The sequence below is a fragment of the Kitasatospora sp. NPDC094016 genome, assembly GCF_040304045.1.
Lineage (GTDB): Bacteria > Actinomycetota > Actinomycetes > Streptomycetales > Streptomycetaceae > Kitasatospora.
Genome location: NZ_JBEOUK010000021.1, coordinates 1 through 57,671, shown reverse-complemented (window position 1 = coordinate 57,671; position 57,671 = coordinate 1). Strand labels below are relative to the sequence as shown.

Below are 57,671 nucleotides of genomic sequence, written 5' to 3'. Positions count from 1 at the left end.
CGGCCGGCCGGTCCGTGCGGCCCGCCCCGCGCTCCACCTCCTTCGGCCAGTGGTCCCGCCGACTGCGCGAGCACGCCCTGACCGGCGGCTTCGACGACGAGCTGGCGCACTGGCGGTCGCTGCCCGAGCCCGCCGGGGAGCCCCTGGACACCGGCCGGTTCGGCGACCGCCGCACCGCGCGGCACACCCTGACCGAGGACGACACGGAGGCGCTGCTGCGCCGGGTGCCCGGCGTGCTGCGCGCGCAGGTCCACGAGGTGCTGCTGACCGCCCTCGCCCAGGCGCTCGCCGCCCAGGGCCACGCCGGTGACGGCGGCACCGTGATCGACCTGGAGGGGCACGGCCGCGAGGAGATCCTGGACGGCGTCGACCTCTCCCGCACCGTCGGCTGGTTCACCACGATCTACCCGGTGCTGCTCGACGTGCCCGCGGACCTGGCGCCGACCGCCGCCGTGCGGGTGGCCAAGCGCCGGCTGCGGGCCGTCCCGCGCCGCGGCATCGGCCACGGCGTCCTGCGGCTGGCGGCGGCCGCCGAGGCCCGGGAGGACCTGCTGGTCCCGGCGCCCAGGGCCCGGATCGGCTTCAACTACCTCGGCCAGTGGGACAACCAGCTGCCCGAGGGGGACCGGCTGATCCTGCGCCACCTGGACCACGGCGGCGGCGACCACGAGCCGGCCGAGACCCGCACCTACGAGCTGGACGTCGCCGCCGCGGTCGAGGGCGGCCGGATGGAGCTGTCCTGCGTGTACGCGGGCGGCCGGTTCGACGAGGCGGCGGCCACCGCCCTGCTCCAGCGCATGCACGAGGCCCTGCGCGAGATCGTCCGGGCCTGCGGATGACCGGCCGGGCCGGTACGGACACGGCCCCGCGGGGCCGACGGAAGGAAGTGACCGTTTGAACGACGACCAACCCTGGCTGGTGATCCCCCGGCCGCGCCCGGAGGCGACCCGTCGGCTGGTCTGCCTGCCGCACGCCGGCGGCAGCGCGGGCTTCTACCGGCCCTGGGCCAACCACCTCTCGGCGGCCGTCGAACTCCAGCTCGTCCAGTACCCGGGGCGGGAGGAGCGGATCGAGGACCCCTTCGTCCAGGACGCCGCGACCCTGGTGGCCCAGCTGACGCGGGCGCTGCTGGAGACCGACCGCCCCGGTGTCGAGACGGTCGTCTTCGGCCACAGCATGGGCGCGCTGCTCGCGTACGAGACCGTGCAGTCGCTGCGCGCGCAGGGCCTGCCGGTGGCCCGGCTGGTGCTCTCCGGCTACCCGCCGCCGCAGGCGCCGGCCGGCTCCGGCGACGGACCGGCCGGGCGGGCGCCGGCCCTGCCCCGCGGCGACGACGAGCTCCTCGCGACGGTCGCGGGCCACGGCGGGACCCAGATGTCGATCTTCGACGACCCGGACATCCGGGAGATGGTGCTGCCGATCCTGCGCAACGACTACCTGCTGATCGACTCCTACCGGCCCACCGCGCTGCGCCCGGTGGACTGCGGGGTCGTGGTGCTCACCGGGGACTCCGACGTCACGGTGAGCGTCGAGCGGGCCCGCGGCTGGGAGGCGCTGGCCGGCAAGGAGTTCGCGTTCCACGTGCTGCCCGGCGGGCACTTCTACCTGACCGCGCAGCGGGCCCGGGTCATCTCCTTGCTGCACGACTACCTGCTGGACGGGGGCTGAGCCGGCCCGGCCGGACCGCGAACCCCCGCCGAACGCCCGTCGAACCCCCGCCGAATTCCGGCGAGTTCCGGCGAGTTCCGCCGAACAGATGGCACCCCCAACCATCGGGTGCCATCTGTTCGGCATGTCGGAAAACCCCCGGCGAACGCCGGGACGCGCTGGAGTGCGTGTTTCCGCTGAGGCTTAAAAGCCTGTTTTCCGGAGGCTCCGCTGCCGCAGGATTTCGAGCCATGGGACAGCCCGGGGCTCCGGGTTGAACGACCGGCTGAGAGGGTCAGGAATGCTGGGCAACGTCGTCATCGTCGGTGGTGGGACATCCGGTTGGATGACCGCCTCGTACCTGCGCGCCGCATTCGGCGATCGCATTTCCGTCACGCTGGTGGAATCCAAGCGAATCAAGTCCATCGGGGTCGGCGAGGCGACCTTCAGCACCGTCCGGCATTTCTTCAACTACCTGGGCCTGCCGGAGCACGTCTGGATGCCCAAGTGCAATGCCACCTACAAGCTCGGCATCCGATTCGAGAACTGGCGGCGCAAGGGCCACTACTTCTACCACCCCTTCGAGCGCCTCCGGGTCGTCGACGGCCTGCCGCTCACCGACTGGTGGCTGAACAGCCGCTCCGGCGACCGCTTCGACCAGGACGTGTTCCTGATGGCCGCGATCTGCGACGCCGAGAAGTCCCCGCGCTACCTCGACGGCACCCTCTTCGAGCAGGACTTCAAGGAGGGCGGCAACACGGCCGAGCGCGACACCCTCACGGAGCAGGACACCCAGTTCCCGTACGCCTACCAGTTCGACGCCTCGCTGCTGGCCGACTTCCTCTCCGGATACGCCACCGAGCGCGGCGCCAAGCACATCGAGGACGACGTCGTCGAGGTCGTCCAGGACGAGCGCGGCTGGATCAGCGGTGTGCGCACCAAGGAGCACGGTCTGATCGAGGGCGACCTCTTCATCGACTGCACCGGCTTCCGCGGCCTGCTGATCAACCAGACCCTGGAGGAGCCGTTCAACTCCTTCCAGGACACCCTGCCCAACAACCGCGCGGTGGCGCTGCGCGTCCCGGTCGACATGGAGAAGCGCGGCCTGCGCCCCTGCACCACCGCCACCGCCTCGGACGCCGGCTGGATCTGGACCATCCCGCTGTTCGGCCGGATCGGCACCGGCTACGTCTACTCCGACGAGTACGCGACGCCCGAGGAGGCCGAGGCCACGCTGCGGGCCAAGGTCGGCCCGGAGGCGGAGGGCCTGGAGGCCAACCACATCAGGATGCGGATCGGCCGCACCCGCAACGCCTGGGTCAACAACTGCGTCGCCATCGGCCTGTCCAGCGGCTTCGTCGAGCCCCTGGAGTCGACCGGCATCTTCTTCATCCAGCAGGGCATCGAGGAACTGGTCAAGCACTTCCCGGACGCCAACTGGGACCCGGGGCTGCGCCGCTCCTACAACCGCATCGTCGGCAACACCATCGACGGCGTACGGGAGTTCCTCGTCCTGCACTACAAGGCCGCGGCCCGCGAGGACAACGCCTACTGGCGGGACGCCAAGACCCGGGTGATGCCCGACGGCCTCGCCGAGCGGATCGAGCTGTGGAAGGCCAAGCCTCCGACGGAGGCCACCATCTTCCCGCACTTCCACGGGTTCGAGTCCTACTCCTACCTGGCCATGCTGCTCGGCCTCGGCGGCATCGAGCTCAAGGCCCCGCCCGCGCTCGCCCTGCAGGACGGCAGCCGCGCGGAGAAGGAGTTCCAGCTGCTGAGCGACCAGTCCGCCGAGCTCCTGAAGCGCCTGCCCAGCCAGTACGAGTACCTCGCCCAGATGCACTGACCCTTCGGCGCCCCGAGAAAGGAGGCACCATGGACAGTCTTCCGTACGTACCGGCCGCGGTGACGCTCGCTCTGCTCGTCCCCGTGGCACTGCTCGGACGCCGGCTGGCGAAGCTGCTGCGGCAGCCGGAGATCGTCGGCGAGATCATGGCCTGCCTCCTGCTCGGGGCGCTGCTGGCGAGCCAGTGGCACTGGAAGCCGGCCACCATGGACGGCGGGGCCGTCCTGGAGAAGGCGGGCCACCTCGGCCTCGCGCTCTTCCTGGTGGGCGCCGTCCACGAGATCCGGGCCGGCGGCAGCCGGCTGGGCGGGCGCAGCATCGCGATGACCGCCGTGGGCTCGCTGCTGCTGCCGCTCGGCTGCGGCGTCGCGTTCGCCGCGTGGGTGCTGGCCGACGGCTCCCCGGCGCTGCGCGGCGGCGCCCCGGCCGGGGTGCTGGTCCTGATGCTGGCGATCGCGCTGGCGGTCACCGCCGTCCCGGTGCTGGCCGGCATCCTGGACGACCGCGGCATGCTCAACACCGCGATCGGCCGGCTCTGCATGGCGGTCGCGGTCTCCATCGACGCCGTCACCTGGTCGCTGCTGGCGATCGCGGTCGGCCTGGCGCACGGCGGCGGGAAGATCACCCCGTACCTGGTGTTCGTCGTCGGCCTGCTGGGCGCCTGGCTGATCCGCCGGGCCGGAGCCCTGCCCGGGCCCCGGGCCTGGGCCGAGCGGATCCCGGTGGCGGTGCCGATCGGGCTGACGGCCGCCGCGGCCGTGGCCGCCGCGCTGACCACCTCGCGGCTGGGCCTCACCGACGTGCTCGGCGCCGTCCTGGTCGCCCTGGCGCTGCCGGGCGACGACGGCGCCGGCCCCTGGACCAGGGCCGCCCACACCGTCGGCGGCTGGGGCCGGATCGTGCTGCCGCTGCTGTTCACGGTGACGGGCATGGGCCTCGCCTCGGCGCCGCTCAGCGTGTTCTCCTGGCAGGCCGTCGTCCTGTCGGTGGTGCTCGCGATCTTCGGCAAGCTGGTCGGCAGCTACTACGGCGCCCGGGCGGCCGGCCGGCCCCCGGTGGAGTGCATGCGGATCGCGGTGTTCCTCAACGCCCGCGGCCTGACCGAGCTCGCCGTCCTCCAGACGGGTTACCAGGCCGGGATCCTCACCCCGGCGCTCTTCCTCGCCCTCGTCGTGATGGCCCTGTTCACGACGGTGCTCAGCGGTCCGCTGCTGTGGGCCATCGACCGGCGCACGGCGAGCGCGGACGCGCCCCGGACCGCGGAGCCGGTCCCCTACCCAGTCGAGCGGTGAATCACGTGGAACTCGTCACCTCAACCCCCTCCGACTTCCGGACCTTCATGTCCGGCTTCCCGAGCGGCGTCGCCGTCGTCACCTCGCTGGACGACGTGGCCCGGCCCTGGGGCATGACCTGCTCCGCCCTGTGCAGCGTCACCGTCGAACCGCCCACCCTGCTGGTCGGCATGCGGGCGGAGAGCCCGACGCTGAAGGCCGTGCTGCGCAGCGGCCAGTTCGCGGTGAACCTGCTGCACGCCGAGGGCCGCGGCACGGCCGAACTGTTCGCCTCCGGCGACCCGGACCGGTTCGACGCCACCACCTGGCGGCTGCCCCCCGGCGCCGGCGGACCCCACCTCGTCCAGGACGCCCACGCGGTGGCCGACTGCCGGGTCAGTCAGCTGGTCCCCGTCGGCGGCCAGCGGATGGTCTTCGGCGAGGTCATCCGGATCACCGAGCTCAGCGACGCGTCGCCGCTGCTCTACGGGAGGAGGCAGTTCAGCACCTGGCCCGCCTAGCAGAGCTAGCAGAGCGTCCCCACAGACGCCCAGACCACCGTTGTGGAGGAGAGATGACCGCTCAACCCACCGACGCGGACACGCCGCAGGGCACACCCGCCCGCGACCAGGGCATCCAGCGCCACAGCGCGATGCCGGTCCGGAAGTACCAGCCGTACCAGGCGGTCGGGCTGCCCGACCGCGGCTGGCCGGGCCGCCGCGCGGAACAGGCCCCGCTGTGGTGCAGCGTCGACCTGAGGGACGGCAACCAGGCCCTGACCGACCCCATGGACATCACCCGCAAGCGGCGGATGTTCGACCTGCTGGTCGCCATGGGGTTCAAGGAGATCGAGGTCGGCTTCCCCACCTCCTCGCAGGACGACCACGCGTTCCTCCGCCACCTCGTCGACTCCGGCGCGATCCCGGACGACGTCGTCGTCCAGGTCATGACGCCGATCCGCGGCGACTTCATCGAACGCACCGTCAAGGCCCTGGAGGGCGTGCCGCGCGCCGTCCTCCAGATCTTCAACCCGACCTCGGAGGTCCAGCGCCGCCTGGTCTTCCGCAAGGACCGCCGGCAGACCACCGCCATGGCGCTCGACGGGGCCGAACAGGCCCTCAAGCTCCAGGACTCGATCCCCGGCACGGAGATCTACCTCCAGTACGCGCCGGAGTCCTACACCCAGACCGAGCCGGACTACGCGCTCGAACTCTGCAACGCCGTCCTCGACTTCTGGGCCCCGCGGGCCGCGCACACGCTGCGGATCAACCTGCCCTCCACCGTCGAGGTTTTCCCGCCGCAGGAGTTCGCCGACCGGATCGAGTACACCCACCGCAACCTGCTCCACCGCGAGCGCACCATCCTCGGCGTGCACCCGCACAACGACCGCGGCAGCGGCGTCGCCGCCGCCGAACTCGCCGTCCTCGCCGGGGCCGACCGGGTCGAGGGCACCCTGTTCGGCAACGGCGAGCGCTCCGGCAACGTCTGCCTGGTCACCCTGGCCATGAACCTGTTCTCCCAGGGCGTCGACCCGATGCTGGACCTGGGCGACATCGACGGCATCCGCCGCATCGTCGAGAGCTGCAACCAGATGCCCGTCCCCGCCCGCCACCCGTGGGCCGGCGACTTCGTCTACACCTCCTTCGCCGGCTCCCACCAGGACGCCATCGCCAAGGGCCTGCGCGCCCGCGAGGAGTCCGGGCAGGAGGTCTGGGACGTGCCGTACCTGCCGATCGACCCGCGCGACATCGGCCGCGACTACCAGGCGCTGATCCGGATCAACACCCAGTCCGGCAAGGGCGGCATCGCCCACCTGCTGCGCACCGAGTACGGCATCGAGCTGCCGCGCCGCCTCCAGATCGACTTCGCCGCCGAGATGCAGGCGGTCTGCGAGGAGATCGGCGGCGAGATCACCGGCGACCAGCTGTGGGAGCACTTCGTCGAGCGGTACGTGGCGCTGGGCACCGAGACCGTGCCCGGCCTGCCGCAGCCGGAGCCGCTGACGGCGGAGCCCGGCGACACCCGCTGGAGCGTGGCGACCGCCGAGGCGGTGGCCGGCTACGGGCTCGACGCCGTCGTCCAGGGCCTCGTCGTGGAGCGGGCCGGCGCACCGCTGAACGCGGTCACCGCCGCCTTCGAGATCGTCGTGGACTCCCACTCCTACTGGGGGGTCGGCATCGCCGAGGAGGAGGGCGAGGCCGTCGGCCGGGCCGTCCGGGTCGCGTCCCTGCGGGCGCTGCTGGACACCGAGCGGTCCGGCCTGTCCGAGGCCCGCTAGGCCCTGTCCGGCCTAGGGCCGGCGGGCTTCACAGGGCCGACGGGCCGGGCCGGCGGGCCGAACAGGTCCGCAGGGCTTTGACAGGGCCGCCGTGGGCGGGGGAGGGAGGAGCCAAGCATGCCCTGGAACACCTTGATCGACGTGGCGCGGGAGGACGTGCTCCCGCTGACCGCCCAGATCCGGGACGGCATCAAGCGGGAGATCGCCGAGGGGGCGCTGCACCCCGGCACCCGGCTGCCGTCCAGCCGTCAGCTCGCCGAGGACCTCCGGGTGTCCCGCAGCGTCGTCGTCGAGGCCTACGGGCAACTCGTCGCCGGCGGCTACCTGGAGGCGACCCGGGGATCGGGCACCCGGGTCGCCACCCACCTGGACCGGGGCACCCGGATGCCGACCCTGCTCGGCGACGCCCGCCCCGCCCCGGTGATCCGCTGGGACCTGCGGGCCGGCGGCGCCGACGCCTCCGCCTTCCCCCAGCGCGAGTGGCTGGCCGCCTACCAGCGGGCCGCGCGCCGGCTCGGCCCGCGCGACCTCGGGTACCCGCCGGTGTCCGGCGTCCCGGCGCTGCGCGCCGAACTCGCCCGCTACCTCGGGCGGGCGCGCGGCGTGCACACCACCCCCGAGCACGTCATGGTGGTCTCCGGATTCGCCCAGACGCTCGGCCTGGTCTGCGCCACCCTGCCCCGCACCGGCCTCGGCGCGCTCGCCGTCGAGGACCCGTGCCACCCGCAGCAGCGCCAGTTCATCGTCGAGTCGGGCCTGGACTGCCCGTCCGTCCCGGTCGACGAGCACGGCATCGACGTGGCCGCGCTGGCCCGCACCGGCGCCCGCGCGGTGCTGGTCACCCCCGCCCACCAGTTCCCCACCGGCGCCGTGCTCAGCGCCGAGCGGCGGGCCGCCCTGGTCCGCTGGGCGGAGGACGTGGACGGCTGGATCATCGAGGACGACTACGACGGCGACCTCTGGCTGGACCACGGCCGCCGGCCCACCGCGCTGCAACGGCTGTCCCCCTCCCGGGTGCTCTACGCGGGCACCGCGAGCAAGTCGCTGGCCTCCGGGATGCGGCTGGGCTGGCTGGTCGCCCCGCCCAGGCTGCGCCGCCGCCTGGAGGAGGTCCGCTCCCAACGGGACCTCGGCTGCGACGTGTTCACCCAGCACGCGTTCGCCGAACTGCTGGACGGCGGCGAACTCGACCGCCACCTGCGGCGCCAGCGCGAACGGCTGCGGGCCCGCCGCGAGGTCTTCCACGAGGCCGTGCGGCGCCGGCTGCCCGGGGCCCGGATCGTGGGCGCCTTCGCCGGGCTGCACGCCTACGTCCAGCTGCCGCACCGGGTGGACGAGGCCGCGCTGGTCGCCCGGGCGCTGCGCCGCTCGGTGCTGGTGCGCGGCGGCCGCTCGTACCACCACCGGTCCTGGCAGTCCGGGCCGGCCCTGGTGGTGGGGTACGCCGGGGTGCCCCGCAGTGGCGTCGCCGAGGCGGTGCGGGAACTGGGCGAGGCCTACGCCGAGTCGGCGGCGGACGGTTGCCTGCGCAGTGCCTGAGCCGCGCCCCGGCACGCGGCCGTACGAGACCGGGAGACGCCCGGACAGACAGCGGAGAGTCGAGGACACGGCATGGTGACGACGAGGACGGGTGGCGCCGCCGCGCCGCTCGCGGTGCGCGAGGCGGCCTGGCACCTGCCGGAGCAGCGGGTGCCGGTCGGCGAACTGCCCGAACTGGCGGGCCTGGACGGCGAGCGCGCGACCACGCTGGCCGGCCTGGGGATCGACACCGTGGCCGTCGACCGCGAGCTCGGCCCGACCGGGCTGGCCGAGCGGGCGGCCCGCAGCGCGCTGGCCGGCGCCGGGCTCGCCGCCCAGGACCTGGACGCCCTGATCGTCGTCGACTCCCGGGCCCCCGAGACCCTGCTCAGCTCCGAGGCGACCAGGCTCCAGGCCCGGCTCGGTGCCGACCAGGCCGTCACCTTCGGCGTCGGCGGCCTCGGCTGCGTCTCGCTGGGCCCGGCCCTGCTCGCCGCCCGCGGACTGCTCGCCGCCGACCCGGACGTCCGGCACGTCCTGGTCGCCCACGCCTCCACCCCGGCCACTCCCGGCCGCTACCGGCACCCCGTCACCGTCAACGGGGACGCCGGGCAGGCCCTGCTGCTCGCCCGCACCGGCCCGGTGCGGGTGCTCGACCTGGTCCAGGAGACCAACGGCGCGTACTGGGACCTCTTCCGGGTGGACTACCGGGACCGCCCCTGGGAGAGCTGGCAGGAGGAGTGCCGGGACCTGCCCGGCTACTCCTTCCGGCTCGCGGTGGAGACCAGGAACCGGCTCACCGCGCTCCTGGAGCGGCTGCTCAAGCGGCACGGCCTCGACCGCGCCGACGTCGCCGGCTACGCCAGCCAGAACCTCTCGGCGGGCGGACTGCGCTTCCTGGCGGAGTCGCTGGGCGTCGACCTCCTGCCCGAGTGCCGGGAGAACCTGGCCCGGTACGGCCACCTGGGGCCGAACGACGTCTTCCTCAACCTCTGGACGGCGCTGGCGAACGGGCGGCTGGCCGAGGGCGACCGGGTCGTCCTGGTCAACGTCAGCCCGGTGGCGGCCTGGAACCTGCTGCTGGTGGAAATCGGACCCTGGGAGAGCACCGCGTGACCGACACGGCGATCGAGATACGGGAGTTCCTGACCGTCGCACTGCGCCGGCCGGTGGCGCCCGACGAGGACTACTTCGCACTGGGGCTCGCGGACTCGCTGTTCGCGCTGGAGCTGGTGGTCTTCGTCGAGGAGCGGTTCGACATCCGGATCGAGGTGGACGACCTCGACCTGGACTCCTTCCGCACCGCCGAGCGGATCGCCGCTCTGGTCGAGCGGAAGCGGGCCGGCCTGGCCCCGGGCGAGGAGACGGGGGCCGGCTGTGCCGCCCACGGCTAGCGAGACCAGGCCGTCCACCGGGGGGGCTTCGGTGGTCGACGCCGCGGCCGAACTGGCCGCCGCCGTCCGCGCCGAGGCCGCCCGCTGGGACGAGCAGGGCGCGCTGCCCGACGAGGCCGTCCGCGCGGTGGCCGCCGCCGGGCTGCTCGGCCTCGACCTGCCCGCGCGCCACGGCGGAGCCGGCGCCACCCCGGCCCAGCTGGGCGAGGCCGTCGCGCACCTGGGCGGCGTCTGCGGCGCCCTGCGCGCGCTGCTCACCGTCCAGGGCATGACGGCAGCGGCGCTGCTGCGCTGGGGCGGCGAGGAGCAGCGCGCGCGGTGGCTGCCCGCACTGGCCTCCGGCGAACGCCTCGCCGGCTTCGCCGCCACCGAACGGGAGGCCGGCAGCGCGCTCGCCGAGGTCGGCACACGGATCGAGGACGACGGCGAACGGCTGGTCGTCACCGGCGCCAAGCGCTGGGTGACCTTCGGACAGAGTGCCGACGTGTTCCTGGTGCTGGGGCGCACCGACGCCGGACCGACGGCCGTCCTGGTGGAGGCCGACCGGCCCGGGATCGTCCGCGAGCCCGTCAGCGGCCAACTCGGCCTGCGCGCCGCGCGGATCGCCCACCTGACCTTCGACCGGGTGCGGGTGCCCAGGGAGAACCTGGTGGCGCCGCCCGGGCTGGGCCTGACCCACACCGCCGCCGTGGCGCTGGACCACGGCCGGTTCACGGTGGCCTGGGGCTGCGTCGGCATGGCGGAGGCCTGCCTGGCCGACGCCGCCGAGCACGCCGCGCGCCGGGTCCAGGGCGGCGAGCCGCTGGCCGGGCACCAACTGGTGCGCTCGCTGCTCGCCCGCTCCGCCGTCGACACGGCGGCCGCCCGGGCGCTGGCCGCGCGGGCCGCGGAGGCCCGGGCGGGCTCGCCGCTGGGCGCCGTCACCGAGACCGTGGTCGCCAAGTACGCGGCGGCCGGGGCGGCGAAGACGGTCGCCGACCGGGCCGTCCAGATCCTCGGCTCGGCGGGCTGCGAGCCCGGCGTCCGGGCCGGCCGGTTCTACCGGGACGCCAAGGTGATGGAGATCATCGAGGGCAGCCCGCAGGTCGCCGAACTGCACATCGCCGACCGCCTGTTGCGTCAGGGGGTGCGCCGATGACCGGGCCGCGGCAGAGCGGGCCGCAGCAGAGCGGTGCGGAGCCGACCGGGGCGGGGCAGCGTAGCGCGGAGCCGACCGTCAAGGTCCTGGTCTGGGACCTCGACGACACCCTCTGGGACGGCACCGTCCTGGAGGGCGACGACCCGGTGCCGTTTCCCGCCGCGACCGCCGCCCTGCGGGCGCTGGACGAGCGCGGCGTCCTGCACGCCGTCGCCAGCCGGAGCGACCGGGCCGTCGCCACCGCGCACCTGGAACGGCTCGGACTGCACGAGCTGTTCACCGTGCTGGAGATCGACTGGGGGCCCAAGTCGGGCGCGGTGCGCCGGATCGCCGAGGCCATCGGCATCGGGCTGGACACCGTGGCCTTCGTCGACAACGACCCGGTCGAGCGCGCCGAGGTGGCCGCCGCCCACCCCGTGGTGCGCTGCTACCCGGCCGAGCAGGTCGCCGCACTGGCCGAACTGCCGGAGTTTCGGACCGAGTTCGTCACCGCCGACGCCCGCGAACGCCGGCTGCGCTACCGCGGCGAGGCGCTCCGCACCCGGGCCCGGGAGGATCACCAGGGCAGCCCCGAGGAGTTCCTCGCGTCACTGGGCCTGGAGTTGACGGTTCGTCAGGCGGGCCCGGACGACCTCGCCCGCGCCCACGAACTCACCGTCCGCACCCACCAGCTCAACACCACCGGCCGGACCTACGACCTGCCGGAGCTGCGCGCACTGTGCGACTCGCCCGACCACCGGGTGCTGGTCGCCGAACTGACCGACCGGTTCGGCGACTACGGCACCATCGGCCTCGCGCTGAGCGAGCGGACCGGGCACCGGAAGGGCGACGGGCCGGCCGAGGTGCTGCGGCTGCTCCTGCTGTCCTGCCGGGTGATGTCCCGGGGCATCGGGCCGGCGCTGATCGGGCACGTCGTGCGCGCGGCGCTCGCCGAAGGGCGCCGCCCGCTGGCCGAGTTCGTGCCCACCGACGTCAACCGGGTGATGCTGGTGAACCTCCGGTTCGCCGGGTTCACCGTGGTGGGCCAGGAGGGGGAGGGGCGGCTGCTGCTCGGCTACCCGCCCGCCGCTTCGCCGCCCCCGCCGCCGGGCCACCTGCGGCTGATCACCCCCGAGGCCCCCGCCGCTCCCGAGGCCGCTGCCACCCGTGAGGCCTCCGACGCCCGGAACCGGCCGTGACCGGGCCGGAATCCGTCGTGACCAGGAAGGACACCGTGCACCCGCAAGACACCCAGAACCGCGAGGCAGGCGAGGCCCGGGCGGCCCGCACCGACCGGATCCCGGTCGGGATCGTCGGCGCCGGCACGATGGGCACCGCCGTCGCCCAGGTCTTCGCCGCGGCCGGGCACCCCGTGGTGGTGGTCGACCGGCAGCGGGCCGCCCTCGACGCCGGCCCCGGCCGGCTGCGGGACGGCCTGCGCGCCGCGCGGCTGCTCGGCCGCCGCCCGGCCCCCGGTGGGGCTGGTGCCGGAACCCCCGGCGAGGCCCGCCCCTCGGCCGCGGAGACCGTCGAACTGGTCGACTGGACGGACGAGTTCGGGCGGCTCGCGGCAGCCGGCTTCGTGGTGGAGTGCGCCTCCGAGCGGCTGGCCGTCAAGGAGCAGGTGCTCCGGGAGCTCGACCGGGTCTGCGCCCCCGCCGCGGTGTTCGCCTCCTGCACCTCGGCGATCCCGGTCGAGCGGCTCGCCTCCTACACCGACCGGGCGGACCGGGTGCTCGCCACGCACTTCATGAACCCCGCGTACCTCAAGGAGACCGTCGAGGTGGTGCGCGGCCCGGCCACCACCGCCCGGACGCTGGAGACCACCCTCGCCCTGCTCGCCGGGGTCGGCCGCCGCGCCCACGTCGTCCGCGACTCGCCGGGTTTCGTCTCCAACCGGGTGCTGATGCCGATGGTCAACGACGCGGCCGCCCGGGTGCAGGAGGGCGTGGCCGACGCGGAGACCGTCGACCTGATCTTCCAGGAGTGCTTCGGCCACGCCATGGGCCCGCTGCGCACGGCGGACCTGATCGGTCTCGACACCATCGTCGACACCCTCGACGTCCTGCTGGAGACCACCGGCGACGAGCGGTTCCGGACCTGCGACCTGCTGCTCGACCTGGTGCGGCGCGGACACCTCGGCCGCAAGACCGGGCTGGGCTTCTACGCCTACGGGACCCGCCCGTGACCGCCGGCCGTCCGGCCCCCGACGTGCTCGACCTGATCCGGGAACGGTTCCGCACGCTGCCCGACCGGACCGCCGTGGCGGTCGGCGGGCAGAGTCTGACGTATCGTCAACTCGACGTCGAGACAAGCGTACTGGCCGACCGGCTGGCCGCCGCAGGGGTCGCCCCCGGCCGGCTCGTCCTGATCCACCGCCGCCAGGGCGTGCGCACCGTCGTCGGCATGCTGGCCGCGCTGCGGCTGGGTGCCGCCTGGTGCGTCCTGGAACCCGATCGCCCCGCCGCGATGGTGCGCGCCCTGCTGCGCGACAGCGGTTGCGCCGTCCTGGTGTACGACGACGGCGACCCGGCCACCCCGCCCGCCGCCGTGCGGGAGCTGACGGCCGGCTGCGGGCAGCCCGTCACGGCGGTGGCCGAGAGCGGACCGGCCCCCGCTCCCGCCGTGGCCGCCGGCCGGCCGGACGCCGTGGTGCCCCCGACCGCACCGGCCTACGCCGTCACCACCTCCGGGACCACCGGGGAGCCCAAGGCCGTCCTGGTCTCCCGGGGCGCGCTCGCCCACCTGGTCGCCTCCCGTGCCGAGGACCCCGCCGCGACCACCTTCACCGCCTCCCGGCTCTCCTGGGACGCACCGCTGCTGATGCTGTTCCACACGCTCTGCGGCGGCGGCACGGCGGTGCTGCCCGACGAACGGGCCCTGCCCGACCCGGAGGCCACCGCCGCGCTGATCCGCCGCCACCGGGTCGAGGTGGCGGTCGGCCCGCCCTCGTTCCACCTGCTGGTGCTGCCCCACCTGACCGGCGCCGACGCCCACCTGCGGCAGTGGATCCTCGGCGGGGAGGCGGTGTCGGCCGCGCAGGCCGAGCGGCACCGGGCCGTCCTGCCCGGCACCCGGCTGGTCAACGAGTACGGCGCCACCGAGACCACCGTCACCGTGCTCGCCCAGCCGATCGGGTCCGCGCCGCTCGACCCCGTCCCGATCGGGCGGTCCACCCCGGGCAACCGGGTCCACCTCCTGGACGAGCGGCTCGCCCCGGTCGGGCCCGGGCGGACCGGCGAGCTGTACGTGGCCGGGCCGCAGGTCGCGGAGGGCTACGCCGGGCGCCCCGCCGAGACCGCGCTGCGCTTCCTCCCCGACCCCTTCGCGACCATCCCCGGCGCCCGGATGTACCGCACCGGGGACCTCGCCTCCGCCGACCCCACCGGGGCACTGGTGTTCCGCGGCCGGGCCGACGGGCAGCTCAAGGTGCGCGGCGTCCGGGTCGAACGCGAGGCCGTCGAAGCGGCGCTGGAGCGCCACCCGGCCGTCCGGCAGGCCGCCGTTCTCGCCGTGACCGGCCCCGACGGCGCGACCGCGCTGGCCGCGTGCTGGCTCCCCGCCGACCCCGCCGCCCCCGCGCCGGACACCGCCGAACTGCTGGCGCACTGCACCGCCCTGCTCGGCGGCCAGGCCCGGCCGGAGCGTTTCGTCCGGCTGGCGGGCTTCCCGCTCGCGCCGTCCGGCAAGACCGACCTCCAGGCGCTGCACGCCCTGCTCGCCTCAGACCCCGAAGACCCCGAAGACCCCGAAGACCTCGAAGGTCTCGAAGACCTCGTCGAGACCGCCGAGGCGGACGGCGCCCCGCGACTCGTGACGCGCTACTGGACCGAGGTCCTCGGGCACGGCGACTTCGGACCGGACGACGACTTCTTCGCCGTCGGCGGCAACTCGCACCGGATCGTCGAACTCCACCTGCGCCTCGAAGGCCGCTGGCCCGGCGCCGTCCGCGTCGGCCGGCTCTTCGACCTGCGCACCGTCGCCGAGCAGGCCGCGGCCGTCGCCCCGGAGGCCGTCGCCCCGGAGGCCGCCACCCGGGAGCCCGTCGCCCGGGAGTCCGTCGCCCCGGCGGCCGGAGCGCCCACGGGTGGCGCCCGGCCCGACGCCGCGTACGAAGTCTGACGAACGGGAGAGAGCAGCAGTGACCAGGACCCCAGCGACGGCCCCCGCCGACACCGACATCGCCGTCGTCGGCATCGGCGCCCGCTTCCCCGACGCCGACGACCTGGCGGCCTTCCGGGCCAACCTCGCCGCCGGCCGGGACTCCGTCGGGGACATGCCCGCCGCCCGGGCCGCCGCCACCGGACTCGACCCGGACGCGCGCTACCTGCCGATGGGCCACCTCGCCGACGTCCACACCTTCGACCACGCCTTCTTCGGCCTCTCCCGGCGCGAGGCCGCCCTGATGGACCCCCAGCAGCGGATCGCGCTGGTCCTCGCCCACCAGGCCGTCGAGGACGCCGGTCACGCCGCGAGCGCCCTGCGCGGACGCCAGGTCGCCGTGGTGCTCAGCGCCGCCGCCTCCGGCTACCTCGGCGCCGCCACCGAGCCCGGCCCGCTCAGCGCCCTCGGCAACGTGCCCTTCGCGCTGCCCGCCCGGATCGCCCACGTGCTCGGCTTCGAAGGCCCCTGCTACGCCGTCGACACCGGCTGCAACGGCTCGCTCGTCGCCGTCCACCAGGCCTGCCGCGAACTGCGCGACGGCGAGGCCGAGTACGCGCTCGCCGGCGGCTTCAGCCTGCGCCCCGGCGGCCTGCCCGCCCGGCAGACCGAAGGCATGACCGAACTCGTCTCCCCGAGCGGCCGCTGCCGGGCCTTCGACGCCGACGCCGACGGCACCGCCAGCGGCGAGGGCGGCGCCGTCCTGCTGCTCACCACCCTCGGCCGGGCCCGCGCCGACGGCACGCCCGTCCACGCCGTGATCCGCGGCAGCGCCGTCCGGCACAACGGCCGCGCGGCCGCCACCATCAGCACCCCGAGCGCGCCCGCGCACGCGGCGGTGATCGGCGCGGCCTGGCGCGCCGCCGGGCTCGACCCCGCCCTGGCCGGCTACCTGGAGGCGCACGGCTCCGGCACCCGGCTCGGCGACGCCGTCGAACTGGAGGGCCTGGCCCAGGTGTTCGGGCCGCGCGGGTTCGGGGCGCGGGGCCGGCGGCTGCCGATCGGCTCGGTGAAGACCAACGTCGGCCACCTCGACCACGCGGCCGGGATCGCCGGCCTGGTCAAGGCCGTCCTCGCGGTCGGCCACGGCGAGCTGTACCCGTCCCTGCACTTCCGCCGGCCCGTCGACGAGGCCGCCCTCGAACCCGTCGAGGTGGTCACCGCGCTGCGCCCCTGGGAGGGCGAGGAGCGGATCGCCGGCGTCAGCTCGTACAGCCTCGGCGGCATCAACGCCCACTGCGTGGTCCAGCGGCCGCCCGTGCCCCCGCGCGCCGACCGCCCGGGCACCCCCCGGCTCGTCGGCGTCTCCGCGCGCAGCCACACCGCGCTCGCCCGGCTCTGCGCCGACCTCGGCACCGCGCTGACCGGCCCGGCCGCCCGCGACACCGACCTCGACGACGTCGCCCTCACCCTCAACTCCGGGCGCACCCACTACGGACACCGGGTGGCGGTGTGGGCCCGCGACACCGCCGGGCTCGGCCGGGCCCTGCTCGAACGGGCGGCCCGGCTCGACGCCTCGGCCCCGGCCGGCGGCGCCCCGCGCGGCGGCCGGACCAGGCCGCCCGCCGTCTGCCTGCTGCTCTCCCCGGACGCCGCGCCCGACGCCCCCGGCCCGGCGGAGCCGCCCGAGGCGCTGCCCGCCACCGGCCCGGCGGCCCGGCTGCTCGCCGGCCAACTCGCCCTGCACCGCGAACTGTCGCGCTGCGGCGTGCCCGTCGAGACCGTGCTGAGCAGCGGCGTCTCCCGGTACGCCGCCCGGTACCTGCTCGGCACCCTCACCGCCGAGGACACCCGCGAACTCGCCACCGCCACCGGCGCCGAGGCCGCGCCGCCCGACCGGGACCGGCTCGTCGCGGCGGCCGAACGGCTCGCCGCCGCCGGACCGGTGGTGTTCCTCGACCCCGGCCCCGGCGGCGTCCTCGGCCGGCTGCTCGCCGAGCGGTTCGGCCCGGAGGGGCAGGACGGCGCCCGGCTGGTCACGGCCGCCGGCGACGGCGACGGAGGCTTCGCCGCGCTGCTCGGCCGGCTGTACGAATGCGGCCTGGACCTGGACTGGCCGGCGCTCGGCCCCGAGCCCGGCACCGCCCGCCGGCTGCGCCTGCCCGGACACCCGCTGGCCGCCACCCCCTGCTGGATCCGGCCCGCACCGGCGGCCCCCGCCCTGCCCGTGGCGCCCGGCGCGCCCACCGCGCCCGTCGCGTCCGCGGCGCCCGCCGTCGAGCGCACCGGGACCGGCCCCGCCGAGGACCCCGAACGCTGGCTCGCCGAAGTCCTCGGAGAACTCCTGCACAGCGAGCAGCCGCCCGGCCCGGAGGCCGACTACTTCGAACTCGGCGGCAACTCGATCATCGCCCTCCAGCTCGCCGACCGGATCCAGACCCGCTTCGGCTTCCGCCCCCGGCTGCTCGACGTCTACGAACACCCCGCCGTCGGCGCGTTCGCCGACCTCATCCGCCGCCGGGCCGGTGCCCCCGCCGCCCCCGCCCTGCCGCCGATCACCCCGCGCGACACCCCCCCGGTCACCTCCTTCGGCCAGGACCGGATCTGGTTCCACCACCAGCTCGACCCCGACACCACGCTCTACAACCTCCCCATGGTCAGCCTGATCAGCGGCCCGCTCGACGTCGACGCCGTCCGCGGCATGTGGCACGACCTGATGCTGCGCCACGAGGTGCTGCGCTCCAACTTCGCCGAGGAGGACGACGAGCCGGTGCTGCGCGTCCGCCCGGAGCCCGGCGACTTCTTCACCTTCCATGACGTCTCCGCGGATCCGGACCCGCTCGCCGCCGCCCGCGAACTCGTCCGGCAGGCCGCCGAGCACCGCTTCGACCTCGCCCACGACCCCCTGGTGCGGGTGCTCGTGGCCCGGACGGCCCCCGAGCAGCACGTGCTCCAGGTGACCATGCACCACGCCGTCAACGACGGCGCCTCACCGCGGATCTTCGAAAGCGAGCTGCCCGAGCTGTACGCCGCCCGCCGCGAGGGCCGCCCGCACCGGCTCGCGCCGCTGCCGGTCCAGTTCGCCGACTACGCGGCCTGGCAGCGCGAACTGGTGGCCGGCTCGGCCCTGGACGGCGAACTCGCCTACTGGTGCGAGACCCTGCGGGACGCGCCGGTGCTGCGACTGCCCACCGACCACCCGCGCCCGGCCCGCAAGGACCACGCCGGCGACCTCGCGGTGTTCACCGTGGACGCCGCCCTGATGCGGGAGCTGCGGCGGCTCGCGGCCGACCGCTCCGTCACCCTCTTCGTGGTCCTGCTCGCCGGCCTCTACCTGCTGCTGGCCCGCCGCAGCGAGCAGGACGACCTGGTCGTCGGCATCCCGACCACCGGGCGCAACCGGCCCGAACTCGAAGGCCTGATCGGCTTCTTCAACAGCACCGTGGCGCTGCGCGCCGACCTGTCCGGCGCCCCGTCGGTGACCGCCTTCCTGCACCGGGTGCGCGCCGTGGTGCTGGAGGCCCTGGAGCACCAGGAGATCCCCTTCGACCGGGTCGTCCAGGCGCTGACGGACGAGCGCGATCCGGGCCGGAGCCCGCTGTTCGACGTGTTCTACGTGCACCAGGAGCTGCCGCCGATCCAGCAGATCGAGGGCACCTCGACCGGGTACTTCGACATCGGCCACAGCGCCGGCAACCTGTTCGGCGGCCTGCCGGCGGGCACCGCCAAGTTCGACCTCACCCTGATCACCTCCGACCGGGTCGGCGACGACGCCATGACCGCCTGCCTGGAGTTCAGCACCCGGTTGTTCACGAGTGAGACGGCGGCCGCTTTCGTCGCGGAGTACACCGAGCTGCTCCGTGAACTCGCTTCCACTGACGGCGAGTTGCCGATCTCCCGGCTGTGGGCCGGGGCGCCGGTTCCCGCCTTTGCCGACGCGGCCCCGGCGGCCGGCCCGCCCGGGGCCGTGCGGCTCGACATCCCCACGGACCGCCCCCGCCCGGGCCGCCCCGACTACACCGAGCGCAGCGTCACCGTCCCGGTCGACGAGTCGCTGCGCGGCGCCATCGCCCGGTCCGGCCCGCACCCCGACCGGGTGCTGCGGGCCGGCTGGCTGGTGCTGCTCTCGTGGATCTCCGGCCAGGACGAGGTGGCGGTCGGCCTCCCCGGCGGAGCTCTGCTGCGGGCCGACCTCGCCGACGAGCCCGCCTTCACCGACCTGCTCGGACGAACCACCCCCGACGGGACGGCCGGCCCCGGAGCCGAGCCCCCGGTCCGCTCCCGGGGCGACGGGGACGGCGACGGCGGTGACAGCGGCAGCGGCCACGGCGTCGGCCCGCGCGGGGCCGAACTCGACCTGGGCTGGCGGGCGGAGAGCGGCGCCGCCCCCACGGCGCTGACCGTGCACTACGCCCCCGAACTCTTCGACCCGCCGACCGCGACCGGCTTCGCCACCGGCCTGCGCGAGCTGCTGCGCGGCCTGCTCGCCGAGCCCGACCGCCCGGTCCACGACGTGGCGGCCGACTACGCCGACTACGCGGACCAGGCCGACTACGCGGACTGCGCGGACCACGGCGACGCGCCCGAGACCGTGACCCCGCGCTCCGACGACGACACCGTGAGGGCCCTGTGAGCAGCTTCACCGCCACCCCGCTCGACGCCGCCCGGCGTGCCGTCCTGCGGGACACCCCGTCCCTGCCCGCCGACTGCGTGGCGCGCCTGGTCCGCTTCGAGGGCCCGGTCGGGCCGGACCGGCTGCGCCGCGCCGTGGCCCGGGCCCTGGCCGAGCGCCCGCACCTGCACACCGGCTACCGCGCCGCCGCCGGGGGCGGCCCCGGCCTGCTCCGCCCGGCCGACCCGGCCCAGCCGCCCGCCGTCGCGGTGATCGACCTCGACCCGGAGGAACTGGACGGCTGGCTCGCCGCCGAGCTCGTCCGCCCGCTGGACCTGCTCGGCGGGCCGCTGCTGCGCCACGTGCTGATCCGCCGGTCCGACGGCGGGCTCAGCTGGTTCCTGCGCCACCACCGGCTGGTCGACGACGACGCCGGGCTGGCCGCACTCGTCCGCCGGGCCGGCGAGCTGTACGCCGAGGACGGCGGGACGGCCCCGGCCTCCCTCGCCACCCCGGCCTCCCTCGGCACCCCGGCCTCCCTCGGCACCCCCGCCCCGGACCTGGAGGCCGACCGGCCCGCCGACCGGGCGTACTGGCGGGAGGTCCTGGGGGCCGCCGGCCCCGAGCCCGCCGCCGCCCGCCCGGCCGGGGCCACCGCGCCGCCGGCCGAACTGCCCTGGCTGCCGGTGGCCGACCCGGCCGCACTGGCCCGGGTCGCCCGGGCCGGCGGCGCGGGCCCCGCCGCGGTGCTGCTCGCCGCCGCCGCCGTCCACGCGCACCGGCTGACCGGCGCCCGGGAGCTGCTGCTCGGACACTGGCGCCCGGCGCCCGGCCCGGGCGGCCGCGGCCTGGTCGTCCCGGTGCGCCTCGCCCCGGCCCCCGGGCTCAGCTTCACCGCCGTCCTGCGGCAGGCGGGCCGCGCCCTGCGCGCCGCCCGCCGCCACGACCACCGGCCGGACCTCGACCTGCCCTGGGGCCCGTCCTCGGGGTATGGCCTGGTCACCGGGATCGCCGACAGCGCCGAGCGGGTGGCGTACGGCCCCGGGACGGTCGCCGTCCTGGCCCGCGCCTGGGGCGAGCCGCTGCCCGGCCTGTTCCTGCGCGCCGACCCCACCCCCGGCCCGGCGGACCGGGACGGGGCGTGGCGGGTCGCCGCGGGCGGCCACGGCGCCGATCCGGCGGCCCACCGCCGGCTGGTCCGGCTGCTGGCTCGGCTGGCGGCCCGGCCCGACGAGCCGATCCACTCCTTCGACCTCGTCGGCGAGGACGAGTTGGCCCTGCTGCGGAAGGCCAACGCCACCGGACACGCGGTGCCCGAGACCACCGTGCCCGCCGCGTTCGCCGCCCAGCTGGCGCGGACCCCGTCCGCCGTCGCGGTGCGCGGCGGGGGCGAGGTGCTGGACTACGCCGAGCTGGACGGGCGCTCCGAGCGGATCGCCCGGCTGCTCGCCGGCCTCGGCGTCGGCCGCGAGGACGTCGTCGCGGTGCTGCTGCCCCGCACCCCCGCCCTGGTCGCGGCCGTGCTGGGCGTGCTGAAGGCCGGCGCCGCCTACCTGCCGGTCGACCCGGGCCACCCGCGCGGCCGGGTGGAGTTCGTGCTCGCGGACGCCCGACCCCGGGTGGTCCTGACCACGGCGCAGCTGGCCGCCGCCGTGCTGCCGGAGCCGGCCGCCGACGGCCCGTCCGTCGTCCTGCTGGACGAGCCCGCCGCCGAGCCCGCTCCGGTCGAGAACGTCGGCTCCGCGCCCGCCGGGGTGGAGCCCACCGGCCCGCTGCCCGGCAACGCGGCGTACGTCATCCACACCTCCGGCTCCACCGGGACGCCGAAGGGCGTGGTGGTCACCCACCGGGCCGTGGCCAACCTCGCCGCCTGGGCGGCGGCCGAGCTCGGCCCCGAGGCCCTCTCCCGGGTGCTCGGCTCCACCTCGCTCTCCTTCGACCTGTCGGTCTTCGAGCTCCTGGTGCCGCTGTTCGTCGGCGGCAGCGTCGACCTGGTGGACAACCTGCTCACGCTGCTGGAACGCCCCGACTGGTCCGGCAGCCTGGTCAACACCGTCCCGTCGGTGTACCAGCAGGTCGCCCGGGCCGAGTGGGTGCGCGAGCGGGCGACGACCTACGTGTTCTGCGGCGAGCCGCTGCCCGCCGCGCTGGTCCGCCGGGTGCACGCCCGCAACCCGGACGCCCGGGTGCTCAACCTCTACGGCCCCACCGAGGCCATCGTGTACGCCACGGCCGGGGCCTGCCCGCCCGGCGCGGACGGTGAGCCGTCGATCGGCGTGCCGATCGGCAACGTGCGCGCCCACGTCCTCGACCCGGCCCTGCGGCCCGCGCCGGTCGGCGTCACCGGCGAGCTCTACCTGGCCGGGGACTACCTGGCCCGGGGCTACGCCCACCGGCCCGGGGCCACCGCCGAGCGCTTCCTGCCCGACCCGTTCGGCCCGCCCGGCGCCCGGATGTACCGCACCGGCGACCTCGCCCGCTGGACCGCCGCCGGGGAGCTGGAGTACGCCGGCCGCACCGACCACCAGGTGAAGATCCGCGGCCACCGGATCGAACTCGGCGAGATCGAGGCCCGGTTGACGGAGCTGGACGGTGTCCGGCGAGCCGTGGTGGTCGCCACCGACGACGGCGAGGGCGACCGCCGCACGACGGCCTTCCTGGTCGCCGCCGAGGGCCGCCCGGCCGATCCGGAGGCCGTCCGGGCGGCGCTGCGCGAGGTGCTGCCCGCGCCGCTCGTCCCGGCCGCCCTGGTCTTCCTCGACGACCTCCCGACCAACGCCAACGGCAAGACCGACCGCGGCGCGCTCGCCGCCCTGGCCGCCGGAGCCGCGCCGGGGACGACGCCCGAGCCGCCCGCCGCCCCGGCCGCCGGCCCCGTCGAGGTGCTGCGCGAGCTCTTCGCCGGCGTCCTCGGCCTGCCCGGAGTCGGCCCGGACGACAGCTTCTTCGCCCTCGGCGGCGACAGCATCCGCTCCATCAAGCTGCTCCGCCGGGCCCGCCGGGCCGGGCTGGCGCTCGCCCCGGAGGACGTGTTCGCGCACCCGACCCCGGCCGGACTCGCGGCCGTCGCCACCGCGCTCGACCCCGCCGACCAGGGCGCCGGCCGGCCCGCCGACGGCGAACTGCTCCCGCTGGACGCCGCCGCCCGCGCCTGGTTGCGGGACCGGTTCCCGGGCCACCGGGACGTGCTGCCGCTGACACCGCTCCAGGAGCGGCTGCTCTTCCCCACCCGGCACGGCCAGGGCGGCGGCGGGGCCTACGTGATGCGGCTGTGGATGCTCTTCGACGGGCGGCTCGACCCGGTGGCGCTGCGCCGCGCCGTCGAGGCGCTCTGCCGCCGCCACCCGAACCTGGCGGCCGGGTTCGTCCGCCTCCCCGACGGCCGGCCCGTCCAGGTCGTCCCGGACCGCCTGCCGCCGTTCACGGAACTGGACCTCGGCGGCCTCACGGCGGCCGAACAGGAGGCGGAGACCGAGCGGTTGGCCGCCGAGGCCAGGACCACCCGGTTCGACCCGGCCGACCCGCCGCTGATCCGCTTCACCCTGCTGCGGCTGGGCCCCGGGGAGGGCGCGGGAGCGCAGCGGTACCGGCTGGAGGTGGTCGCCCACCACACCCTGATCGACGGCTGGTCCAACCAGCTCCTCCTGCCGGAGCTGTTCGCCCTGTACCGGGACCCGGCCGGGCTGCCCGCGCCGGTGCCGCTGCGCGCCCACCTGGCCTGGCTGGCCGGCCGGGACCACGAGGCCGCCCGCCGGGCGTGGCGCGAGGCCCTGGCCGCGCCGATCGAACCCACCCTGATGACGCCGCCCGGGCTGCCGCCCGCCGCCGGGTGGCCGGGCCGCCGCTACCGGCCCCTGGGCGAGGAGCGCACCGAACGGCTCGGCGCCCTCGCCGCCGGGCTGGGCATCACGCTCAACACCGTGCTCCAGGCCACCTGGGCGCTGCTGCTGGCGGAGCGGACCGGCCGCCCCGACACCGTGTTCGGGATCATCGTCAACGGCCGCTCGCCGGAGCTGCCGGGCTCCGAGTCCGTCATGGGCTTCCTGATCAACACCCTGCCGCTGCGGATCACCCTGCGGCCGGAGGAGTCGCTGGCCGGGCTGCTGACCCGGGTCCAGCGCGAGCAGGTCCGGATGATCGCCCACCAGCACCTGGGAATCCCCGCGATCCAGCGGGCGACCGGCCTCGGCGAACTCTTCGACACCGTCATGGTGTACGAGAACTTCCCGCAGTCCGGCGACCAGGGCGACGCGCTTCCGGGGGTGCGGATCACCGGCTCGGGCAGCGAGACGGCCGCGCACTACCCGCTGTCGCTGATGGCCATCCCCAGGGACGGCGGGCTGGAACTCGACATCCTGCACCGGGAGGACGCCGTCGACGCCGAGGCCGCCGACGCCCTGCTGGCCCGGCTGCTGGGGCTGCTCGACACCCTCGTCGCCGAGCCGGACACCACCGTCGGGGCCCTCGGCCTGCTCGCCTCCTGGCCCGCGACCGCCGGGCCCGCCCGCAGCCCGCTCCCCGCCGCCGACGCCCCCGCGGACGCCACCGCCACCGCGGACGCCGCCGTACCCGCGCCGCCCGCCGACGGCCTGGAGCCCATGCTGGCCACCCTGCTGCCGCTGCGTTCGACCGGCACCGGCGCGCCGCTGTTCTGCGTGCACCCGGCCGCCGGGATCGGCTGGACGTACGCGGCGCTGCTGGGGCCGCTCGGCGACCGGCCGCTCTACGTCCTGCAGTCCCGCGGCCTCGACGGCCGGGGGCCGCTGCCGGCCAGCCTGGAGGAGGTGGCCGAGGACTGTGTGCGGGAGATCCGCGCCGTCCAGCCCGACGGGCCCTACCACCTGCTCGGCTGGTCGTTCGGCGGCCTGGTCGCCTACGCCGTGGCCGCCCGGCTCCAGCAGCAGGGCGCGGAGGTGGGCCTGCTCGCGATGCTCGACAGCTACGTGCTCGCCGACCTGCCCGCCCGCTCGGAGGCCGAGGTGCTCGCCGAGCAGGGCCACGTCCGCAACGCCCTGCTGCGGCTGACCGGGGTCGACCGGCCCGCCGACGCGCCCGCGCCGACCGCCGAGGAGTTCCTCGCCCTCGCCAAGGACTCCGACTCGCCGCTCTCCGTCTTCTCCGAACACCACCTGACCGCGCTCGCCGAGGTCTACGACAACAACGTCCGGCTCGGCCGGGCCTTCCGCCCCGGCGGGTACCGCGGCGACCTGCTCCTCATCGAGGCCGTCCCGGAGACCAGCGGGCCCGTCCAGGACCCGGAGAGCTGGCTGCCCCACCTGGACGGCGGCCGGCTGCTGCGGCACCGGACCGACCACGGCCACCAGGACCTCGGCGGCCCGGCCGCCCTCGTCGACCTCGCCCCGGCGCTGCTCGACCGGCTCGGCGACCCGTCCGACCCGTCCGGGCCGCACGGGTCACGGAGCCCGCACCAGCCGCACGAGCCGGAGAGGAGCTGACCGGATGTCCGCCACGCCCGCCACGCCCGCCCGACGATGGCCGCTCACGGCCCCGCAGGCGGGAATCTGGTTCGGCCACGAGGCCGACCCCACCCGGCGGCGGTTCACCGCCGGCCAGTACGTCCAGTTCCACGGCGCGATCGACGAGGAGCTGTTCGAACGCGCGCTGCGGGGCGTGGTGGCCGGCAGCGAGAGCCTGAGGGTGCGCTTCGAGCCGACCGCCGACAGCGCCGTCCAGATCATCGAGGACGCCGCCGACTGGCCGCTGCACCGGCAGGACCTGCGCCACCACGAGGACCCGGCCGCCGCCGCCCGCGCGTTCCTCGCCGTCGAACTCGCCCACCCCTACGACCTGACCGCCGGCCCGTCCTTCGACCACTTCCTGCTGCGGACCGGCGAGGCGGAGTACCTCTGGTACCTCCGGATCCACCACATCCTGTGCGACGGGGTGGGCGGGGCCGGGCTGATCCGCCGGGTGGCGGCCGAGTACACGGCGCTGCGCGCGGGCGAGCCGGTCTCCACCGGCGTGCACGACCCGCTCCAGGCCCTGCTGGACGACGACGCCGCCTACCGCGCCTCCGCCCGGTTCCGCACCGACGCCGCCTTCTGGGCCGAGGAGTCGGCCGGCCTCGGCGACCCGCCCCGCCTCGCGGGCGGGCGCGGCGCCCCGACCGGCTCGGGCCCGCGCCCGCCGGTCGCCGTCCGGACGGAGCTGTCCGCCGAACGCTGGGCCGCCGTCCGCGAGCGCGCCGGCGCGGGCTGGACGGCGCTGTTCCCGGCCGCGCTCGCCGTCGCGCTGCACGCCGACACCGGCGAGGGCACGGCGGTGATCGGCCTCGGCGTCCGCGGCCGGGACGCCGCGCTGGCCCGGCGGGCCCTCGGCATGACGGCGAACGTCGTCCCGCTGCGGCTCGCCGTCGACCCGGCCGCCACCGTCGGCGACCTGGTGACGGCCACGGCGGACCGGGTCCGGGCCGCGCTGCGCCGCCAGCGGTACCGCTTCGAGGACCTGCTCCGCGACACCGCCGCCGCCCGGGGCGAGCGGCCGCTGATCGGCCCCACCCTGAACCTGCTGCCGCTCGACCCGGACCTGCGGTTCGGCGGGATCCCGGCCACCGTGCACGAGGTCTCGCCGGGCGTGCCCGAGGACTTCGCGCTCGGCGTCTACGACAACGGCCGCGCCACCCTGCCGGTGTTCGCCGACGCGGTCGGCGACTACCCCGAGGACACCGTCCGGGCCCACCTGGACCGGGTGCTCGACCTCGTGACGGCGCTGGCCGAGGCGCCCGAGGGGCTCCCGGTCGGCCGGCTGCGCACCGGCGGCGCCGTCGCCCTGCCCGCGCCCGCGTCCGGGTCGGCATGGACCGGCCAGGACGGCGACACCCTGGTCTCGCTGTTCGAACGGCAGGCCGCCGCCCGCCCGCAGGCACCCGCCGTGGTGCTGGGGGAGACCGTCCTCAGCTACCGCGAACTCGACCTGCGCGCCGACCGGTTGGCCCGCCGGCTCGCCGCCCGGGGCGTGCGCTGCGGCGACCTGGTGGGCGTCGCCCTGCCCCGCTCGCCGGACCTGGTGGTCGCGCTGCTCGGTGTCCAGAAGGCCGGCGCCGGCTACCTGCCGCTGGATCCGGACTACCCGGTCGAGCGGCTGCGCGCGACCATCGAGGACGCCGCGCCCCGGCTCGTGGTGACGGACGACTCCGCCCGGGCGGCGCTGCCCGACGGCGTCGGGACCCTGCCCGTCGACGGCGCGGACGAGCCCGCCGACCGGCCGCGGCCGCAGCGCCCCGCCCCGGACGGCGTCGCCTACGTCATCCACACCTCCGGCTCCACCGGCCGCCCCAAGGGCGTCCTGGTCACCCACCGCAACGTCACCCGGCTGCTCGCCACCACCGCCGACCGGTTCGGCTTCGGACCGGACGACACCTGGACCCTGTTCCACTCCTACGCCTTCGACTTCTCGGTCTGGGAGCTGTGGGGAGCCCTGCTGCACGGCGGCCGGCTGGTCGTCGTCCCCCGGGACACCGCCCGCTCGCCCGAGGAGTTCCTGCGCCTGCTCGCCGACGAGCGCGTCACGGTGCTCAACCAGACCCCCTCGGCCTTCACCCAGCTGGCCGCCGCCGACGCCGCCCACCCCGGCCCGAGCGCCCGGCTCGCCCTGCGGTACGTGATCTTCGGCGGCGAGCAGCTCGAACCCTGGCGGCTCGCGGACTGGTACCTGCGGCACCCGCAGGACGCGCCCCGGCTCGTCAACATGTACGGCATCACCGAGACCACCGTGCACGTCACGGCCGGCGACCTCGACGCCGCCGCCGTGGCCTCGGGCACCGCCACCATCGGCCGCCCGCTGCCCGACCTGCGGGCGTACCTGCTGGACGCCGCCCTGCGGCCGGTGCCCGACGGCCTGCCCGGCGAGCTGTACGTGGCCGGCCCCGGCCTCGCCCGCGGCTACCTCGGCCGCCCCGCGCTGACCGCCGGCCGCTTCACCGCCGACCCGTACGGCCCGCCCGGCAGCCGGATGTACCGCAGCGGGGACCGCGCCCGCCGCCGCCCCGACGGCGAACTCGAACACCTCGGCCGCACCGACCGGCAGGTGAAGATCCGCGGCTACCGCATCGAGCCGGGGGAGATCGAGGCCGTGCTCGCCGCGCTGCCCGGCATCTCCGGCGCGGCCGTCCTCGCCACCGAACGGGAGCCCGGGCACAAGGCGCTGACCGCCTACCTGCTCGGCACCGGGGAGGCCGTCCGCGCGGCCGCCGACCACGCCCACGCGTCGCTCCCGGCCCACCTGGTGCCCGCGGCCTTCGTCGCCGTCGAGGCCTTCCCGCTGACCGCCAACGGCAAGCTCGACGAGCACCGGCTGCGGGCCCTGGCGGCCAGGGCGGCGGACGGCCGGGGCCGGGCGCCCAGCGGCGAGCACGAGACCTGGCTGCACCGGCTGTTCGCCGAACTCCTCGGGGCCGAGGGCTTCGGCGCGGACGAGAGCTTCTTCGCCCTCGGCGGAGACTCCCTCTCGGCGAACCGGCTGGTGGTCCGCGCCCGGGCCGAGCTGCCCGCCGAGCTGACCGCCGGACTGACCATCCGGGACGTCTTCGCGGCCCCCACCGTGGCCGGTCTGGCCGCCCGGACCGGTGCCCGTGCCGCCGCCCGCCAGGGTGCGGCGGCGGCCGGCCGGGCACGTCCGCAGCGCCCGCAGGCCGGCCCCCGCCCGGAGCGCATCCCGCTCTCCTACGCCCAGCGCGGCCTGTGGTTCCTGCACCGGCTCGGCGAGCAGGCGTCGACCTACCACGTCCCGCTCGCCGCCCGGCTGACCGGGCCGCTCGACCTGGCCGCGCTACGGGCCGCCGCAGGCGACGTCCAGCAGCGGCACGAGAGCCTGCGCACCGTGTTCCCGGCCACCGACGGGCAGCCGTACCAGCGGATCCTCGACGACCCGCCCCTCCCGCTGACCGTCCGGCACCCCGACCCCGCCGACCTGGACGCGGCCGTGCACGAGGAGGTCCACCGGCCCTTCGACCTCGAACACGGCCTGCCCTGGCGGCTGGTGGTGTTCACCGCCGGGCCCGGCACCCACCTGCTGCTGATCGTCCTGCACCACATCACCGCCGACGAGCAGTCGCTGGGCCCGCTGACCCGCGACCTCGCCGCCGGCTACGCCGCCCGGGCCCGCGGCCGGGCCCCCGAATGGCCCCGACTGCCGCTCCAGTACGCCGACTTCACGCTCTGGCAGCGCCAGGAGCTCGGCCCGGGCGGCGAGCCCGGCAGCCCGCTGGCCACCGAACTGGCGCACTGGCGCGAGACCCTGCACGCCGCGCCGGGGCGCACCGCGCTGCCGGTGGACCACGAGCCGCCGCCCGGCACGGCCCTGCGCGGGGCCGCCGCCGAGTTCCGGTGGGGTGCCGAACTGGTTGCCGCGGCAGCCGAGTTGGCGGCCGGTCGGGGAGCCACCCTGTTCATGGTGCTGCACGCGGCCGTCGCCTGCCTGCTGGCCCGTTCCGGAGCGGGCACCGACCTCGTCCTCGGCACGGTCACCGCCGGCCGCGCCGACCCCGCCCTGGACGACCTGGTCGGCTACTTCGCCCAGCCGCTCGCCCTGCGCACCGACCTCTCGGGCCGCCCGGGCTTCGCGGAGCTCGTCGACCGCGTCCGGCACGCCGACCTCACCGCCTTCGCCCACGACCAGGCACCCTTCGACCGGGTCGTGGACGCCCTCGCACCCGACCGGAGACTCGGCCGCCACCCGCTGTTCCAGGTGATGATCACCCTGCACGGCGGACGCCGACCCGCGCTCACCCTGCCCGGCCTGTCCGGCGCTCCGCACCGGTTCGAGCGGGTGATGGCCAAGTTCCCACTGCTCTTCGAGTTCACCGAACAGCCGGACGGCACGGTGCGCGGCGTCCTGGAGTACAGCACCGGCCACTTCCGCCCCGAGACCGCCGAGCGCCTGGCGCAGGGCCTCGGCCGCCTGCTGGCGGCCGCCCTGGCCGACCCGGCGGCACCCGTCGACACCCTCGGCACCCTCGACGTCCTTGGCGCCCTCGACCTGCCCGACACCTCCGGCCCGGCCGCCCGCCCGCTCCCGGCGCCCGCCGCCGCCCGCCCGCAGCCCGTCACGGCCCCGGAGGGCGGCTCGCCCGCCGAGGAGCAGCTGCGGACCCTGTTCGGCAGCGTCCTCGGCCGGGCGCGGCCGGGGCCGTCGGAGGGGTTCTTCCGGCTGGGCGGGGACAGCATCCTGGCGATCCAACTGGCCACCCGGGCCCGGTCGGCGGGAGTGCTGATCACGCCGAAGGACGTGTTCACCCACCAGACCCCGCGCGCCCTCGCGGCCGCCGCGGCCGTCGTCCCGGACGGGGGCCGCGCCCCGGCCGCCCGCCCGGCGGCGCCCGCGCCGCCCGGCGGGGAGCTGCCGCCCACCCCGATCGCGGACTGGCTGGCGGCCCGCGGCGGACCGATCCACGGCTACGCCCAGTCCCTGCTGTGCGACGTGCCGCCCGGCGCCACCGAACACACCCTGCGCACCGCCCTCCAGCAGCTCGTCGACCACCACGACGCGCTGCGGACCCGGCTGACCGGGGCCCCGGGCGAGCCGCTCGCCTTCGAGATCCGGCCCGCCGGGACCGTCCCGGCGGCCCCGCTGCTGCACCGGATCGACCTCGCCCGCGAGGGCCTCGCCACCACCCCCGGCCGCGACCCGGCGCCCGCCCTGCTGGAACTCGTCGCGGAACAGCGGCACGACGCCCGCCGCCGCCTCGACCCCTACCGGGGCGAACTGCTGCGGGCGGTCTGGTTCGACGGCGGCCAAGGCGGCCTGCTGCTGATGGTGATCCACCACCTCGCCGTCGACGGCGTCTCCTGGCGGATCCTGCTCGACGACCTCGCCCGGGCCCACCGGGCCGCCGCCGACGGCCACCCGGCCGACCTCGCCGCCGTCCCCGTCACCGCCGCCGACTGGGCCCGCGCGCTGCGGGCCGCCGAGGCCGACCCGGCGGTCGCCGCCGACCGCGACCACTGGCACGGCCTGCTGACCGCCGGCACCGGGACCATCGGCACCCGCCCGCTGGACCGCACCCGGGACACCGTGGCCGGGGCCGCGACCCTGCGCACCACCCTGGGCGGCGGCCCGACCGCCGCCCTGCTGACCGACCTGCCCGACCGGCTCGGCGCCGCCGTACCGGAGATCCTCCTCGGTGCCCTCGCCGCCGCCCTGCACGGCTGGGGCGCCCGCAGCGCGGACGGCCCGCTCCTGGTGGACGTGGAGGGCCACGGCCGCGACCCGGAACTCGCCGCCCTCGACGGCCTCGACCTCTCCCGGACGCTGGGCTGGTTCACGGTCATCCACCCCGTCCTGCTGGACACCGGCCCGGCCGGACCCGACACCGGGGGAGCGGCCCCCGCCGACGACCGAGCCCCCGCCGACGAACCGGCCCGCGCCGACGACCTGGCCCGCGCCGTCGCGGCCGCCCGGCAGCGCCTGCGCGCCACCCCCCACCGGGGCCTGACGTACGGGCTGCTCCAGCGGTCCGGCACGCTGCCCGACCGCCCGGCCCCGATCGCCTTCAACTACCTGGGCCGCTTCGACACCACCCGACGCGGCCCCTGGCAGCCCGTCCCCGGCACCCTGCGGGGCGAGGCCGACCCCACCCTGCCGCTCGCCCACACCCTCTCGGTCGACGCCTTCGTGGAGACCGGCCCGGACGGCCCGCGGCTGCGGGTCGAATGGGCCTGGCCGGCCGGCGTGCTGGCCGCCGACGCGGTGGCCGAACTCGCCGCCCGCTGGGAGCAGGCCCTCACCACCCTGTCGTCCGCCGGCCCGCGCCGGGCCGAGGGTCCCGCAGCCGACGCCCGGTCCGAGGAGTCCGCCGAAGCCTGTGCCGAAGCGCCCGCCGAGGCCGCCGTCCTGCTGCCCGCCACGCCGCTCCAGGCCGGCCTGCTGTTCCACTCCCGCTACGCCGCCCACGACGGCCGCCGCGACCCGTACCTCGTGCAGCTCGTCCTGGACCTCACCGGCGCGATCGACCCGGAGCGGCTCCAGGACGCCGCCCGGCGGCTGCTCGCGCGCCATCCGCAGCTCGCCGGGGCCTTCACCAGCGGCGAGTCCGGCCCGCCGCGGCAGGTCGTGCCGGCCGGGGTGACGCTGCCCTGGCGCACCGTGGACCTCGCCGGACGGGCGGAGCGGGAGCAGTCCGCCGACGCCCGGCGGCTCGTGGCGGAGGACCGCCGGCCGTTCGCGGTCGACACCCCGCCGCTGATCCGCTTCACCCTGCTGCGGCTGGCCGCCGACCGGTGGCGGCTCGTCTTCACCCACCACCACCTGCTGCTGGACGGCTGGTCGGTGCCGATCGTGCTGCGCGAACTGCTCGCGCTGCACCAGGGCGTCGACCTGCCCCCGGCGCCGTCCTACCGCCGCTACCTCGACTGGCTGGCCGGGCGCGACGACGCGGCCGCGCGCGGCGCCTGGCGCGCCGCCCTCGCCGGGGCCGAGCCCACCCGGGTCGGCCGGCCCGCGCCGGCCGGCGGCGAGGGCGCCGACGACGGCCCGTCGACGAGCGTCTTCACCCTGCCCGCCGGGCTCACCGCCGGGCTGCGGGCGCGCGCCGCGCAGTGGGAGGTGACGCTCGGCTCCCTGGTGACGACGGCGTGGGCGCTGGTGCTCGCCCACCTCACCGGCCGCGACGACGTCCTGTTCGGCACCACCGTCGCCCAGCGCCCGGCCGAACTGCCGGAAGCGGAGCGGCTCGTGGGCCTGCTGATCAACACCGTGCCGGTCCGGGCCCGGCTGCATCCGGGCGAGCCGCTGCGCGAGCTCGCCGCCCGGCTCCAGCGGGAGCGCACCGCGCTGCTGGACCACGAGCACCTGGGGCTCACCGCGGTGGAGGAGGCCGCCGGCGCCGGGCGGCTCTTCGACAGCTCACTGGTGTTCGAGAACTACCCGCTGGACGAGGCCGGGTTCGTCGAGCCCGCGCCGGGCCTGCGGATCGGCGCCGTCGAACCGTTCGACGGCACCCACTACCCGCTCTCGCTGGTGGTGCTGCCGCGCCAGGGCGGCCTGGACGTGCGGCTCCAGCTGCGCCCGGCCGAACTGGACCGGTACCTCGACGCGGACCGGCTGCGCACCGTGCTGACGGCCGCCTGCGCCACCCTGGCCGGTCCGGGCGCGGACGCGCTGACCACCGGCCGGGTCGACCTGCTGCCGCCCGTCCAGCGGGCGGGGCTGCGGGCCTGGGGCACCGGCCCGGCGGCCGACGCCGAACCGGTGTCGGTGGGCGCGCGGTTCGAGCGGCTGGCGGCCGACCACCCGGACCGGATCGCCCTGCGCCACGTCGGCGGCGCCGGCACGAACGGCATCGCGACGGACGCCGCCACCACGGACGCCACCACCACGTACGGCGCGCTGAACGCCGACGCCAACCGGCTGGCCCACCACCTGACGGCCCTCGGGGTACGCCCCGGCACCCGGGTCGCCGTACGGCTGCCGCGCTGCCCGGAGGTGCCGGTGGCGATGCTGGCGCTGGCCAAGCTCGGCGCCGTCTGCGTCCCGCTGCACCCGGGCTTCCCGGCCGAGCGGCTGCGCGCGCTCGCCGCCGAGGCGGGCACCGAGCTGCTGCTGGACGCCGAGGTGTCGGCCGCGGCCCGGCGGGCGGGCGGGAGTACGGACGATCCCGGCGTGGAGGTGCCGCCCGGGCAGGTCGCCCAGTTGCTGTACACCTCGGGCTCGACCGGCCGCCCCAAGGGCGTGGCGGTCACCCACCGCAACATCCTCGCGCTGGCCGACGACCCGCTGTGGCACGGACCCGACCACGACCGGGTGCTGTTCCACTCGCCGCACGCCTGGGACGCCATGGTGTACGAGCTGCTCATGCCGCTGCTGACCGGCCGTCAGGTGGTGGTGGCCCCGCCGGGGGAGCTGACCCCGGCGGACTACGCCCGGGCCGTCGAGCGCGGCGGCGCCACCGCGGCCTGGCTGACGGCGGGCCTGTTCGACCTGCTGACCGAGCAGATCCCGGCGGCCCTGGCCCGGTTGCGCCTGATCTGCACCGGCGGCGACGTCGTCCCCCCGGCGGCGCTCGCCCGGGCCCGGCGGGCCGCGCCCGGCCAGCGGCTGCTGGACCTGTACGGGCCGGTGGAGAGCACGACCTTCGCCCTGGGCCACGAAGTCCCGGCGGGCCCGGTCCGCGAGGGCGAGGCCGTCCCGATCGGCCGCCCGCTCGCGGGGACCAGGGTGCTGCTGCTGGACGCCGCGCTGCGCCCGGTGCCGCCGGGCGTCCCCGGTGAGATCCACCTGGGCGGCGAAGGCCTGGCCGCGGGCTACCACGGCGCCCCGGCCCGGACGGCCGAGCGCTTCGTCGCCGACCCGTACGGCCCGCCGGGCGGCCGGCTGTACCGCACCGGCGACCTGGGCCGGTGGGACACCGAGGGCCGGCTGCACTTCCTGGGGCGCGCGGACCGGCAGGTGAAGATCAACGGGTTCCGGATCGAGCCGGGCGAGATCGAGGCCGCGCTGTGCGCCGAACCGGAGGTCACCGCCGCCCGGGTGGTGCCGCACGGGGCGGGCCCGGCGGGCCGCTCGCTGGTCGGGTACGTGGTCGCCGACCGGCCGGTGGCCGCCGGCGAACTGCGCCGCCGGCTCGCCGGGCGGCTGCCGCGCCACCTGGTGCCCGCCGTGCTCGTCCCGGTCGACGCGCTGCCGCTGGACGCCAACGGCAAGGTCGACACGACCGCCCTGGGCCCGCCGCGGCGGGCGGCCCCGGGGCCGACCCGTTCGCCCCGCCGGGAGGTCCTGGCGGCGCTGTTCGCGGAGGTGCTGCGGGTGCCGGCGGTCGCGCCGGAGGACGACTTCTTCACGCTCGGCGGCAACTCGATCGCCGCGATGCGGCTGGCCGGGCGGATCCGGTCCACCCTGGGGGTCGACGTGCCGCTCGTCGAGCTGTTCGACGCGCCCACGGTGGCCGGGCTGGACCACCGGCTCGACCGCGCCGCCCGTACCGGCGGCACCGACGGCACCGACGGCACCGACGGCGGCGCCCCGGCGCTCGGCGACCGGACGACCAGGCCCGACCGGCTGCCGCTCGCCCCCGCCCAACTGCGCCTGTGGACGGCCAACTACCTGGGCGAGCACCGCCCGGACTACCTCACCACCCTGGCCCTCGACCTCACCGGCGGGCTCGACCCGGCCGCGCTGCGGGCCGCCCTCGGCGACCTGGTGGCCCGGCACGAGGCCCTGCGGACCGTCCTGCCGTACGGCCCGGACGGCCCCGAGCAGCGCATCCTCGGGCCCGCCGACGCCTCACCCGACGCCCCGCCCGCCGACGCCGACCTCGCCGAGGCCTTCCTCGCCGCCGTCCCGTCCGCCGCGCCCCGCCTCCTCGACGTAGCGCCGGAGCGGCTGGACGCCTGGATCGCCGCCGAACTCGACCGCGGCTTCGACCTGTTGACCGAACCGCCGCTGCGCACCGCCCTGCTGCGCAGCGGCCCCGACCGGCACACCCTGCTGCTGGTGCTGCACCACGCGACGGTGGACGGGCACGCGCTCGAACCGCTGCTGGCAGACCTGCGGTCCGCCTACCGGGCCCGGGCGGCCGGCGGGCCGCCGCGCTGGCCGGCGCCCGCCGTCCAGTACGCCGACCACGCCCTGTGGCTGCGGCGGCGGCTCGGCGACGAGGACCGCCCGGAGAGCCCGGCCGCCCGGCAGGCCGCCTACTGGAAGGGCGCGTTGGCCGCCCTGCCGCCGTGGCGGGGCCTGCCGGACGCCACCGGCGCCCCGGGCGCCGGGCCGGGCATGGCCGGCACCGTCCGCTTCGCCCTGGACCCGGGGGAGCACCGCCGGCTGGCGGCCGCCGCCCGGGCCTGCTCGGCCGGCACCGGGATGGTGGTGCAGGCGGCGTTCGCCGCCGCGCTGGGCGACCTCGGCGCGGGGCACGACCTCCCGATCGGGGTGCCGCTGGCCGGCCGGGACGACGAGGCGCTGGACGGCGTGGTCGGCTGCCTGCTCAACACCGTGGTGCTGCGGGTCGACACTTCCCCTCGCGGCGCCGGGGACGCCCCTACCGGCGCCCCGACGGCCCGCACCCTGGTCGGGCGGGTCCGGGAGCGGCTGCTGGCCGCCCACGCCCATCAGGACCTGCCGTTCGACCGGGTGGTGGAGTTGGTCAACCCGGCCCGGCAGGCGGGCCGCCAGCCGCTGTTCGGGGTGGCGCTCTCCCATCTGGTGCGGGCCGAACCGGCCGACGGCGGGCGGTGGGACGACGCCGTGACGGCCGCCGAGCGGCCCGTCCCGATGGCCCGCACCGCCGTCGACCTGCTGCTCCAACTGGTGGAGCGGCGGACCGCGGACGGCGCACCCGGCGGGCTGGAGTGCGCCCTGGTACACGCGCTGGACGGCTGCGACGAGCCGACCGCCCGGCGGGTGGTGGCCGCCTTCCGACGGCGGGTCACCGAGTTCTGTGACGAGCTGAACGACGAGTTGAACCACGAGCCGAACGACGAGCTGAACGACGAGCCGAACGACGAGGTCGACGGCGAGCTCAACGACGAGCCGGCCGACGAGTTGGACGACCTTGCCCAAGAGCACGACCACAACCATGAAGTGAGGGTCCGATGAGCAGCACCAACCCCTTCGACGACGAGCAGGGCGCGTTCCTGGTCCTGGCGAACGAGGAGAACCAGCACGCGCTCTGGCCCGCCTTCGTCGACGTGCCCGCCGGTTGGCGCAGCGTGTTCGGCGAGGAATCCAGGCAGGCCTGCCTGGACTACGTCGAGAAGAACTGGACCGACCTGCGCCCGCGCAGCCTCGCCGAGGCGATGGACGCCCGCGTCGACTGAGCGCGATCGGCCGGTCCATCAGGGATGTTCCACCCTGGCTTAAGGATCTCCCGTCCCCCGCAAGTGAACTGACAGCATGTCAGGGACGGGCGCGGGGCCGGCCCGCAGGAACGAGTGCGGCGCGCCTGGGTTTCCCCCACGCCCGGCCGCGCCGCCGGCGAGCCGGCCCCGGAGCCCCGCAGGCACCCGATTGCCGCCCGTCCGGACCGCAGCGACACCGCCCGTTGTCCGAAGCCCTCACGAGGAGTCACCGATGAACGCTGTCACCCCGCGCCCCGCCGAGCGCACGGCCCGGCCCCGGCACTACCTGATGTGCCGCCCCAGCCACTTCGAGGTCACCTATGCGATCAACCCGTGGATGGACCCGGCGAAGCCGGTCGACACCGGGCTCGCCGTGGCGCAGTGGGAGCGGCTGTACGCGCTCTACCAGGAGCTCGGCCACCGGGTCGACCTGATCGACCCGATCCAGGGCCTGCCCGACATGGTCTACGCGGCCAACGGCGCCACCGTGGTCGACGGCAAGGTGCTCGGCGCCCGCTTCCGCAACGCCGAACGGGCCGCCGAGGGCCCCGCCTACCTGGAGTGGTTCCGCGCCAACGGCTACCCCGAGCTGCACGACCCGGAGCACGTCAACGAGGGCGAGGGCGACTTCCTGGTCACCGCCGAGTACGTGCTCGCCGGGCGGGGTTTCCGCAGCACGCCGGCCGGTCACGCCGAGGCCCAGGAGTTCTTCGGGCGCCCGGTGATCGGCCTGGAGCTGATCGACCCGCGCTACTACCACCTGGACACCGCGCTGGCCGTGCTGGACGGCGACGAGATCATGTACAACCCGGAGGCCTTCTCCGCGGGCAGCCGCGAGGTGCTGCGCCGGCTGTTCCCGGACGCGGTGCTGGCCGACGCCGGCGACGCCGCCGTGTTCGGCCTCAACGCGGTCAGCGACGGTCTGCACGTGTTCCTGCCGGAGGCGGCCACCGGCCTCGCCGACAAGCTGCGGGAGCGCGGCTTCGAGCCGATCGGCGTCGACCTGTCCGAGCTGCTCAAGGGCGGCGGCAGCGTCAAGTGCTGCACGCTGGAGCTGCGCCACCGCGCCTGACCGCTGCCTGCCCGCCCGTCCGCCCCTTCGCCTGCCTCCGTGACGCCGGGGGCGGACGAACGGGGCGGACTCGGGCCGTAGCACCACCCCGCACCAACGCCGACGGGCCGCGCGGGCCTCCCCCCGAGGAGGTCCGCGCGGCCCGTCGGCGTCGCGCCCCGGTGCCGCCGCCCGTCGGCGGCGGCCCGGTGGCGGCTCAGTCCCGCCGCCCCGCGCGCGGCGGCCCGCTCTCGGCCCAGCGCTTCAGCAGGGCGGCCGCCGCGCCCGAGTCGACCGCCTCGGCGGCCCGGGGCAGCGCGGCCGCCAGCCGCTCGACGACCGGCCGCTCGGAGGGCGTCAGCGCCGCCAGTCCGGCCGCCGCGGACAGCAGGACGGCGTCGCGGACGGGGCCCTGCTCGCCGTCCAGGACGGCGTGGACCACGCCCGCGTTGTGGGCGGCGTCGCCGCCGCGCAGCGCGTCCGGGGCCGCCGTCGCGATCCCGAGCTCGCGCGGGTCGAGCCGCTCCTGCACGAACCGGCCGGTGGTCGCCGTCCAGACCGTGGAGGTGGTGGAGACGGACAGTTCGTCGAGGCCGTCGTCGCCCCGGAAGACCAGCGCGTCCACGCCCTGGCGGGCGAACACGGCGGCGATCAGCGGGCCCAGCCGGGGGTCGGCGACGCCGACCGCCATGGCCGTGGGCGAGGCCGGGTTGGTCAGCGGGCCCAGCGCGTTGAAGGCCGTCGGCACGCCCAACTCCCTGCGGGCGACGGCCGCGTGGCGGAACGCCGGGTGGAAGGCCGGGGCGAAGCAGAAGCCGATGCCGACCTCGCGCACCGAGCGGGCCACCTCCTCGGCCGAGAGCTCCAGCGCGATGCCGAGCCGCTCCAGCACGTCCGCCGAGCCGGAGGCGGAGGAGGCCGAGCGGTTGCCGTGCTTGACCACCCGGGCCCCGGCGGCGGCCGCCACGATCGCGGCCATGGTGGACACGTTCACGGTCTTGGCGCCGTCCCCGCCGGTGCCGACGATGTCCAGCGTCGGCCCCGGCACGTCGACCCGCACCGTGTGCTCGCGCGCGGCCCGGACCAGCCCGTCGACCTCCTCGGCGGTCTCGCCCTTGGCCCGCAGCGCCACCAGGAACCCGGCCAGCTGCGCGGGCGCCGCCTCGCCGCGCATCACCCGGTCCATCGCCCAGGCGGTGTCGGCGGTGCTCAGGTCCGTCCCGCCGATCAGCGCCGCGAGCAGCTGCGGCCAGCTGCGCGGTTCACCATTCCCTGTCACTGGTCACCCATTTCCGCTCGTCGATTCCGATGTGCGTGCGGTCAGCGCCCGGCGCCGACAGCGAGGAAGTTCTCCAGCAGCTGCATGCCGCCGGTGGTGGTGATGCTCTCGGGGTGGAACTGCACCGACTCGATGGGCAGGCTGCGGTGCCGCATGCCCATGACGTAGCCGTCGTCGTCGGCGGTCGCGGTGAGTTCCAGGTCCTCGGGCAGCGGCTGGGTGACGATCAGGGAGTGGTACCTGGTCGCGGTGAGGCTGTTGCCGAGGCCGGCGAACAGGCCGCGCCCGTCGTGCGTCACGGTGCTGGTGCGCCCGTGCATCAGCCGGTCGGCGACCTGGACCCGCCCGCCGAACGCCAGGCCGATCGCCTGGTGGCCCAGGCACACGCCGAGCAGCGGGACCTTCCCGGCGAAGTGGTGGACGAGCTCGACGTGGCCGGAGGCCGCCGGGTGCCCGGGGCCGGGGCCGAGCACGACCGCGTCGGGCGCGGTCGCGGCCAGCTGCTCGGGGGTGCGGGTGTGCGAGCGGACCACCTCGGTGTCCGCGCCGAGCGCCCGCAGGTACTGGTCGATGATGTGGACGAAGCTGTCCCGCGCGTCCACCAGCAGAACCTTCACGCCGTCAACTCCTCACCCGTCAGGGCCCAGTAGGCGGCGCCCAGCTTCGCCAACGTCTCGTTCCACTCGCCCTCGGGGGTCGAGTCGGCGACGATCCCCGCGGAACTCTGCACGGAGTACACCGCGCCGTCGTGCGCGATCGTGCGGATGCACAGGGCCAGTTCGCTCCAGCCGCCGACGTCGATCAGGCCGACGGCACCGGCGTAGGCTCCGCGCGGCTCCCGCTCGATCTCGTGGATGATCTCCATGGCGCGCAGCTTCGGCGCGCCGGTCATGGTGCCGGCCGGGAAGGTCGCGCACAGCGACCGCCACACGTCGGCGTCCTCCTCCAACTCGGCGCTGACCGTGGACACCAGGTGGAAGACGTGCGAGAAGGTCTCCACCACCATCAGGTCGTCGGCCGTCAGGGTGTGCGGCTTGCAGACCCGGCTGATGTCGTTGCGGGAGAGGTCGACCAGCATGACGTGCTCGGCCTGCTCCTTGGTGCTCGCCAGCAGGGCCTTGATCCGCCGCTCGTTCTCCTCCTCGTCCTGGTCGCGACGGGTGGTGCCGGCGATCGGGCGCATCACGATCCGGCCGTCCTCGATCCGGAACAGCAGCTCGGGGCTGGCGCCGATCAGCGTGCCCTCGCCGTTCGGGAGCAGGTACATGTGCGGGGAGGGGTTGCGCGAGCGCAGCCGCCGGTAGACCTCGACCGGCGTCAGCGCGGTGCGGACGTCGATCCGGTGGCCGACCTGGATCTGGTAGATGTCGCCGACCCCGATGTGCTCCAGGCAGCGCCGGACCCAGCCGTGGAAGGTGTCGCGGTCCACGCTGTCGTGCACGGACCGCGGGCGGACGGCCGGCGGGCACGCGGCCTGCGGCTCCTGCCCGGCCGCCTCCCGGGCCGCGCCCGCCAGGTCGTGGCGGCCGTGCTCGCCGAAGGCCGGGCTGTCGGCGGTCCGCAGGACCGGCGCGCCGTCGGTGCCGTAGTGCACGCTGTCGCGGAACAGCGTCAGCACGGCGTCCGGGCGGGCCGGCGGCAGCGCCCGGGCCGGCAGGTCCTCCATGTGCCAGGCCGCGTCGTAGCCGAACCGGGCCAGGAAGCCGAAGTGGAAGCGGTCGCCGGGCAGGCCCGGCTCCAGGCCGAACAGGCCCTGCGCGCGCCGCAGGAACTCCCAGACGCGGGCCGGCTCGGGGGCCTCCAGCCGCCCGGGGGCGTCCGCGGCGGGGGTGAGGCCCGCCGCCTCGGCGGTCGCCCGCAGCACCGGGGCGAGCTCCGCGATCCCGTCGATCTCCAGGTACGAGCCGTACAGCCGGATCTCGGCGAGCGGTCCGCAGCCGAGCACCGCGGGCCCGCCCTGCCTGCCGGACTCGGTCAGGCTCTCCAGCAGGTACACCTGCTCCGCGCCGAGCCGGTCGCCCAGCCGCGTGTACAGCTCCAGCGGGTCGTGCGGCGGCAGCGGCTCGGTGCCGAGCCGGACGGCGAACGGAGGGTGCGATGGCGCGTCTGGCATCGGAATCCTCATCGTGAATGGCCGGCTGGGTACGGCCGGTGAACCAATGGCCTCCAGTCAATCCGTTCGTCCCGGAAGGCGGTCAGACCAGTTCTGCGGTGCGGGAGCAGGCCAATTCGCGGACGCTTGACCTTCTTTCCGCAGCCGGGCTGCAATGAGCGGGCCAGCGATTTCCGTTCCCATCCGAGGGCCGTGATGAATCGAATTCCGCAGACCGGAGCACCTGCCGCCTGGCGTTCCCTGCCGGCGGCCCAGCAACCGCAGTGGCCGGACCAGGCGGCGCTGCGCGAGGTGGTCGCCGACCTGTCGGCCGCCCCGCCCCTGGTCCTCGCCGAGGAGTGCGACCGGCTGACCGACCGGATGGCCGCCGTCGCCGCCGGCGAGGCCTTCGTCCTCCAGGGCGGCGACTGCGCCGAGACCTTCGGCGGGCTCAGCGCGGACGCGGTCACCGCCAAGCTGCGCACCCTGCTGCAGATGGCGGTGGTGCTGACCTACGCGAGCGGCGTCCCGGTCGTGAAGATCGGCCGGCTGGCCGGGCAGTACGCCAAGCCCCGCTCCCAGCCGGACGAGACCCGTGACGGCCTCAGCCTGCCCTCCTACCGGGGCGACGCGGTCAACGGCCCGGAGTTCACCGAGGCGGCCCGCCGCCCGGACCCGGCGCGGCTGCGGCGGATGTACGAGGCGTCCGCGGTCACCCTCAACCTGGTCCGCGGCTTCGCGGCCGGCGGCAGCGCCTCCCTCTACCAGGCCCACCAGTGGAACCGCGGCTTCCTGGAGGACTCCGCCGAGGCCCGCCGCTACGAGGAACTGGCCGACGGCGTGGACCGCGCGCTGCGCTTCCTGCAAGCCTGCGGCTGCGACCCGGCCGGGCTGCTGGAGGCCGAGTTCTTCGCCAGCCACGAGGGACTGCTGCTGGACTACGAGCAGCCCCTCACCCGCACCGACCCGCGCACCGGCGCGCACTACGCCACCAGCGGGCACCTGCTCTGGGTCGGCGAGCGGACGAGGGGCCTGGACGACGCGCACATCGCGTACTTCGCCGGGATCCACAACCCGATCGCCGTCAAGCTCGGCCCCACGACCACCGCGGACGAGGTCCTCGGCTACGTCGACCGCCTCGACCCCGACCGCCGGCCCGGCCGGCTGACCTTCGTGGTGCGGATGGGCGCGGGCCGGGTGCGCGAACTGCTGCCGCCACTGGTGGAGAAGGTCACGGCGGAGGGCGCCCGGGTCGCCTGGATCTGCGACCCGATGCACGGCAACACCGTCCAGACCGACGACGGCCGCAAGACCCGCCGCTTCGACGACATCCTGGGCGAGGTCGCCGGCTTCTTCGAGGTGCACCGGGAGCTGGGCACGCACGCCGGCGGCATCCACGTCGAGCTCACCGGCGACGACGTCACGGAGTGCCTCGGCGGCGGCGACCAGGTCCGCGCCGAGGACCTGCACCAGCGCTACGAGACGGCCTGCGACCCGCGGCTGAACCACCGCCAGTCCCTCGACCTCGCCTTCCGGGTCGCGGAGCTGATGAAGGCCTGAGAACCGCCCGGGGCGACGGTTGGCCGGATCGGTGCGCGCCGATCCGGCCAACCGGCATTTCCGCGCCGATTCTTCGCCGGTCACCCGGGGCCGCGAACGCCGATCGCAGTCCTTCAGGCGGCGTCTTTTGGGGAGAACTGAATATCGTTGACCCATTGACCGGGCCGTCCTTAGAGTGCCTTGCGATCCTGCGCCTATTCCTCTGGGGGGAGTGGAAACGGTGGGGTACCGACCTGGTTCCGGCATACGCCACGACGGCAGTTCCTCACCCGTGCCCCGGGTCGAGTACCGCATTCTCGGCCCGCTCGAAGCGCTCGTCGACGCCAGGCCGCTGAACCTCGGCGGGATCCGGCAGCAGACGGTGCTCGCCGCGCTGCTCCTCGACGTCAACCGGGTGGTCAGCGTGGACCGCCTGGTCCGCGCCCTCTACGAGGAGGCCCCGCCGGCCACCGCCCGCGCGCAGTTGCAGATCAGCGTCTCCGCCCTGCGCCGGCTGTTCGCCGTGCACGGCCTCTCCGACGTCATCACCACCCACCCGCAGGGCTACATGGTGAAGGCGGCGGACGCCCAGCTCGACCTGCTCCAGGCCCGCGACTCGGTCGGGAAGGCGCGGGCGCTGCGCGACCGGAAGGCGGAGGCCCACGACCGGACGGCGGCGGACCGCGACCGGACGGCGGAGGCCGCCTCCCTCTTCCGGCAGGCGCTCGGCCTGTGGCGCGGCGACCCCCTCGGCGGCCTGCCCAGCGAGTCGATCCGGTCCGCCGCCGGCCAGCTCACCGAGCAGTGGGTCGGCGCCACCGAGGAGTGCATCCAGCTCGAACTCGCGCTCGGCCGGCACGGTGCGGCCGTCGGCGAACTCATCGGCCTGGTCGACGAGTTCCCGTTACGGGAGCGGCTGCGCGGCCAGCTGATGCTGGCGCTCTACCGCTCCGGGCGCCAGACCGAGGCGCTCCAGGTCTACCGCGACACCCGCCAGTGGATGATCGACGAACTCGGCGTCGAACCCGACCCCCGGCTGCAGCGGCTCGAACTCTCCATCCTCGCCGGCGACCCCCGGCTCGACCTGCCCGACGGCCGCCCGACCGCCGCCCACGGCGCCCCGGCCGCCGAACCCGCCGCCGCGCCGCCCGTGGCCCCCGCCGCCCCCGTCACCGTCACCGTCCCGGAGATGCTCCCCGCCGACCTCGCCGACTTCACCGGCCGCGAGCACCTGCTCGCCGGCCTGCGCGAACGGCTGCTGCTCTCCTCGCACGACCAGTCCCGGCTCGCCGTCCCGATCGTCTCCGTCGTCGGCAAGGCCGGGGTCGGCAAGACCGCCGTGGCCGTCCACGCGGCCCACCAGATCGCCGCCGAGTTCCCCGGCGGGCAGCTCTTCGCCGACCTGCACGCCGGGGCCCCCGACAGCGTCGGCCCGGCCCAGGTGCTGGAGCGCTTCCTGCGCGCCCTCGGCGTCAACGGCACCGCCATCCCCGACGGGCTGGAGGAGCGGGCCGAGATGTACCGGGCCCTGCTCGCCGAGCGCCGGGTGCTGATCGTCCTCGACAACGTCGCCACCGAGAGCCAGATCACCCCGCTGCTGCCGGGCAAGCCCACCTCGGCCGTGATCGTCACCAGCCGGCGGCACATCGGCAGCCTCGCCGGAGCCGTCCGGGTGGATGTCGCCACCTTCGACCCCGAGCAGTCCGCGGAACTGCTCGGCCGGATCGCCGGTCCCGCCCGGGTGGCGGCCGAACCGGAGGCGGCGAAGGCGCTCGCCGAACTCTGCGACCACCTGCCGCTGGCGCTGCGCATCGCCGGCGCCCGGCTCGCCGCCCGGCCGCACTGGGAGATCACCGAACTGGTGGAGCGGCTGGAGGACGGGACCCGCCGGCTCGACGAGCTCAAGTACGCCGACGTCGGCATCAGGGCAGGCCTCTCGCTCACCTACGAGAGCGTCAGCGAGGACGCCCGCCGGCTGCTGCGGCGGATCGCCCTGATCGACGAGGGGCCGTTCTCCACCTGGGTCGGCATGGCGCTGCTCGACCTGCCCGAGTACCAGGTCCAGGACCTGATCGACGAACTCTCCGACGCCCAGCTGCTGGACGCCGTCGGCACCGCGCCCGGACGCCACACCCAGTACCGGCTGCACAACCTGGTCCGGGTCTTCGCGCGCGAACGCCTCGTCGACGAGGAGAGCGTCGAGGAGCGGGAGTCCGCGCTGGCCCGGGTGATCGGCTGCTTCCTCTACCTGCTGATCGAGGCGAGGCAACGCGAGTACGGCCGCGACGTGCTGATCCGCGGCCGCGGCACCGCCCTGCACCCGCTGCCCGCCCGGACGGTGGACCGGCTGCTGGCCGAGCCGCTGCGGTGGTTCGCCCGGGAGCGGCCCATGCTCGTGCCCCGGGTCAGACAGGCGGCCATGATGGGCCTCACCGCGCACTGCTGGGAACTCGCCGTCACCGCCGTGACGTTCCTGGAGACCCACGGCCGCCTCGACGACTGGCGCGACACCCACGAACTCGCCCTCGCGGCCGCCCGCAAGGGCGGCGACCGGCTCGGCCAGGCCGCCGCACTGCACTCCCTCGGCTCGCTCGCGCTGACCCGGCAGAACTTCGCCGCCGCCGAGGAGCGCTTCCGCCAGGCCGCCGGGATCTTCACCGACCTCGGCGACGACCTCGGCTCCGCCCTCACCGCCCGCGGCCTCGGCTACCTCGCCCGGGTGGACGGCCGGATCGACGAGGCGACCGCCCACTACCAGGCCGCCCTCACCGTCCTGCGGGCGAGCGGCGGCTCCGTCGCCGTCGCCTACGTGCTGCACAACCTGGCCCAGCTCAGACTCGGCGCGGGCGACGAGGAGGGCGCCGGGGAGCTCCTCGACGAGGCGCTGCGGCTGAGCCGGGAGGGCCGCGGGCGGCGGGTCGAGGCCCAGGTGCTGCACCGGATGGGCCAGAGCCACCTGGAACGCGGCGGCTACGACCGGGCCCTGGAGGCCTTCTCCCGCGCCCTCGACGTCGTCCGGCTGATCGGCGACCACACCGGCGAGATCTACGCCCTGCACGGCATCGGGGCGGCCCGCCACCGGCTCGGCGAGAGCGGCGAGGCCGCCCACGCCCTGCACCGCGCCCTGCTCCTCGCCGAGGGCTCCAACGAGCGGCTGATCATGGGCCGGATCCTCGTCACCCTCGGCGAGTTGGCGCTCGGCACCGGGGAGGCCGACCTGGCGGTCCAGCACCTGCGGCGGGCCCGGCTGGTGTTCCGCCTGATGCGGACCCCCGCCGAGGAGGCCCGCACGCTCGACCTGCTGCGCTCCGCCCGGCTGGCCGCCGGCGACCCGGAGCCCCCCGCGGGCCCGGGTCCACCGTCCTAGTCGGCGATGAAGGCCACCGCGTAGTGGTTCAGTGAGAGGGTGAGGCTCACCCGGTGCCCCGACTCGCCGTCGGAGACCCGGAAGGTGGCCGCCACCTCGGGGTGCACGGTGAACAGGCCGAGCCCGCTGAAGTACCGGTCGACGTCGAACACCAGCCGGTAGAGGCCGCGCCCGCCGTCCGTCCCGCCCCACTCCTCGATCCGGCCGCTCGCGTCCGTTCTGCGCTCGACCACCGGCACCCACTCGTTGTCGACCAGCGACTCCAGTCTCGCGTCGAGGCCGGCGGCGGTGCGCCCGTGGACGCTGTCCAGCGCTTCGACGATGACCCGCGCCATCAGCCCACCCGCCCCGGGCTCGGTAACCGGGCCGGCGGACGTTCCTCGGACGGGATATCTCGCATGAAAACCACTCCTTGCCTCAGTACACGATGCATCGGGAAAAGGGCGCGTCAAGCCTATTGTCAGGGGTCCCGCTATCGGCCCGCCATCGAATGATTATTTGTTCGAAAAGTCTTGACGGGCAGTGATTCCGGACCAGTAAAGTCACCGCTGCCAGCCACAATCCTCCGCCGCCGCACACCGCGACCTCCCGTCCGGTCGCCCGTCCGGCGGCGTTCCCGAAAGAGGCGGAAAATCCATGTCTTCGAAATCCGTCCCCACCGCACGGCGGCTCCGGGTATTCGACTCGACACTGCGCGACGGCGAACAGGCCCCGGGCAACGCGATGAACCCCGACCAGAAACTGGAGCTGGCCCTCGCCATCGAGGCGACCGGCGTCGACACCATCGAGGCGGGCTTCCCCAGCTCCTCACCGCGTGACTTCGAGGCGACCAGACTGATCGCGGGCGCGCTCACCACCGCCAAGGTGGCGACTCTCAACCGGGCCGTCCGCGCGGACATCGAGCTGGCCGCCGAGGCCGGCGGCGTCGACCGCCACCAGGTCCAGATCATGGCCACCGGCAGCGACGTCCACCTGGAGCACAAGCGCGGCCTCACCCGGGCCGAGGGCCTGCACGAGATCATCGACAGCATCCGGTTCGCCCGCGAGCTGGGCTTCACCGACATCACGCTCGGCATCGAGGACGCCAGCCGGGGTAGCGACGACCTGCTGCGCCCGATGATCGAGGCCGGCATCGAGGAGGGCGCCGTCACGGTGGCGCTCGCCGACACCACCGGCTGCCTGCTCCCGGCCGAGTTCGGCGCCCAGGTGGCGCGGGTCCGCTCCTGGATCCCGGACCACATCATCCTGTCCACCCACTGCCACCAGGACCTCGGGCTCTCCCTCGCCAACGCCCTGGCCGGCGTCGAGGCGGGCGCGGACGAGGTGCAGGCCACCATCGCCGGCATCGGCGAGCGCGCGGGCAACACCCCGCTGGAGGAGCTGGCCGCGGTGCTGCTCTACAAGGGCGAGCAGCTCGGCCTGACCAGCCGGCTGCGCACCGAGAAGTTCTACGAGGCCTACCAGCTGCTGGCCCGGATCATCGGAATGTCGACGCCGCGCAACAAGGCGATATTCGGGGAGAACGCCTTCGCCACCCAGGCCGGAATCCACCAGGCCGGAATGCTGCGCAATCCGGTGACCTACGAATACGTCGAGCCGCACAGCTTCGGCCGGGAGCGCGGAATTCTCATCGGCCGGCACTCCGGGCGCAATGTGGTCCGCAACCTGTTCGACCAGATGGGAATCGGCGCCGAGCGCGACCTGCTCGACGAGATCTACGAGACCTACATCGCGGGCCGCGCCGACGGCACCTGCATCGAACTGGGCGAGCTGCGCGGGATCATCGCCGAGCGCCTGGAGCGCACCAGCGAGATGGCGGTGGCCAGCTGATGGGCGGCACCGAGCGCAACCTGATCGAGAAGGTCTGGCAGAGCCACGTCGTCGACCAGGCACCGGGCGAGCCCGACCTGCTCTACATCGACCTGCACCTGCTCCACGAGGCGAGTTCCCCGCAGGCCTTCGACGGCCTCCAGCTGGCCGGCCGCCGGGTCCGCCGGCCCGACCTCGCGCTCGCCCTCGAGGACCACAACGTGCCCACCAACACGCTGCTGGTCAAGGACGCGATGGGCAGCGCCCAACTGGAGCGCCTGCGCGAGAACTGCGAGGAGCAGGGGATCGAGCTGTTCTCGCTCGGCGACGACCGGCAGGGCATCGTGCACGTGGTGGCGCCCGAACTGGGCTTCGTGCGCCCCGGCATGACCGTGGTGTGCGGTGACAGCCACACCTCCACGCACGGCGCCTTCGGGGCGCTCGCCTTCGGCGTCGGCACCAGCGACGTCGAGCACGTGCTCGCCACCCAGACGCTGGCGCTCCAGCGTCCCCGGACGATGTCCGTCGAGTTCGTCGGCGAGCCGCCGGCCGACGTCACGCCGAAGGACCTGATCCTCGCGCTGATCGCGCACATCGGCGCCAACGGCGCCAACGGCTACGCGATCGAGTACCGCGGCAAGGCCGTCGAGAACCTCTCCATGGAGGGGCGGATGACGGTCTGCAACATGAGCATCGAGGCGGGCGCCCGCGCCGGCCTGATCGCCCCCGACGACACCACGCTCGCCTACCTGCGCGAGCGCTGGGACCCGGCCGCCGAGGCCGACTGGGACGAGGCCGTCCGCTACTGGCAGTCCCTGCGCACCGACGAGGGCGCCGCCTTCGACCGCGTGGTCGAACTGGACGTCACCGGGCTCAAGCCCTTCGTCACCTGGGGCACCAACCCCGGCCAGGCCGTCCCGCTGGACGCCGCGGTGCCGGCGCCCGAGACCTTCGCGACCCCCGCCGAGCAGCAGGCCGCACGCCGCGCCCTGGAGTACATGGGCCTCGAACCGGACGTCGCCCTGCGGGACGTCGAGATCAACACGGTCTTCCTCGGCTCCTGCACCAACGGCCGGATCGAGGACCTGCGGGCCGCGGCCGACGTGCTGCGCGGCCGCAAGGTCTCCGACCGGATCACCATGCTCGTCGTCCCCGGCTCGATGGCCGTCCGGGCCCAGGCCGAGGAGGAGGGCCTGGACCAGGTCTTCATCGACGCGGGCGCGCAGTGGCGGCTCTCCGGCTGCTCGATGTGCATGGGCATCAACGCCGACCGCCTCCAGGGCATCCAGCGGGTCGCGTCCACCTCCAACCGCAACTACGAGGGCCGGCAGGGCACCCACGCCCGCACCCACCTGGTCTCGCCCGTCGTCGCCGCCGCCACCGCCGTGGTCGGCCGCCTGGCCGCGCCGACCGAGCTGTGACCGCGCCCGCCGGGCACACCCGCCCGACCCGTTCCACCCGCCAGACCCGCCCGACCGACCGCAGCCAGACCGACCAGCAGGGGGCAGAGGCATGAAGGAGCCGCTCACGGCGCACACCGGACAGGCCGTGGCCCTGTCCCGGGACGACGTCGACACCGACCAGATCATCCCGGCCGAGTTCTGCAAGCGGCTGACCAAGACCGGCTACGCCGACACCCTGTTCGGGCACTGGCGCAAGGAGTCCGGGTTCGTCCTGAACCAGCCGGAACACCAGGATGCGAGCGTCCTGGTGGCGGGCCACAACTTCGGCACCGGCAGCTCCCGCGAGCACGCCGTGTGGGCCCTGCGCGACTGGGGCTTCCGGGCCGTCATCGCCACCAGCTTCGGCGACATCTTCCTGCGCAACGCGCTGAAGAACGGCCTGCTGGCCGTCGCCCTGCCGGTGTCCGTCGTCGCCGACCTCGCCGAACGCGCCCAGGCCGACCCGAAGTTCGAGATCACCGTCGACCTGGAGCAGCTGACCGTCGGCACCGACCTCGGGACCTGGGAGTTCGAGGCCGACCACCGCGCCCGCTGGCTGCTGCTCAACGGCCTCGACGACATCGACGTCACCCTGCGCAAGGCCGACGCGATCGCCGCCTTCGAGCAGGGCCGCCCGGCCTGGATGACCAGCATCACCCGCGGCGCCTTCTCCTCTCCGGACACCGCGAAGCAGCGCCGGGCCTCCTGACGACCGCGCCCCCCGGCGCAGCTCCCAGGGCCGCGCGGCGGTGACCCTGCCCCACGCCCCCGGCCCGGCCGACCCGACCCACAACCGGCCGGCCCCACCCCAGAAACGGTGAGAGACCCATGACCAAGACAGTGACCGTCATCCCCGGTGACGGCATCGGCCCCGAGGTGACCAAGGAGGCCCTGGAGACCATCGAGTCGCTGGGCCTGGACCTCGCGATCGACGTGCTCGACCACGTCAACGCCGACACCTACCTGCGGACCGGGGTCTCCCTGTCCGACGAGGACTTCGAGCGGATCAAGGCGAGCGACTCGGTGCTCTTCGGCGCCATCGGCGACCCCCGCGTGAAGACCTCGGACTACGGCCGCGGCGTCCTGCTGCGCCTGCGCTTCGACCTCGACCTGTACGTCAACCACCGCCCGGCCACCCTGCTCCAGGAGCGGCTGAGCCCGCTGCGCGACGCCCGGACCCGCGCCATCGACGCCGTGATCGTCCGGGAGAACACCGAGGGCCTCTACACCGACATCGGCGGAGTGCTGCGCGGGAACACCGTGCACGAGATGGCCGTCGACGCGGACGTCAGCACCTACATGGGCGTCTCGCGGGTGATGGAGTACGCGTACTCGATCGCCGAGCGCGGCGTCTGCATGGTCGACAAGTCCAACGCCGTCCGGCACGGCGGCCAGGTGTGGCAGCGGGTGTTCCGCGAGGCCGCCGCGAAGCACCCCGCCATCGACTCCACCCACCTCTACGTCGACGCCGCCGCGATGAAGCTGATCTCCGACCCGTCGCAGTTCGACGTGATCGTCACCAACAACTCGTACGGCGACATCCTCAGCGACCTGGCGGCCATGCTGGCCGGCGGCCTGGGCAACGCGGCCTCGGCCAACATCAACCCGGACACCGGGTTCGGCCTCTACGAGCCGGTGCACGGCAGCGCGCCCGACATCGCCGGCCAGGGCATCGGAAACCCCTTCGGCGCCATCCTCAGCTCCGCGCTGATGCTGGAGCGCCTGGGCTGGGCCGCCGAAGCGAAGGCGATCCAGCTGGCGGTCGGCACGGCCGTGGCGGAGGGCGCCTGCACGCCGGACCTCGGCGGCTCCCTCACCACCGAGCAGGTCGGTGCCGCGGTCAGGGCGGCCCTCGCCGCGGCCTGACGGCATGACCCGCCCCCACCCCCCCCCAACCGCCGCCGTGGTCGCCCCACCGACCACGGCGGCCGGGTCCGTTCTCCCCGACACCGCCCGGCGGGCGGGCGGGCGTCCGGAGGCGGACCCAGGCCGCTCAGCCCCAGGGATTGTGCTCGTGCGATTCGCTGACCGCGGTACGGAACGTGGTGTGCTCGATCATCTCGTACGGACTCCAACTCCTGGACGGTGCGGCCGGTCGGCAGCGGTGGAAAGGTTGGCTGAAGCCTGGCAGCCCCGGCCATCGGCCCGCTATCGACGCCCGCCGCCCGGCCGGGCGGCGGGGCCGGCTCGGTAGGATCCTGGCATGGGTGCGCAGGATGAGGCGTGGGACACGGACGCGGCGGAGCGGGCGGTCGCGGTGCTGAAGGCGGTCGCCGACCCGTCCCGGTACCGGCTGCTCTGGGCGCTGACCCGGCGGGAGCTGCCGGTCAGCGAACTGGCGGAGCTGCTGGGCGCGCACGTGGCGGCGACCTCGCAGCACCTGGCCAGGCTGCGGGCGGCCGGGCTGGTCGTCTCGCGCCGGGAGGGCACCCGGATCTTCTACCGGGCCGCCGAGGTGCGCGGCCTGCTGACGGAGGCGGCGCTGATCGCCAACGACCTGCCCGGGCGCGGTGACGGCGGTGACGGCGGCGGTACCGGCCCGGCCGCCGCGACGGCCGAGCAGCCGTTCGCCCGCGCCGTCCGCTCCGCCCGCCGCCGCCCGGCCACCGGTCAGGCCTGATTCCGGCGCTTCAGGCGGTCTCCTCGTCGAGCCGGTACTCCCGCAGGGCGGCGTCGTAGCCGAACAGCCCGGCGTAGCGGCCCCAGTCGGTGGCGGTCTCCAGCTGCCGGTCGACCTGTTCGCTGGTGTAGTGGTGGGCGAGCAGGTCGCGGAAGAAGCCGGCGCGCACGGCGGCGCCGGGGCGGCCGTGCAGGCCGTTGGTGATCAGCCGGACCAGCGGGACGTCCACCGCGGCTTCGGCGAAGATGCTCCGGGACTCCTGGACGTCGGCTCCGGTGAAGGCGGTGCCGGCGTCGGTGAGCAGCAGGTCGTCGCCGTGGATCTCGGCGAAGCCGAGCAGGTCGAGGGCGTCGAGCTGGGGGAGCATGTCGTCGATGTCGAGGCCGAGTTCGTCGGCCAGGTCGGCGAGGTCGCAGCAGCCGCCGCGGTGGGCGATCATCGCGGCGAGGCCGGCGAGGCCGTCCACGCTGGCGGTGGGCAGCGGGGTGTTGGCGACGGTGCGCCGGTCGGGCCGGGCGCCGTCGGCGCGGCCGGGCAGCCGGGTCTCCTTGGGGCGTCCGGTCATGATCCGGTAGACCCGGTCGACGAGTTCGTCGAAGGCGTCGGCGTCGCGGTCGCGGGGCCGGTCGAGGTCGACCTCGACGGTCTCCCGGATGGTGCCGTACGGGCGGGAGCCGAGGACGACGATGCGGTCGGCCATCAGGACCGCCTCCTCGATGTTGTGGGTGACCAGGACGACGGCGCGGGTGGGGAACTGGCCGGACTCCCACAGCTCCAGCAGTTCGCCGCGCAGGTTCTCGGCGGTGAGAACGTCCAGCGCGGAGAAGGGCTCGTCCATCATCAGCACGTCCGGTTCGACGACCAGGGCGCGGGCGAAGCCGACGCGCTGGCGCATGCCGCCGGAGAGCTCCTTGGGGTAGGCGGACTCGAAGCCGGCCAGGCCGATCAGGTCGATGGCCTGGACGGCGGCCTCGGCGCGTTCCCGGGGCGGCACGCCGCGGGCCTCCAGTCCGAGTTCGACGTTCTGCCGGACGGTCAGCCAGGGCAGCAGCGCGAACGTCTGGAACACCAGGGCGGTGCCCGGGTTGGCGCCGGTGAGCGGGGTGCCGCGGTAGGCGACGGTGCCGGAGCTGGGCGGGATCAGCCCGGACAGGCAGCGCAGCAGGGTGGACTTGCCGGAGCCGGAGCGGCCGAGCAGGGCGACGATCTCGCCGGCCCGGACGGTGAGGTCGATGCCGGACAGCACGGGCAGCGCGCCGTCGGCGCCGGCGTAGGCCTTGGTGAGGCCGACGGTCTCCAGCAGGATCTCGCCGTCGGCGGGGGAGCCGGGGAGGTCGGGGGAGCCGGCGGGCGGGAACACGGCGGCGGCGGGCGGCGCGGTGCGGGCGGCGCGCGGGAACGGGAAGCGCATGCGGGGACCTCCGGGGCGGGGAGCGGGCGCGGGTCAGAGCGAGTAGCGGCGCTCGGCCAGCCGGTAGAGGCGGCGCCAGAGCAGCCGGTTGAGGGCGACGACGTACAGGCTCATCACCGCCACCCCGGCGAGCAGGTGCGGGTAGTCGCCGCGCTCGGTGGCCCGCGCGATGTACGCGCCGAGGCCGGTGGCGGTGAGCGTGGTGCCGCCGAAGGTGACGACCTCGGAGACGATGGAGGCGTTCCAGGCGCCGCCGGAGGCGGTGAGGCCGCCGGTGACGTAGGCCGGGAAGATCCCGGGGATGATCAGCCGCCGCCAGCGCTGCCAGCCGCGCACGCCCAGGTCGTCCATGGCCTCGCGCAGGTCGGTGGGGATGGCCATGGCGCCGGCGATGGTGTTGAACAGGATGTACCACTGGGCGCCGAGGGCCATCAGCAGGACGCCGCCGAGGTCGATCGACAGCCCGGTCCGCAGCAGCAGCCAGACGACCAGGGGGAAGAGGAAGTTGGCCGGGAAGCTGGCGAGCACCTGCACCAGCGGCTGGGCGATCCGGGTCAGCCTGGGGGAGAAGCCGATCCGCACGCCGACCGGTACCCAGACCAGGGTGGCGACGGTCACCAGGACGACGACCCGGGCGAGCGTGGCGAGGCCGAGCAGCAGCGGTTCGCCGAACACGCCGAGGCCGGTCGCGCCGTGCAGGTAGCGGCCGAGGTCGACCAGGCCCCAGAGCACCAGGCCGCCGGCGACGGCGGCGAAGGCGGCGTCCCCGGCGCGCCGCCGCCCGGGGCCGACGGCCAGCGGGCGGTCGTCGGTGCCCAGCAGGCGCCCGGCCCGGGAGAGCGCCCGCCACCCCGGGCGCAGCAGCCGGCCGAGCAGTCCGGGCCAGTGGGAGCGGCGCAGCAGGTCCAGCACGACGGAGCGCTGCACCTCGGTGGCCTCGGACTGCTCGTTCTTGAAGCGTTCGGCCCAGGCGGTGAGCGGGCGCCAGAACAGCAGGTTGACGCCGATCACCAGGACGGCCATGGTGGCGATCGCCCAGCCGACCCGGCCGAGGTCGCCGGCGGCGATGGCCGCGCCCGCGTAGGAGCCGACCCCGGGCAGCGCGTAGCGCTGGTTGTCGACGCTGATCGCCTCGGAGGCGACCAGGAAGAACCAGCCGCCGCCGAAGCTCAGCATGCCGTTCCAGACCAGGCCGATCATGCCCGAGGGCAGTTCGACCTTCCAGAACCGCATCCACCGGGTGAAGCGGAACGAGCGGGACAGCTCGTCGAGTTCGGGTGGCAGCGAGACCAGCGAGCAGTAGAAGCCGAAGGTCATGTTCCAGGCCTGGGAGGTGAAGATGGCGAACACCGCCGCGCACTCCAGGCCCAGTACGGAGCCGGGGAACAGGGCGAGGAAGCCGGTCACCGCGACGGTCAGGAAGGCGAGCACCGGCACCGACTGGAGGATGTCCAGGGCCGGGATCAGGACCCGTTCCAGCCGGCGGCTGCGGGCCGCGGCGTAGGCGTAGCCGAAGGTGAAGACCACCGACACGGCGAGCGCGGCGAACATCCGCAGCAGCGAGCGGGCCGCGTCGTACGGCAGCCGGGCCGGATCGGTGTCGACCGCCGCGTTCCGGCCGGTGGAGAACCGGACGGTGGTGCCCTGCCCGACCCGCAGCGCGAGGTAGAGCAGCACCAGGACGGCGGCCGCGACGAGTACGTCCACCCAGGTCATCCGGGCCAGGCGGGCGGCCGTCCGGGACGGCAGTGAGCCCCGGGCGGCGCCCGGGGCCGGCTTCGGCAGGGTCATGGGGTGCACCTCCGGCGCGCACCCGGGGCCCCGGGGTCGGGTGAGGTGCGTGCGACGTCAGCGGGATCGGGACGAACGCCGCGTCCCCCCGGGCCGTCGCGTCAGGCGCGCGGGCGGGCGTGGGGGAGGCGGTCGGTACGGCAGCGCGTACTGGGAGGGTCCTCGCCCATGGCCGCCTCCTCCGGTGGTGTCGTCTGGTGTCGTCCCGCGTTGTCCCGGCCCGTCCTGCGGGCCCCGGGCAGTCTGCTCCTTCGGTACGTCCGTAGGCAAATGGATCCGGGGTTCCTCCGCGCGCCGGCTCAGGCCGTTTCGACGAACTCCAGCAGGTTGCCGACGGGGTCGGTGGTGTAGAAGCGGCGCCCGGGCGGCAGGCTGTCGTCCCAGACCACCAGTGCGCCGAGTTCGGACAGCCGCGAGGCGAAGTCGTCGATCTCGGAGACCGCGATCCCGGGGTGGGCCTTGGTGCTGGGGCGGAAGCGCTCCTCGATGCCGAGGTAGAGCCGGACCCGGCCGCCGTCGGCGGCGAACCAGCAGCCGCCGCCCTCGGTCAGCGGTCGGGGCTTGGGGATCTCCGCCATCTGCAGGACGTCGCCGTAGAAGGCCCGCAGCAAGGCCTCGCTGCCGGGGGGTGCGGAGAGCTGGACGTGGTCGAGGGCCGTGATCACTGCGGCCTCCTGTCGGGAGCGGTGTGGTGCCGGGCCGCGGTGACCAGCAGCCGGGCGGTCGGGGTGGACAGGTCGAGGTGGTGGGCGATCCACTGGGGGTCGTGCCCGTGCGTGGCGAACACCCAGGCGGTGTAGAGCCGGTTCAGGCCCGGGGCGCCGGGCGACAGCAGCAGCGGTCGGACCTGCTCCATCGGGAACCCGTCCAGCGAGCGGGCGCTGAACCACTGGGCGTCGTCCTCGTCGGGGGCGGCGGGTCGGGCGGTGCCGCGCCCGCTGCGGGCGAGCAGCAGGGCGAGGAGCAGCCCGGCCGCCGAGGCGCCGATGAGCACGCCGCAGAGGAAGAGCCTCAGCCGCCCCGGGGCGACGCCGACGGCGATCCCCTGGAGGGTGAGGAGGAGCAGGACGCCGCACAGCGCCGCCCCTCTGCTGGTCCAGGGGAACAGGGCGGTTCTGGTCACGGCGGTGTCCTCCTTCGGTGGGGTGGTGGCCGGCGGGTGATCGGGCCTCGGTCGGTGCGATCGGTCGGCGGTCAGGCGACGCGGGTCAGGCGGGGGTCGTACTTGTAGCCGATCTGGCGGACGGTGGCGATCGCCTCCCGGTGGCCGGGGCCGAGCTTGCGGCGGATCCGGGCTATGTGGGTGGCGATGGTGCGGGTGTCGCCGGTGTCCGGGCGGCCCCAGACCGTCTCCATCAGCTGGCGGCGGGAGTGGACCCGCAGCGGGTTGTCGACCAGGTGTGCGAGCAGCTCGAACTCCAGGTAGGGGAGCGTCAGTTGCTGCCCGTCGACGGTGACGGTGCGCTGTTCGGGGTCCACCACCAGGCCGGTGTCCGGGTCGACGGCGGGCCGGGCGGCCGGGGCGGGGCGCGGCCGCCGGGGCGGGGCGGCGGCGGTGTGGTCCGAGAAGATGGCTTCGAGCCTGGGGTAGCGCACGGCCATGGCGGATGCTCCTTCGGCGGGTCGGTGCGGAGTCGGTGCGAATGGTTGCGAGTCGGTACGGGCCGGTACGGGCCGGTCAGCGGGCGGGGTGCCAGGGGTGCCAGGAGGCTTCCAGCCGGGCGGTGCCGTCCGGGGCCGCGACGGTCCGCCAGCTGGCCCGCAGCCGGACGGGGCGGTCGGCGGAGGCGGCGGCCGGTGCCGGGGCCTGGGCCGTGACGGCGTGCAGGACGGGGCTGTCCAGCGGGCTCTCCGCCAGGCGTCGGCCCACGGCGGCGAGCGCGGCGCGCAGGCGGCCGCGGCCGGCGGACGGGAGGGAGGGGTGGAACGCGGCGACGATGGACATGGCAGGTCACCTCCGTGACAGGACAGCGGGTGGAGGGGGTGCGCGAGGGCGCGGGTGGTGCGGTCGGCGGGGCGTCAGCCGCGCGGCCGGTGGCGGGCGGCGGCGCGGCTGAGGCGGCGCGCGGCGGCCGGCGGGAGGTCCGCGAAGTCGGCGAGCCAGTCCGGGCGGTGGCCCTGGCGGGCCAGCAGGTAGGCCAGGTGCACGCGCGGCTCGTACGCGCAGGCCCGGGTGTTGGGCGTGCCGGAGTGCGGGCAGGCGCCGGGGTCGTCGAGGCGGTAGTTCCTCTCGACGCCGTCGTGCAGGGCGAGGCGGACGCGCGGGCAGTGGTGGTGAAGGGCGGTGCGCATGGCCGTACTTCCTTCCTTCCCCGGGTGCGGGGCGGTCGAGGTTTCCGGGTCGGGGCCGGGGCGGCGGTACTGTCGGGCGCCGCCCCGGCGGCGGCTCAGTGGTTGAGCGCGGTCTGGACGATCTTGATGATGACCATCACCATCGCGACCAGGAGGTAGGCGCGCAGGGCGCCCATGCCGACCTTGCGGGCGGTGGACATGACCGGCTTGCCGAGGGTGTCCAGCGGGGGCATCCGCCACTCCTCGCGGCCGGTGCGGTCGATCGGGTCTTCCTTGGTGGCGGTGCGGCCGAAGGTGAAGAAGTATCCGGCGACCAGGACGCCGACCACGCCGCAGCCGGCCATGATCCACAGGATGGCCTGCGAGCTGATGTCGGGCCAGACCACGGCGGCGGTCAGGAT

General features: G+C 75.5%; 36 protein-coding genes and 1 pseudogene (1 of these 37 running past the window's edge). 25 read left to right on the top strand and 12 right to left on the bottom strand.

The genetic code is table 11. The annotated features are described in order from the left end of the window. The 18 genes from ABT015_RS20490 to ddaH form a co-directional block, all read left to right on the top strand. Positions 1-839, top strand: the final stretch of a protein-coding gene (locus tag ABT015_RS20490) for a non-ribosomal peptide synthetase (RefSeq protein ID WP_350880980.1). The gene continues 3,772 nt to the left of window position 1, outside the view; only the last 839 of its 4,611 coding nucleotides appear in the window; the start codon falls outside the window, past its left edge; it ends in the stop codon at positions 837-839. Between the two features lie 55 nt (positions 840-894). Then, positions 895-1,668 (top strand): thioesterase II family protein, encoded by a 774-nt coding sequence (locus ABT015_RS20485; RefSeq protein WP_350880978.1) that lies wholly within the window; start codon positions 895-897, stop codon positions 1,666-1,668. A gap of 280 nt (positions 1,669-1,948) precedes the next feature. Continuing rightward, positions 1,949-3,493 (top strand): tryptophan halogenase family protein, encoded by a 1,545-nt coding sequence (locus ABT015_RS20480; protein ID WP_350880976.1) that lies wholly within the window; start codon positions 1,949-1,951, stop codon positions 3,491-3,493. A gap of 29 nt (positions 3,494-3,522) precedes the next feature. Next, entirely contained in the window at positions 3,523-4,785 is a 1,263-nt protein-coding gene (locus ABT015_RS20475) for a cation:proton antiporter (protein ID WP_350880974.1), read from the top strand. 5 nt (positions 4,786-4,790) lie between these two features. Continuing rightward, positions 4,791-5,285, top strand: coding sequence for a flavin reductase family protein (locus tag ABT015_RS20470; RefSeq protein WP_350880972.1), 495 nt, complete (start codon positions 4,791-4,793; stop codon positions 5,283-5,285). A gap of 53 nt (positions 5,286-5,338) precedes the next feature. Then, positions 5,339-7,042 carry a 2-isopropylmalate synthase gene (locus tag ABT015_RS20465; protein ID WP_350880970.1) on the top strand — a complete coding sequence of 568 codons (1,704 nt, stop codon included), beginning with the start codon at positions 5,339-5,341 and terminating at the stop codon, positions 7,040-7,042. 117 nt (positions 7,043-7,159) lie between these two features. Further along, positions 7,160-8,581, top strand: coding sequence for a MocR-like pyridoxine biosynthesis transcription factor PdxR (gene pdxR / locus ABT015_RS20460; protein WP_350880968.1), 1,422 nt, complete (start codon positions 7,160-7,162; stop codon positions 8,579-8,581). A gap of 72 nt (positions 8,582-8,653) precedes the next feature. Next, on the top strand, positions 8,654-9,676 hold the full coding sequence (locus ABT015_RS20455; RefSeq protein ID WP_350880966.1) for a 3-oxoacyl-[acyl-carrier-protein] synthase III C-terminal domain-containing protein: 1,023 nt from the start codon (positions 8,654-8,656) through the stop codon (positions 9,674-9,676). Continuing rightward, the gene (locus tag ABT015_RS20450; RefSeq protein WP_350880964.1) at positions 9,673-9,954 is read left to right on the top strand and encodes a phosphopantetheine-binding protein; all 282 of its coding nucleotides are present in this window, start codon (positions 9,673-9,675) and stop codon (positions 9,952-9,954) included. The genes ABT015_RS20455 and ABT015_RS20450 overlap by 4 nt, the downstream gene beginning before the upstream one ends. 31 nt (positions 9,955-9,985) lie before the next feature. Further along, positions 9,986-11,092, top strand: coding sequence for an acyl-CoA dehydrogenase family protein (locus ABT015_RS20445; RefSeq protein WP_350880962.1), 1,107 nt, complete (start codon positions 9,986-9,988; stop codon positions 11,090-11,092). Beyond that, positions 11,089-12,270, top strand: a complete 1,182-nt coding sequence (locus tag ABT015_RS20440) for an HAD-IIIC family phosphatase (RefSeq protein WP_350880960.1) — start codon at positions 11,089-11,091, stop codon at positions 12,268-12,270. Before ABT015_RS20445 ends, ABT015_RS20440 begins: the two co-directional genes overlap by 4 nt. Positions 12,271-12,287: 17 nt before the next feature. Next, positions 12,288-13,259: a 3-hydroxyacyl-CoA dehydrogenase family protein gene (locus tag ABT015_RS20435; RefSeq protein WP_350880958.1), complete on the top strand. Its 972-nt coding sequence runs from the start codon at positions 12,288-12,290 to the stop codon at positions 13,257-13,259. Continuing rightward, positions 13,256-15,193 carry a non-ribosomal peptide synthetase gene (locus tag ABT015_RS20430; protein WP_350880956.1) on the top strand — a complete coding sequence of 646 codons (1,938 nt, stop codon included), beginning with the start codon at positions 13,256-13,258 and terminating at the stop codon, positions 15,191-15,193. The genes ABT015_RS20435 and ABT015_RS20430 overlap by 4 nt, the downstream gene beginning before the upstream one ends. Before the next feature lie 19 nt (positions 15,194-15,212). Further along, the gene (locus ABT015_RS20425) at positions 15,213-19,805 is read left to right on the top strand and encodes a condensation domain-containing protein (RefSeq protein ID WP_350880954.1); all 4,593 of its coding nucleotides are present in this window, start codon (positions 15,213-15,215) and stop codon (positions 19,803-19,805) included. Then, complete coding sequence (locus tag ABT015_RS20420) at positions 19,802-25,240, top strand: non-ribosomal peptide synthetase (RefSeq protein WP_350880952.1); 5,439 nt, start codon at positions 19,802-19,804, stop codon at positions 25,238-25,240. The genes ABT015_RS20425 and ABT015_RS20420 overlap by 4 nt, the downstream gene beginning before the upstream one ends. A gap of 4 nt (positions 25,241-25,244) precedes the next feature. Further along, positions 25,245-36,335, top strand: a complete 11,091-nt coding sequence (locus tag ABT015_RS20415; RefSeq protein ID WP_350880950.1) for a non-ribosomal peptide synthetase — start codon at positions 25,245-25,247, stop codon at positions 36,333-36,335. After that, complete coding sequence (locus tag ABT015_RS20410) at positions 36,332-36,556, top strand: MbtH family protein (RefSeq protein WP_063349723.1); 225 nt, start codon at positions 36,332-36,334, stop codon at positions 36,554-36,556. The genes ABT015_RS20415 and ABT015_RS20410 overlap by 4 nt, the downstream gene beginning before the upstream one ends. A gap of 253 nt (positions 36,557-36,809) precedes the next feature. Further along, positions 36,810-37,649, top strand: a complete 840-nt coding sequence (ddaH, locus tag ABT015_RS20405; RefSeq protein WP_350880948.1) for a dimethylargininase — start codon at positions 36,810-36,812, stop codon at positions 37,647-37,649. Between the two features lie 196 nt (positions 37,650-37,845). Here the strand turns inward: ddaH and trpD are convergent, their stop codons facing one another. From trpD to ABT015_RS20390, 3 genes are read right to left on the bottom strand one after another with little or no spacing between them, the layout of a single operon-like run. After that, positions 37,846-38,907, bottom strand: coding sequence for an anthranilate phosphoribosyltransferase (gene trpD / locus ABT015_RS20400; RefSeq protein ID WP_350880946.1), 1,062 nt, complete (start codon positions 38,905-38,907; stop codon positions 37,846-37,848). Between the two features lie 41 nt (positions 38,908-38,948). Next, positions 38,949-39,524 carry an anthranilate synthase component II gene (locus tag ABT015_RS20395; protein WP_063349726.1) on the bottom strand — a complete coding sequence of 192 codons (576 nt, stop codon included), beginning with the start codon at positions 39,522-39,524 and terminating at the stop codon, positions 38,949-38,951. After that, positions 39,521-41,020, bottom strand: a complete 1,500-nt coding sequence (locus ABT015_RS20390) for an anthranilate synthase component I family protein (protein WP_350880944.1) — start codon at positions 41,018-41,020, stop codon at positions 39,521-39,523. Before ABT015_RS20390 ends, ABT015_RS20395 begins: the two co-directional genes overlap by 4 nt. A 195-nt stretch (positions 41,021-41,215) precedes the next feature. Here ABT015_RS20390 and ABT015_RS20385 point away from each other — a divergent pair, with 195 nt between their 5' ends. Both ABT015_RS20385 and ABT015_RS20380 read left to right on the top strand, forming a co-directional pair. After that, entirely contained in the window at positions 41,216-42,559 is a 1,344-nt protein-coding gene (locus ABT015_RS20385; RefSeq protein WP_350881063.1) for a class II 3-deoxy-7-phosphoheptulonate synthase, read from the top strand. A gap of 220 nt (positions 42,560-42,779) precedes the next feature. Continuing rightward, positions 42,780-45,905, top strand: coding sequence for an AfsR/SARP family transcriptional regulator (locus tag ABT015_RS20380; RefSeq protein ID WP_350880942.1), 3,126 nt, complete (start codon positions 42,780-42,782; stop codon positions 45,903-45,905). Here the strand turns inward: ABT015_RS20380 and ABT015_RS20375 are convergent. After that, positions 45,902-46,240: a hydroxyisourate hydrolase gene (locus ABT015_RS20375; protein ID WP_063349729.1), complete on the bottom strand. Its 339-nt coding sequence runs from the start codon at positions 46,238-46,240 to the stop codon at positions 45,902-45,904. The two genes, ABT015_RS20380 and ABT015_RS20375, sit on opposite strands and share 4 nt — an antisense overlap. 301 nt (positions 46,241-46,541) lie before the next feature. On the opposite strand from ABT015_RS20375, the gene ABT015_RS20370 reads away from it, so the two are divergent. The 5 genes from ABT015_RS20370 to ABT015_RS20350 all read left to right on the top strand — a co-directional run bounded on the left by ABT015_RS20370 (position 46,542) and on the right by ABT015_RS20350 (position 51,776). After that, on the top strand, positions 46,542-47,735 hold the full coding sequence (locus ABT015_RS20370; protein ID WP_350880939.1) for a LeuA family protein: 1,194 nt from the start codon (positions 46,542-46,544) through the stop codon (positions 47,733-47,735). Beyond that, on the top strand, positions 47,735-49,135 hold the full coding sequence (gene leuC, locus ABT015_RS20365; protein ID WP_350880937.1) for a 3-isopropylmalate dehydratase large subunit: 1,401 nt from the start codon (positions 47,735-47,737) through the stop codon (positions 49,133-49,135). The genes ABT015_RS20370 and leuC overlap by 1 nt, the downstream gene beginning before the upstream one ends. A 91-nt stretch (positions 49,136-49,226) precedes the next feature. Further along, positions 49,227-49,865 carry a 3-isopropylmalate dehydratase small subunit gene (gene leuD / locus ABT015_RS20360; protein ID WP_350880935.1) on the top strand — a complete coding sequence of 213 codons (639 nt, stop codon included), beginning with the start codon at positions 49,227-49,229 and terminating at the stop codon, positions 49,863-49,865. Positions 49,866-49,984: 119 nt separating this feature from the next. Beyond that, complete coding sequence (locus ABT015_RS20355; RefSeq protein ID WP_350880933.1) at positions 49,985-51,022, top strand: isocitrate/isopropylmalate dehydrogenase family protein; 1,038 nt, start codon at positions 49,985-49,987, stop codon at positions 51,020-51,022. A 337-nt stretch (positions 51,023-51,359) separates the two neighbouring features. After that, positions 51,360-51,776, top strand: a complete 417-nt coding sequence (locus tag ABT015_RS20350) for an ArsR/SmtB family transcription factor (RefSeq protein WP_350880931.1) — start codon at positions 51,360-51,362, stop codon at positions 51,774-51,776. A 10-nt stretch (positions 51,777-51,786) separates the two neighbouring features. On the opposite strand, the gene ABT015_RS20345 is transcribed toward ABT015_RS20350, so the two are convergent. The 8 genes and pseudogenes from ABT015_RS20345 to ABT015_RS20310 all read right to left on the bottom strand — a co-directional run. After that, on the bottom strand, positions 51,787-53,187 hold the full coding sequence (locus ABT015_RS20345) for an ABC transporter ATP-binding protein (protein WP_350880929.1): 1,401 nt from the start codon (positions 53,185-53,187) through the stop codon (positions 51,787-51,789). Positions 53,188-53,220: 33 nt separating this feature from the next. After that, positions 53,221-54,978 (bottom strand): ABC transporter permease, encoded by a 1,758-nt coding sequence (locus ABT015_RS20340; RefSeq protein ID WP_350880927.1) that lies wholly within the window; start codon positions 54,976-54,978, stop codon positions 53,221-53,223. A gap of 299 nt (positions 54,979-55,277) precedes the next feature. Next, on the bottom strand, positions 55,278-55,643 hold the full coding sequence (locus ABT015_RS20335; RefSeq protein WP_350880925.1) for a VOC family protein: 366 nt from the start codon (positions 55,641-55,643) through the stop codon (positions 55,278-55,280). Further along, positions 55,640-56,101: a hypothetical protein gene (locus tag ABT015_RS20330; RefSeq protein WP_350880923.1), complete on the bottom strand. Its 462-nt coding sequence runs from the start codon at positions 56,099-56,101 to the stop codon at positions 55,640-55,642. The genes ABT015_RS20335 and ABT015_RS20330 overlap by 4 nt, the downstream gene beginning before the upstream one ends. Positions 56,102-56,172: 71 nt before the next feature. Then, positions 56,173-56,580, bottom strand: coding sequence for a winged helix-turn-helix domain-containing protein (locus ABT015_RS20325; protein ID WP_350880921.1), 408 nt, complete (start codon positions 56,578-56,580; stop codon positions 56,173-56,175). 76 nt (positions 56,581-56,656) lie between these two features. Continuing rightward, positions 56,657-56,923, bottom strand: a complete 267-nt coding sequence (locus ABT015_RS20320; protein WP_350880919.1) for a hypothetical protein — start codon at positions 56,921-56,923, stop codon at positions 56,657-56,659. A 74-nt stretch (positions 56,924-56,997) separates the two neighbouring features. After that, positions 56,998-57,270: a hypothetical protein gene (locus ABT015_RS20315; protein ID WP_350880917.1), complete on the bottom strand. Its 273-nt coding sequence runs from the start codon at positions 57,268-57,270 to the stop codon at positions 56,998-57,000. A gap of 95 nt (positions 57,271-57,365) precedes the next feature. Next, positions 57,366-57,671, bottom strand: a pseudogene (locus tag ABT015_RS20310) (manganese transporter); the annotation flags it as partial.

What these genes read in the sequence shown, in the direction of transcription:
- ddaH (WP_350880948.1), top strand. Translation starts at nt 36,810, where the DNA reads ATGAACGCTGTCACCCCGCGCCCCGCCGAGCGCACGGCCCGGCCCCGG.
- ABT015_RS20315 (WP_350880917.1), bottom strand. Translation starts at nt 57,270, where the DNA reads ATGCGCACCGCCCTTCACCACCACTGCCCGCGCGTCCGCCTCGCCCTG.
- ABT015_RS20375 (WP_063349729.1), bottom strand. Translation starts at nt 46,240, where the DNA reads ATGGCGCGGGTCATCGTCGAAGCGCTGGACAGCGTCCACGGGCGCACC.
- ABT015_RS20320 (WP_350880919.1), bottom strand. Translation starts at nt 56,923, where the DNA reads ATGTCCATCGTCGCCGCGTTCCACCCCTCCCTCCCGTCCGCCGGCCGC.
- ABT015_RS20325 (WP_350880921.1), bottom strand. Translation starts at nt 56,580, where the DNA reads ATGGCCGTGCGCTACCCCAGGCTCGAAGCCATCTTCTCGGACCACACC.
- leuC (WP_350880937.1), top strand. Translation starts at nt 47,735, where the DNA reads ATGGGCGGCACCGAGCGCAACCTGATCGAGAAGGTCTGGCAGAGCCAC.
- ABT015_RS20390 (WP_350880944.1), bottom strand. Translation starts at nt 41,020, where the DNA reads ATGCCAGACGCGCCATCGCACCCTCCGTTCGCCGTCCGGCTCGGCACC.
- ABT015_RS20370 (WP_350880939.1), top strand. Translation starts at nt 46,542, where the DNA reads ATGTCTTCGAAATCCGTCCCCACCGCACGGCGGCTCCGGGTATTCGAC.
- ABT015_RS20475 (WP_350880974.1), top strand. Translation starts at nt 3,523, where the DNA reads ATGGACAGTCTTCCGTACGTACCGGCCGCGGTGACGCTCGCTCTGCTC.
- ABT015_RS20480 (WP_350880976.1), top strand. Translation starts at nt 1,949, where the DNA reads ATGCTGGGCAACGTCGTCATCGTCGGTGGTGGGACATCCGGTTGGATG.
- ABT015_RS20350 (WP_350880931.1), top strand. Translation starts at nt 51,360, where the DNA reads ATGGGTGCGCAGGATGAGGCGTGGGACACGGACGCGGCGGAGCGGGCG.
- ABT015_RS20455 (WP_350880966.1), top strand. Translation starts at nt 8,654, where the DNA reads ATGGTGACGACGAGGACGGGTGGCGCCGCCGCGCCGCTCGCGGTGCGC.
- ABT015_RS20385 (WP_350881063.1), top strand. Translation starts at nt 41,216, where the DNA reads ATGAATCGAATTCCGCAGACCGGAGCACCTGCCGCCTGGCGTTCCCTG.
- leuD (WP_350880935.1), top strand. Translation starts at nt 49,227, where the DNA reads ATGAAGGAGCCGCTCACGGCGCACACCGGACAGGCCGTGGCCCTGTCC.
- ABT015_RS20415 (WP_350880950.1), top strand. Translation starts at nt 25,245, where the DNA reads ATGTCCGCCACGCCCGCCACGCCCGCCCGACGATGGCCGCTCACGGCC.
- pdxR (WP_350880968.1), top strand. Translation starts at nt 7,160, where the DNA reads ATGCCCTGGAACACCTTGATCGACGTGGCGCGGGAGGACGTGCTCCCG.
- ABT015_RS20465 (WP_350880970.1), top strand. Translation starts at nt 5,339, where the DNA reads ATGACCGCTCAACCCACCGACGCGGACACGCCGCAGGGCACACCCGCC.
- ABT015_RS20440 (WP_350880960.1), top strand. Translation starts at nt 11,089, where the DNA reads ATGACCGGGCCGCGGCAGAGCGGGCCGCAGCAGAGCGGTGCGGAGCCG.
- ABT015_RS20355 (WP_350880933.1), top strand. Translation starts at nt 49,985, where the DNA reads ATGACCAAGACAGTGACCGTCATCCCCGGTGACGGCATCGGCCCCGAG.
- ABT015_RS20345 (WP_350880929.1), bottom strand. Translation starts at nt 53,187, where the DNA reads ATGCGCTTCCCGTTCCCGCGCGCCGCCCGCACCGCGCCGCCCGCCGCC.
- ABT015_RS20410 (WP_063349723.1), top strand. Translation starts at nt 36,332, where the DNA reads ATGAGCAGCACCAACCCCTTCGACGACGAGCAGGGCGCGTTCCTGGTC.
- ABT015_RS20340 (WP_350880927.1), bottom strand. Translation starts at nt 54,978, where the DNA reads ATGACCCTGCCGAAGCCGGCCCCGGGCGCCGCCCGGGGCTCACTGCCG.